The sequence below is a fragment of the Nocardia sp. CY15 genome (assembly GCF_009829295.1).
Lineage (GTDB): Bacteria > Actinomycetota > Actinomycetes > Mycobacteriales > Mycobacteriaceae > Nocardia > Nocardia sputi.
In genome coordinates this window covers 1-56,445 of record NZ_VUOT01000021.1, presented here as the reverse complement: position 1 = coordinate 56,445, position 56,445 = coordinate 1, and the positions used below count along the sequence as shown (strand labels likewise).

General features: G+C 68.6%; 60 protein-coding genes (1 of these 60 only partly in view). 30 read left to right on the top strand and 30 right to left on the bottom strand.

Annotated features, from left to right (window positions below; translation table 11 throughout):
- The 3 genes in view from GVY39_RS21905 to GVY39_RS21895 are tightly spaced (each overlapping or abutting the next) and all read right to left on the bottom strand, a layout consistent with a single transcriptional unit that may run on beyond the window.
- A protein-coding gene (locus tag GVY39_RS21905; protein WP_159927510.1) for an ABC transporter permease crosses the window boundary here: on the bottom strand, positions 1-213 show its beginning. 552 nt of this gene lie to the left of the window's left edge; only the first 213 of its 765 coding nucleotides appear in the window; the start codon lies at positions 211-213; its stop codon lies off the left edge, out of view.
- On the bottom strand, positions 210-1,409 hold the full coding sequence (locus GVY39_RS21900; RefSeq protein ID WP_159927508.1) for an ABC transporter ATP-binding protein: 1,200 nt from the start codon (positions 1,407-1,409) through the stop codon (positions 210-212). The genes GVY39_RS21905 and GVY39_RS21900 overlap by 4 nt, the downstream gene beginning before the upstream one ends.
- Positions 1,406-2,053, bottom strand: coding sequence for an ABC transporter permease (locus GVY39_RS21895; RefSeq protein ID WP_159927697.1), 648 nt, complete (start codon positions 2,051-2,053; stop codon positions 1,406-1,408). The genes GVY39_RS21900 and GVY39_RS21895 overlap by 4 nt, the downstream gene beginning before the upstream one ends.
- A 195-nt stretch (positions 2,054-2,248) precedes the next feature.
- On the opposite strand from GVY39_RS21895, the gene GVY39_RS21890 reads away from it, so the two are divergent.
- The 3 genes from GVY39_RS21890 (at position 2,249) to GVY39_RS21880 (ending at position 5,086) form a co-directional block, all read left to right on the top strand.
- Positions 2,249-2,842: a CHAP domain-containing protein gene (locus tag GVY39_RS21890; RefSeq protein ID WP_159927506.1), complete on the top strand. Its 594-nt coding sequence runs from the start codon at positions 2,249-2,251 to the stop codon at positions 2,840-2,842.
- A 230-nt stretch (positions 2,843-3,072) separates the two neighbouring features.
- Positions 3,073-4,194: a hypothetical protein gene (locus GVY39_RS21885; protein WP_159927504.1), complete on the top strand. Its 1,122-nt coding sequence runs from the start codon at positions 3,073-3,075 to the stop codon at positions 4,192-4,194.
- Between the two features lie 178 nt (positions 4,195-4,372).
- Positions 4,373-5,086, top strand: coding sequence for a DUF1906 domain-containing protein (locus GVY39_RS21880; protein ID WP_159927502.1), 714 nt, complete (start codon positions 4,373-4,375; stop codon positions 5,084-5,086).
- A gap of 81 nt (positions 5,087-5,167) precedes the next feature.
- On the opposite strand, the gene GVY39_RS21875 is transcribed toward GVY39_RS21880, so the two are convergent.
- Positions 5,168-5,527 carry a hypothetical protein gene (locus tag GVY39_RS21875; protein ID WP_159927500.1) on the bottom strand — a complete coding sequence of 120 codons (360 nt, stop codon included), beginning with the start codon at positions 5,525-5,527 and terminating at the stop codon, positions 5,168-5,170.
- Positions 5,528-5,656: 129 nt separating this feature from the next.
- On the bottom strand, positions 5,657-6,457 hold the full coding sequence (locus GVY39_RS21870) for a hypothetical protein (protein WP_159927498.1): 801 nt from the start codon (positions 6,455-6,457) through the stop codon (positions 5,657-5,659).
- A gap of 253 nt (positions 6,458-6,710) precedes the next feature.
- Between GVY39_RS21870 and GVY39_RS21865 the strand changes: the two genes are divergently transcribed.
- Positions 6,711-8,009 carry a mannosyltransferase gene (locus tag GVY39_RS21865; RefSeq protein ID WP_159927695.1) on the top strand — a complete coding sequence of 433 codons (1,299 nt, stop codon included), beginning with the start codon at positions 6,711-6,713 and terminating at the stop codon, positions 8,007-8,009.
- A gap of 34 nt (positions 8,010-8,043) precedes the next feature.
- On the opposite strand, the gene GVY39_RS21860 is transcribed toward GVY39_RS21865, so the two are convergent.
- Together GVY39_RS21860 and GVY39_RS33980 are read right to left on the bottom strand one after the other, a co-directional pair.
- Positions 8,044-8,343 carry a 4a-hydroxytetrahydrobiopterin dehydratase gene (locus GVY39_RS21860; RefSeq protein ID WP_159927496.1) on the bottom strand — a complete coding sequence of 100 codons (300 nt, stop codon included), beginning with the start codon at positions 8,341-8,343 and terminating at the stop codon, positions 8,044-8,046.
- A gap of 50 nt (positions 8,344-8,393) precedes the next feature.
- Positions 8,394-8,570, bottom strand: a complete 177-nt coding sequence (locus tag GVY39_RS33980; protein ID WP_085997124.1) for a hypothetical protein — start codon at positions 8,568-8,570, stop codon at positions 8,394-8,396.
- Positions 8,571-8,801: 231 nt separating this feature from the next.
- Between GVY39_RS33980 and typA the strand changes: the two genes are divergently transcribed.
- The 5 genes from typA to GVY39_RS21840 all read left to right on the top strand — a co-directional run bounded on the left by typA (position 8,802) and on the right by GVY39_RS21840 (position 14,984).
- Entirely contained in the window at positions 8,802-10,700 is a 1,899-nt protein-coding gene (typA, locus tag GVY39_RS21855) for a translational GTPase TypA (RefSeq protein ID WP_159927494.1), read from the top strand.
- Between the two features lie 855 nt (positions 10,701-11,555).
- On the top strand, positions 11,556-13,334 hold the full coding sequence (locus tag GVY39_RS21850; RefSeq protein WP_321210242.1) for an ABC transporter family substrate-binding protein: 1,779 nt from the start codon (positions 11,556-11,558) through the stop codon (positions 13,332-13,334).
- Complete coding sequence (gene mshB / locus GVY39_RS21845) at positions 13,331-14,218, top strand: N-acetyl-1-D-myo-inositol-2-amino-2-deoxy-alpha-D-glucopyranoside deacetylase (protein ID WP_159927490.1); 888 nt, start codon at positions 13,331-13,333, stop codon at positions 14,216-14,218. The genes GVY39_RS21850 and mshB overlap by 4 nt, the downstream gene beginning before the upstream one ends.
- 167 nt (positions 14,219-14,385) lie before the next feature.
- The gene (locus GVY39_RS33975) at positions 14,386-14,544 is read left to right on the top strand and encodes a hypothetical protein (RefSeq protein WP_195072063.1); all 159 of its coding nucleotides are present in this window, start codon (positions 14,386-14,388) and stop codon (positions 14,542-14,544) included.
- The gene (locus tag GVY39_RS21840; RefSeq protein ID WP_159927488.1) at positions 14,541-14,984 is read left to right on the top strand and encodes a hypothetical protein; all 444 of its coding nucleotides are present in this window, start codon (positions 14,541-14,543) and stop codon (positions 14,982-14,984) included. Before GVY39_RS33975 ends, GVY39_RS21840 begins: the two co-directional genes overlap by 4 nt.
- Positions 14,985-15,022: 38 nt before the next feature.
- On the opposite strand, the gene GVY39_RS21835 is transcribed toward GVY39_RS21840, so the two are convergent.
- Both GVY39_RS21835 and GVY39_RS21830 read right to left on the bottom strand, forming a co-directional pair.
- Positions 15,023-16,549 (bottom strand): PH domain-containing protein, encoded by a 1,527-nt coding sequence (locus tag GVY39_RS21835; protein WP_159927693.1) that lies wholly within the window; start codon positions 16,547-16,549, stop codon positions 15,023-15,025.
- Between the two features lie 83 nt (positions 16,550-16,632).
- Complete coding sequence (locus tag GVY39_RS21830; RefSeq protein ID WP_159927486.1) at positions 16,633-17,130, bottom strand: PH domain-containing protein; 498 nt, start codon at positions 17,128-17,130, stop codon at positions 16,633-16,635.
- 456 nt (positions 17,131-17,586) lie between these two features.
- On the opposite strand from GVY39_RS21830, the gene GVY39_RS21825 reads away from it, so the two are divergent.
- From GVY39_RS21825 to pruA, 4 genes are all read left to right on the top strand, one after another.
- Positions 17,587-20,202, top strand: a complete 2,616-nt coding sequence (locus GVY39_RS21825; RefSeq protein ID WP_159927476.1) for a bifunctional FO biosynthesis protein CofGH — start codon at positions 17,587-17,589, stop codon at positions 20,200-20,202.
- Positions 20,203-20,550: 348 nt separating this feature from the next.
- Entirely contained in the window at positions 20,551-20,874 is a 324-nt protein-coding gene (fdxA, locus tag GVY39_RS21820) for a ferredoxin (RefSeq protein ID WP_159927474.1), read from the top strand.
- Positions 20,875-20,882: 8 nt separating this feature from the next.
- A complete protein-coding gene (dapC, locus tag GVY39_RS21815; protein ID WP_159927685.1) occupies positions 20,883-21,992 on the top strand; it encodes a succinyldiaminopimelate transaminase in 1,110 nt (369 codons plus the stop codon).
- Between the two features lie 137 nt (positions 21,993-22,129).
- Complete coding sequence (gene pruA, locus GVY39_RS21810; protein ID WP_159927472.1) at positions 22,130-23,767, top strand: L-glutamate gamma-semialdehyde dehydrogenase; 1,638 nt, start codon at positions 22,130-22,132, stop codon at positions 23,765-23,767.
- Positions 23,768-23,778: 11 nt separating this feature from the next.
- On the opposite strand, the gene GVY39_RS21805 is transcribed toward pruA, so the two are convergent.
- A complete protein-coding gene (locus tag GVY39_RS21805) occupies positions 23,779-24,642 on the bottom strand; it encodes an oxygenase MpaB family protein (protein WP_159927684.1) in 864 nt (287 codons plus the stop codon).
- A gap of 167 nt (positions 24,643-24,809) precedes the next feature.
- Between GVY39_RS21805 and GVY39_RS21800 the strand changes: the two genes are divergently transcribed.
- Positions 24,810-25,442 (top strand): TetR/AcrR family transcriptional regulator, encoded by a 633-nt coding sequence (locus tag GVY39_RS21800; protein WP_159927471.1) that lies wholly within the window; start codon positions 24,810-24,812, stop codon positions 25,440-25,442.
- A 5-nt stretch (positions 25,443-25,447) separates the two neighbouring features.
- On the opposite strand, the gene GVY39_RS21795 is transcribed toward GVY39_RS21800, so the two are convergent.
- Together GVY39_RS21795 and GVY39_RS21790 are read right to left on the bottom strand one after the other, a co-directional pair.
- A complete protein-coding gene (locus tag GVY39_RS21795; RefSeq protein ID WP_159927469.1) occupies positions 25,448-26,164 on the bottom strand; it encodes a hypothetical protein in 717 nt (238 codons plus the stop codon).
- 183 nt (positions 26,165-26,347) lie between these two features.
- On the bottom strand, positions 26,348-27,199 hold the full coding sequence (locus GVY39_RS21790; protein WP_159927683.1) for an oxygenase MpaB family protein: 852 nt from the start codon (positions 27,197-27,199) through the stop codon (positions 26,348-26,350).
- A 136-nt stretch (positions 27,200-27,335) separates the two neighbouring features.
- Here GVY39_RS21790 and GVY39_RS21785 point away from each other — a divergent pair, with 136 nt between their 5' ends.
- From GVY39_RS21785 to GVY39_RS21765, 5 genes are all read left to right on the top strand, one after another.
- Positions 27,336-28,754: an acyl-CoA synthetase gene (locus GVY39_RS21785; RefSeq protein ID WP_159927467.1), complete on the top strand. Its 1,419-nt coding sequence runs from the start codon at positions 27,336-27,338 to the stop codon at positions 28,752-28,754.
- Positions 28,755-28,787: 33 nt separating this feature from the next.
- Entirely contained in the window at positions 28,788-29,177 is a 390-nt protein-coding gene (locus tag GVY39_RS21780; RefSeq protein WP_159927465.1) for a PPOX class F420-dependent oxidoreductase, read from the top strand.
- Positions 29,178-29,327: 150 nt separating this feature from the next.
- Positions 29,328-29,642 carry a putative quinol monooxygenase gene (locus GVY39_RS21775; protein ID WP_159927463.1) on the top strand — a complete coding sequence of 105 codons (315 nt, stop codon included), beginning with the start codon at positions 29,328-29,330 and terminating at the stop codon, positions 29,640-29,642.
- 565 nt (positions 29,643-30,207) lie between these two features.
- Positions 30,208-31,395, top strand: coding sequence for a helix-turn-helix transcriptional regulator (locus tag GVY39_RS21770; protein ID WP_159927461.1), 1,188 nt, complete (start codon positions 30,208-30,210; stop codon positions 31,393-31,395).
- A gap of 157 nt (positions 31,396-31,552) precedes the next feature.
- Positions 31,553-32,083, top strand: coding sequence for a class IV adenylate cyclase (locus GVY39_RS21765; protein ID WP_159927459.1), 531 nt, complete (start codon positions 31,553-31,555; stop codon positions 32,081-32,083).
- A gap of 233 nt (positions 32,084-32,316) precedes the next feature.
- On the opposite strand, the gene dapD is transcribed toward GVY39_RS21765, so the two are convergent.
- The gene (gene dapD, locus GVY39_RS21760; RefSeq protein ID WP_159927457.1) at positions 32,317-33,264 is read right to left on the bottom strand and encodes a 2,3,4,5-tetrahydropyridine-2,6-dicarboxylate N-succinyltransferase; all 948 of its coding nucleotides are present in this window, start codon (positions 33,262-33,264) and stop codon (positions 32,317-32,319) included.
- A gap of 95 nt (positions 33,265-33,359) precedes the next feature.
- On the opposite strand from dapD, the gene dapE reads away from it, so the two are divergent.
- The 6 genes from dapE to GVY39_RS21730 all read left to right on the top strand — a co-directional run bounded on the left by dapE (position 33,360) and on the right by GVY39_RS21730 (position 39,802).
- Entirely contained in the window at positions 33,360-34,463 is a 1,104-nt protein-coding gene (dapE, locus tag GVY39_RS21755; RefSeq protein ID WP_159927455.1) for a succinyl-diaminopimelate desuccinylase, read from the top strand.
- 126 nt (positions 34,464-34,589) lie between these two features.
- Positions 34,590-35,399 (top strand): TIGR00730 family Rossman fold protein, encoded by an 810-nt coding sequence (locus GVY39_RS21750; RefSeq protein ID WP_159927453.1) that lies wholly within the window; start codon positions 34,590-34,592, stop codon positions 35,397-35,399.
- Complete coding sequence (locus tag GVY39_RS21745; RefSeq protein WP_159927451.1) at positions 35,393-35,965, top strand: TIGR00730 family Rossman fold protein; 573 nt, start codon at positions 35,393-35,395, stop codon at positions 35,963-35,965. The genes GVY39_RS21750 and GVY39_RS21745 overlap by 7 nt, the downstream gene beginning before the upstream one ends.
- A 1-nt stretch (position 35,966) precedes the next feature.
- Positions 35,967-37,736: a long-chain-acyl-CoA synthetase gene (locus GVY39_RS21740; protein WP_159927449.1), complete on the top strand. Its 1,770-nt coding sequence runs from the start codon at positions 35,967-35,969 to the stop codon at positions 37,734-37,736.
- Between the two features lie 246 nt (positions 37,737-37,982).
- Positions 37,983-38,867 (top strand): dihydropteroate synthase, encoded by an 885-nt coding sequence (gene folP, locus GVY39_RS21735; protein ID WP_159927447.1) that lies wholly within the window; start codon positions 37,983-37,985, stop codon positions 38,865-38,867.
- Positions 38,864-39,802, top strand: a complete 939-nt coding sequence (locus GVY39_RS21730) for a glucosyl-3-phosphoglycerate synthase (RefSeq protein ID WP_159927445.1) — start codon at positions 38,864-38,866, stop codon at positions 39,800-39,802. Before folP ends, GVY39_RS21730 begins: the two co-directional genes overlap by 4 nt.
- 23 nt (positions 39,803-39,825) lie before the next feature.
- On the opposite strand, the gene GVY39_RS21725 is transcribed toward GVY39_RS21730, so the two are convergent.
- The 9 genes from GVY39_RS21725 to sigE all read right to left on the bottom strand — a co-directional run bounded on the left by GVY39_RS21725 (position 39,826) and on the right by sigE (position 46,994).
- Positions 39,826-40,161, bottom strand: coding sequence for a hypothetical protein (locus tag GVY39_RS21725; RefSeq protein WP_159927443.1), 336 nt, complete (start codon positions 40,159-40,161; stop codon positions 39,826-39,828).
- Between the two features lie 217 nt (positions 40,162-40,378).
- Complete coding sequence (locus GVY39_RS21720) at positions 40,379-41,455, bottom strand: XdhC family protein (protein ID WP_159927441.1); 1,077 nt, start codon at positions 41,453-41,455, stop codon at positions 40,379-40,381.
- Positions 41,456-41,552: 97 nt separating this feature from the next.
- A complete protein-coding gene (locus GVY39_RS21715) occupies positions 41,553-41,906 on the bottom strand; it encodes a hypothetical protein (protein WP_159927439.1) in 354 nt (117 codons plus the stop codon).
- A gap of 23 nt (positions 41,907-41,929) precedes the next feature.
- The gene (locus tag GVY39_RS21710; RefSeq protein WP_159927437.1) at positions 41,930-42,457 is read right to left on the bottom strand and encodes a hypothetical protein; all 528 of its coding nucleotides are present in this window, start codon (positions 42,455-42,457) and stop codon (positions 41,930-41,932) included.
- A 523-nt stretch (positions 42,458-42,980) separates the two neighbouring features.
- Positions 42,981-43,838 (bottom strand): hypothetical protein, encoded by an 858-nt coding sequence (locus tag GVY39_RS21705; RefSeq protein ID WP_159927435.1) that lies wholly within the window; start codon positions 43,836-43,838, stop codon positions 42,981-42,983.
- Positions 43,839-43,890: 52 nt separating this feature from the next.
- Positions 43,891-44,307, bottom strand: coding sequence for a Sec-independent protein translocase protein TatB (gene tatB / locus GVY39_RS21700; RefSeq protein ID WP_159927433.1), 417 nt, complete (start codon positions 44,305-44,307; stop codon positions 43,891-43,893).
- A 33-nt stretch (positions 44,308-44,340) separates the two neighbouring features.
- Positions 44,341-45,873 (bottom strand): S1C family serine protease, encoded by a 1,533-nt coding sequence (locus GVY39_RS21695; RefSeq protein ID WP_159927431.1) that lies wholly within the window; start codon positions 45,871-45,873, stop codon positions 44,341-44,343.
- A gap of 10 nt (positions 45,874-45,883) precedes the next feature.
- Positions 45,884-46,273: a hypothetical protein gene (locus GVY39_RS21690; protein ID WP_159927429.1), complete on the bottom strand. Its 390-nt coding sequence runs from the start codon at positions 46,271-46,273 to the stop codon at positions 45,884-45,886.
- A gap of 61 nt (positions 46,274-46,334) precedes the next feature.
- Positions 46,335-46,994: an RNA polymerase sigma factor SigE gene (sigE, locus tag GVY39_RS21685; protein WP_223520937.1), complete on the bottom strand. Its 660-nt coding sequence runs from the start codon at positions 46,992-46,994 to the stop codon at positions 46,335-46,337.
- 287 nt (positions 46,995-47,281) lie between these two features.
- Between sigE and GVY39_RS21680 the strand changes: the two genes are divergently transcribed.
- From GVY39_RS21680 to GVY39_RS21670, 3 genes are all read left to right on the top strand, one after another.
- A complete protein-coding gene (locus GVY39_RS21680) occupies positions 47,282-47,914 on the top strand; it encodes an O-methyltransferase (protein ID WP_321210238.1) in 633 nt (210 codons plus the stop codon).
- An 88-nt stretch (positions 47,915-48,002) separates the two neighbouring features.
- Positions 48,003-48,236 (top strand): hypothetical protein, encoded by a 234-nt coding sequence (locus tag GVY39_RS21675; protein WP_159927427.1) that lies wholly within the window; start codon positions 48,003-48,005, stop codon positions 48,234-48,236.
- A gap of 245 nt (positions 48,237-48,481) precedes the next feature.
- Positions 48,482-48,706 (top strand): hypothetical protein, encoded by a 225-nt coding sequence (locus GVY39_RS21670; protein ID WP_159927425.1) that lies wholly within the window; start codon positions 48,482-48,484, stop codon positions 48,704-48,706.
- 45 nt (positions 48,707-48,751) lie between these two features.
- On the opposite strand, the gene glgC is transcribed toward GVY39_RS21670, so the two are convergent.
- Positions 48,752-50,008 (bottom strand): glucose-1-phosphate adenylyltransferase, encoded by a 1,257-nt coding sequence (gene glgC, locus GVY39_RS21665; RefSeq protein ID WP_159927423.1) that lies wholly within the window; start codon positions 50,006-50,008, stop codon positions 48,752-48,754.
- Positions 50,009-50,133: 125 nt separating this feature from the next.
- Here glgC and glgA point away from each other — a divergent pair, with 125 nt between their 5' ends.
- The gene (gene glgA, locus GVY39_RS21660) at positions 50,134-51,300 is read left to right on the top strand and encodes a glycogen synthase (protein ID WP_159927680.1); all 1,167 of its coding nucleotides are present in this window, start codon (positions 50,134-50,136) and stop codon (positions 51,298-51,300) included.
- 9 nt (positions 51,301-51,309) lie between these two features.
- Here the strand turns inward: glgA and GVY39_RS21655 are convergent, their stop codons facing one another.
- The 7 genes from GVY39_RS21655 to GVY39_RS21625 all read right to left on the bottom strand — a co-directional run bounded on the left by GVY39_RS21655 (position 51,310) and on the right by GVY39_RS21625 (position 56,092).
- The gene (locus tag GVY39_RS21655; protein ID WP_370523811.1) at positions 51,310-52,185 is read right to left on the bottom strand and encodes a putative RNA methyltransferase; all 876 of its coding nucleotides are present in this window, start codon (positions 52,183-52,185) and stop codon (positions 51,310-51,312) included.
- The gene (locus tag GVY39_RS21650; RefSeq protein WP_011211259.1) at positions 52,186-52,353 is read right to left on the bottom strand and encodes a DUF3117 domain-containing protein; all 168 of its coding nucleotides are present in this window, start codon (positions 52,351-52,353) and stop codon (positions 52,186-52,188) included. It abuts the gene before it with no gap.
- Between the two features lie 141 nt (positions 52,354-52,494).
- On the bottom strand, positions 52,495-53,088 hold the full coding sequence (locus GVY39_RS21645) for a DNA-3-methyladenine glycosylase I (RefSeq protein WP_159927421.1): 594 nt from the start codon (positions 53,086-53,088) through the stop codon (positions 52,495-52,497).
- Positions 53,085-53,405 carry a DivIVA domain-containing protein gene (locus GVY39_RS21640; protein WP_159927419.1) on the bottom strand — a complete coding sequence of 107 codons (321 nt, stop codon included), beginning with the start codon at positions 53,403-53,405 and terminating at the stop codon, positions 53,085-53,087. The genes GVY39_RS21645 and GVY39_RS21640 overlap by 4 nt, the downstream gene beginning before the upstream one ends.
- A 123-nt stretch (positions 53,406-53,528) precedes the next feature.
- Positions 53,529-54,668, bottom strand: a complete 1,140-nt coding sequence (locus GVY39_RS21635; protein ID WP_159927417.1) for an Mrp/NBP35 family ATP-binding protein — start codon at positions 54,666-54,668, stop codon at positions 53,529-53,531.
- Between the two features lie 19 nt (positions 54,669-54,687).
- Entirely contained in the window at positions 54,688-55,554 is an 867-nt protein-coding gene (locus tag GVY39_RS21630) for a lytic transglycosylase domain-containing protein (RefSeq protein WP_159927415.1), read from the bottom strand.
- A 112-nt stretch (positions 55,555-55,666) separates the two neighbouring features.
- Positions 55,667-56,092, bottom strand: a complete 426-nt coding sequence (locus tag GVY39_RS21625) for a hypothetical protein (protein WP_159927413.1) — start codon at positions 56,090-56,092, stop codon at positions 55,667-55,669.
- Between GVY39_RS21625 and GVY39_RS21620 the strand changes: the two genes are divergently transcribed.
- Positions 56,079-56,445 (top strand): hypothetical protein (locus GVY39_RS21620; RefSeq protein WP_201295301.1); only part of this gene is annotated, 367 nt, incomplete at its 3' end. The two genes, GVY39_RS21625 and GVY39_RS21620, sit on opposite strands and share 14 nt — an antisense overlap.

Sequence of the window (56,445 nt, the reverse complement as noted above, 5' to 3'; positions counted from 1 at the left end):
CAGCACCACGGTCGCGGTGATCAGTACGTGCTGCCAGGTGACCGTCGCGACGTTGCCCGCGTTCAGACTGGCTTGCTGCGTGACAGTCAGGTCGCGGGCGAAGGCCCACACCAGCACGCCCGCGGTGAGCGCGAGGACGAGCACGGGCTGCACGACCAACCGGATGCGCTCGCCTCTGCGCTGGGTGGCGGGCGCCGCGGTAAGGGCGGTCATGGTGCGCCGTCCGTCGCGGCGGCGTCGGCTCCGTGCTCGGTCCGCAGCGCCGCCAGGTGGCCGACCAGGGTGTCGATGCTGATCAGCCCGGCGTATTCGCCGCGCGTGCCGGTCACCACCGCGGTCGCGCTCCGCTGGGTCAGCAGCGCCTCGAGCGCGTCCTGCAGGGTGGATTTCAGCGACAACGTCTGCGTCACGGGCGATCCGAGGTCGCCCAGCGAGTCGGCGTGCGCGAGCTGCGCGGTCGAGACCCAGCGGCGTGGACGGCGCTGACCGTCCAGCACCAGTGCCCACGGCCGGTCCCGGTCCGCCAGCGCGGCGCGCAGCGCCTCGGCCGGGTCCTGCTCGGTGGCGGTGGGGCAGTCGCCTAGTTCGACGTCCTGGACCCGGGTCAGCGTGAGCTGTTTGAGCGAGGCGTCCGCGCCGACGAAACCGGCGACCGTCTCGTCGGCAGGGTCGGCCAGTATCGCGGCGGGCGTGTCGTACTGCAGGATCCGGGATCGGTCACCGAGCACGGCGATGCGATCACCGAGTTTGACCGCCTCGGTGAAATCGTGGGTGACGAAGACGATCGTCTTGCCGAGTTCGCCTTGCAGGCGCAGCAACTCCTCCTGCAGCAGTGCCCGGGTGATCGGATCCACCGCGCCGAACGGTTCGTCCATCAGCAGCACGGGCGGGTCGGCCGCCAGCGCTCTGGCCACTCCGACGCGCTGCTGCTGGCCGCCGGAGAGCTGGCGCGGATAGCGGTCGCGGAAGGTGTCCGGGTCCAGACCCACCAGCTCCAGCATCTCCTCGACCCGCGCCGAGATACGCCGCCGGTCCCAGCCGATCAGGCCCGGCACCGTCGCGACGTTCTTCGCCACCGTCAGATGCGGGAACAGGCCCGCCTGCTGGATCGAATAGCCGATGCCGCGCCGTAGCCGATCGGGATGGATCGTGGCCGCGTCGCGGCCGTCGATCGTGATGGTGCCCGCGGTCGGCTCGATCAGCCGGTTGATCATCCGCATGGTGGTGGTCTTGCCGCAGCCGGACCGACCGACCAGGACCACGATCTCACCGGCCGGGATGGTCAGCGAGACGCTGTCCACGGCCGGATCACGCTGGCCCGGATAGTGTTTGGTCACCGAGTCGAGCACGATCTCCACACCGGAGACGACGGATCCGGCGAGCTGGCCACGGTTTTCGGTCTCGGTCACGCCAGTCCCCTCGAAGTGGTGAGTCGTCCGATCAGGACGTAGATCCCGTCGAGTACGAGGGCGAGCACGACGACGAGGATCGTGCCGACCAGCGCCTGCGGCAACGCGTTCGGACTGCCGAGGCGGGCGAGCCCGGAGAAGATCAGATTGCCGAGCCCGGGACCTTTGGCGTACGCGGCGAGGGCGAGAATTCCCATGATCAGCTGGGTGCTCACCCGCATTCCGGCCAGGATCGCGGGCCAGGCCAGCGGCAATTCGATCCGGGCGAGGACCCGCAGCCGGTTCATCCCGACTCCCCGAGCCGCGTCGGTCACGGCCGGATCCACCGAAGCGAGTCCGATGATGGTGTTGCGCATGATCGGTAGTAGCGCGTACACCACGAGCGCGGTGATCGTCGGCGCGACACCCAGGCCGAGGACCGGGATCAGGAGACCGAGCAGCGCGAACGACGGAACGGTGAGCACCGCGCCCGCCAGCGCGGAGGCGATCGCGGAGCCGAACGGGCTGCGGTAGACCAGCACTGCGACCAGCACCGAGACGACCGTGGCCAGCAGCACCGATTGCACCACGGCCGAGACGTGCAGATAGGAGTCGACCAGCAACTGGTGTCGCCGGTGCACGAGGAATGTCCACAGCGTGTCCAGGGCGGTACCTCCCCATCGGCCGGCCTATCCGGAGACTAGCGCGGTTTCCCGGCGCCGTAGGCGATTTCGGCTCGCGCGGGCTGCCCTCGCCTCGGTTCTCGCAACCTTACGGGTGTCGCCGGGAACCGTTCGGGGCGCTCGGACGTCGAACATATGAGGTCGGGAACGACATCGCACTGAGGAATCGGGGGAACGATGACACGACAGCTCGGCTCGGCGCGGTGGATCGGGCTCGCGTTGGTGGTGCTCGGTGTGGCCGCCGCCATCGCGGGCGGCCTCTGGTGGCAGGACCGGGCGGACCGCGCGGCCGCCGTGGGGGAGCGCCTCACCGAGTTCCCCGATGTGGACCGTTCGGCTCTGGATGCGGCTCAGGCCGGGATCGTCGCGGTCGCCGAGCGCGAGTTCGCCGATCCGGGCGCGGGCACGAAATACGCGGAGGGAGTCGAGGAGGCGTGGTGTGCCGATTTCGTCAGCTGGGTGCTGCGCGAGGCGGGTGTGCCGCTGGCCAACCCGAATTCGGGCTCTTGGCGAATTCCCGGTGTGTACACGTTGCAGGAGTACTACGAGAGCGTCGGCCGGTTCGTCCCGATCGGGTCGGATTACCGACCGCGTACCGGTGACGTGCTGCTGTACGGGGAATCCAGCCCGTTCGGCCAGCACGTGAACATCGTCCTGCAGGCCGAGGGCGGCCGGGTGACCACGATCGGCGGCAACGAGTACGACGAGATCCGGCTTTCCCGCTTCGCGCTGGAGGACGTGCCCGGTGTGGTCGGTTTCGGACGATTGTGAAGCTCGCCCCACCTAGCGGAATCTGTCCGATATGCGCGTGAAACCGCGCGCCCGATGGTCCTACGATGGAGGCGGCGGCGCCCGGCAGCGCCGTCGCCGGTCCCCGCCCTGCTTCCCCCTCATCGGCAGGACGGGGATCCCGGGCCGAAGGAGCGCGCTCCCGGGTGGGACAAGATCGGTCGCGTAGCGTGTCGGGTGTCCATCGAGAGGTGAGGGTTCCGGGACTACTGATGCATCCGACCGACGAAGCGGCTGGCGCGCCTGTCTGGATCGACTACGCGGAGTTCGGTGAGCGTTTCGTCACGCACGCCGTGAACGCGGCTCGCATCGAGTCCGCAGTCTCCGGCATGACGGGTCGCGGCATGACCATCGGCCCGGTCTCGATCGGCCCGGCCGGACTCGCCGGTTTCGTCGCCGAGGGAAAGGTCGGCGCCCCACGCGTCCTCGACCGCGGTCCACGGGTGACCTTCGAGGTCACGATCCCGGTGTCGCTCACGCTGAAGGTGCTGCTCGGCGGCCGGAAGCTGCGACTGGAGGCCAGGGTCGAGATCGATCTGACGCTGCACGCTCGCACTGCCGAACCCGTGCTCATCGTCATCGACATCCCGCCGATCACCCAGCGCGACATCAGCTTCGTCCTGCGCGCCCAAGCGGTGGAGTCGGCGTGGGAGTGGCTGCTCGACCCGATCGCGGGGGTGGTGCAGCGCGAGGTCGCCTCCCGGGTGAACGCCATGCTGGCCGATCCGCACACCCGCCGCAACCTGGTCTTCGACATCGAGGCCATGGTCGCGGGCAGACGATCGGGGCATCGGCACAAGACCGCGTTCGACTGGATCGGCTACGGCGAGTTCGGTCATCGGTTCTTCTCCCGCATCGTGACGCGCGAACGGGTCTGCGACGTGGTGGAACGGTTGGCGGGCCGGCCGATCGAGGTCGGCCCGCTGCGGACCGGCCCCGGAGCCGTCGTGACCGTCCGGGGAGCGGTGCGGATGCCGCGCCTGGCGGACCGGTCGGCCGACCCGGTCGCATTCGACCTGACTCTGCCGGTGAGCCTGGACATCACGGTGGACGTCCTGAAAGCCAATCGCTACAGCGCAGACCTCGAAGTGCCGTTGGTGCTCACCGCACGAGCCGCCGACCCACTGCGCGTGGTGATCGATGTGCCGCCTCCGGACCCGGCCGACATTCGCATGGAGTTCACCGCCCACGGCGCGCGTGCGGCCGCCCTCGGTGCCCTCGCCCGGATGAAGAAGCAGGTAGCGGCGCAGGTGGCGGCGGTGATCCACAAAGAGTTGGCCGATCCGGCCATGCGCACCATCGACGTCGCCGCGCGCATCGACAGCGTCGCCTGACCGCATCTCCGTGCGCACTGTGTGGCAAATGTGAAACGTGTTTCTCCTGGGTCTAGCGGTTCCAATGTGAATGTGGTGAAATGAGTTCACGTTCGAGGCTCCCGGCGCGCGCTGAGGTTTGGGGAAGGCGCGCCGGGCACGCTGCCATCCAGGTCGGGGGTGCGCGAAGGAGTCCACGATGCGTTCCATCTCGGTATCCCGGCGTGATCTGTTCGTCTACGCGGCCGCCGCGGCCTTCGTCGGCGCGACCGCCGCGGCGGCTCCCGCGTCCGCGCGGCCCTCGCTCGGCACCCTGATCGATTACGCCGGCGGCGTTCCGTCGGCCACGGCGATCCGCGACGCGGGGCATATCGGCGTGATCCGCTACGTGTCCGATCGCAGGCCCGGCGCCGAGTGGATGGCCGGAAAACCGCTGCGCTCGGCCGAAGTCGATGACCTCAAAGCGGCGGGTCTGCACATCGTTTCGTGCTACCAGTTCGGCAAAGGGCCGACCGCGGATTGGCGCGGCGGGCTGGAGGCGGGCAAGCGGCACGCCGAGCGCGGGCTCGCGTTGCACCGCGCCGCCGGCGGCCCCGACAACGTGCCCATCTACGCGTCCATCGACGACAATCCTTCTCCCGTCGATTTCGCCACCATGATCGCGCCGTACCTGCTGGGCTGGCAGGCCGTGCTCGGCAAGGAGAACACCGGCGTCTACGCCAACACCCCGACCATCGAGCTGGCTCGCACCGCGGGATTGTGCTCCTGGTATTGGCAGCACAATTGGGGCACGCCGAAGGGGTTCGTGCACCCCGCCGCGCACCTGCACCAGTTCGAGATCGACAAGCGATCCATCGACGGGGTGGGGATCGATGTGAACAATGTGCTCACACCCGAGTACGGGCAGTGGTGAAGTACGGACAGTGGTGAAGAAGGAACTCGCTGTCTTATAGACGGACTCCGCGACGGTCCGCCACCGTCTTCATCGGCTCACCTACGTCTGGCAGTGGCTCATCGGTGCGACGCGCAAGTCGGGCTCGTCGTCGGGGACGACCCGCAGGGTCGGGCGGCTGTCCGGCGCTTCGTGGTCGCCCAGCCAGGAGAACAGCGACCACCGGGACAGGCCGGAGAACGCGGAACCGAGGCTGGCGAACGAGAACGACGAGATCGCCGACCCGAACGATCCCACGGAACCGATCGACAGCACCGAGCCCACGCTGCCGATGGACAGGATCGAATAGGCCGACCCGATCGACAGGATCGACCCTTCCGAGCGGATCGACAGGATCGAGCGGTGCGAGCGTCGGCTTCGGATCGAATGACCGGTTCGTTTCGAACGATCGATGGTCGCCATAGTTAGCGGTCTACCACAGTCCGGACAGCTCGTGTGGCAGCGCGGCGGATCTGTTCGAGATCGTAGGGCGAAGTCCCGGAACGACCGAGGGCGGCGACCCCGACGGAGTCGCCGCCCTCGACCGAGGACTCAGCCTACGGTGAAGAACCCGAGCGTCGGCAGGAACGAGCAGGTCCGTGCCTCGGCATCGCCGGACTTGGTGGTCAGCGAGCCGGAGACGACCGCGACGACGCGGCCGAAGCCCGTGTCGGCGATCGCGGACAGCGTGGCGGGCCCGTCCGGGTTGATCTTGGCCTCGTCGGTCAGCGGCAGGACGCCGGACTGGCGGGTGTCCAGGTTGAGCCACTGCACCGTCATCGGCGGGTTCTGCACCGGCGTCGGCGCCTTGGTGCCGAGGGCGGTGAAGACGAACCCGGTCTGACCCGCCTGCGGGCCGGGCGGCGGCAGCGTGGCCGGGCCGGGCACGGCCAGTGCGGTGCCCACGGAGTCGGCGGTCGGGCTGATGCAGCCCTTGCCGATGGTCGGGTAGAGGAATTGCGCGATCACCGGGCCGTCCTGCGGCACCTCGGGGCCACCGCCACCGCTGCCGTCCAGGAAGGTGATGATCCGTTCCAGCGTGGATTTGATCTGCGGCGGCAGGTTCAACGTGGCCAGCAGTCTGCGCGCCTGGTCCAGGATGGCCGACTGGGGGCCCGCGATGCCGGCCGGGCCCGCGATGTCCGCGGGGCCGGCGATGGCGCCGACGATGGCTGGGGCCAGGGCGGCCAGGGCGTCCACCGGCACGCCTTCGGGGACCATGGGGACGCTGTAGGTGGTCGCCTCGGGGGCGGGCGCGGGGGCCGCGATTGCTGTCGTCGGCGCGGCGAGCGAGGCACTCGCCGCGATGGCGAGTGCGGTCAATGCGATCCGCGATCCTCGGGTGCGAAGCACTGGTCTGGCCGTCCTTACCTCGGGTACATCTGGTTTCGATTGCTAAAAGCCATCGTTTCGGGGGTCACTCTAGGGACATTGCGGCTATGTGTACAGCCGCGCGTCCCGAAAGGGCGCTGTGGACGATCAGTGTTAGCAGAACATACCGCGCCTTGGTGTTACTGGTGTGAAAGTTGATGCAAATGTTATCGGTGGTTCGAGGGTGGAACCGACCGGATTCGCGCTGCGGTTAATCTAATCCGTGCCGTTCGCGTTGTCGCCAGAACACCCAAGTCCGGGCGCGCCGAACCGACGCACCGCACTCGAGCCGAAAGCCAGCGATTTGAATCGTCACCTCCGATGGGCTGTGTCGGCGCTGGGCCTGTCCGTGCTGGCCAGGTTGCTGTGGATGTTGCTGTCTCCGAACGGGATGAACCTCGTCGACCTGCACGTCTACGTCGGTGGTTCGGCCGCTCTGTTGACCGATCACCTCTACGACTTCACTTACGCGGAGAAGACGCCGGACTTCCCGTTGCCGTTCACCTATCCGCCGTTCGCGGCGCTGGTGTTCTTCCCGCTGCACTATCTTCCGTTCACCGTGGTCGCGGTGGCCTGGCTGCTGGCCATCGCCGCGGCGCTGTACGCGGTTGTGCACATCAGCTTCGAGCTGCTGTTCGGGGCCGAGCGGCTGCGTACGCCGCAATGGCGGGCCGCTACCGTCGGCTGGACCGCCTTGGGGTTATGGCTCGAGCCGGTGCGGACCACCATGGACTACGGCCAGGTCAACGTGTTCCTGGTGCTCGGCGGGATGCTCGCGGTGCGCAGTTCGCGATGGTGGGTCTCGGGCGGACTGGTCGGGATCGTCGCGGGGATCAAACTGACACCCGCGATCACCGGCCTCTATTTCGTGGCGCGCGGGCGGTGGGGGACCGTCGCCTGGTCGGCGGTGGTCTTCGGGGCGACGGTGGGCCTGAGCTTCTTGATCGCGCCGGTCGAGGCGCGTCGGTACTTCGGCACGCTGCTCGGGGACGCGGACCGGATCGGCCCGGTGGGCTCGGTGTGGAACCAGTCGCTGCGCGGCGCGCTGAGCCGAATCCTCGGGTACGACGTGGAGTCCGGCCCGTGGTGGATCGCTGCCGTCGCGGTGGTCGCGGCGCTGGCGTTCCTGGCGTGGCGCGAGCTCGGCGCGGACGACCGGCTCGGCACGCTGATCGTGGTGCAACTGTTCGGCCTGATGATCTCGCCGATCTCGTGGTCGCACCACTGGGTGTGGCTGCTGCCGACGGTGCTCTGGCTGGTCTACGGGCCGCTGCGCCGGGCCCCCGGCGCGCGGATCATGGCCGGGTATTGGCTGGTGACCATGCTCGTCGGCGCGCCGTGGGTGCTGTCGTTCTTCCAGGATTCGATCTGGACGATCTCCCGTCCGGGCGTGCTGGCCTGGCTCGGGGCCGTCGACGTCCTCGGCGTGGTGGCGTTCTACCTCTGGGTGATCCGCTTCGGACCCCGGCACGCGCGGTCGGGCCAGGACGAGGGCGCGCGCCTGACCGCGGAGGGCCCGGCGCGCGCCGCATAGGCACTGCCGCGCGTTCGGCTGGGAACTCGAAGGATCAGATACCGCGGTCGACGAGGCGATCTATTTCGTGAGCCAGGGCCACGTCCAGCGCGGTGAGCCCGCCCGCGGAGTGGGTGGACAGGCTGAAGGTGACGTTGCGCCATCGGATGTCGATGTCCGGGTGGTGGTCGGCTTCTTCCGCGGCCTCGGCCACTCGGCGCACGAGTTCGATGCCCGCCGGGAAGGTGGGCGCCTTGACGGTGCGGACCAGGTTGTCCCCTGATCTGGTCCACTCGGGGAGTTCGGTGAGAGCCTCGGCGATCTCGGTATCGGAGAGCAGTGTCTGTTGGGCCATAACGCTCCTTGCTACTCGCCTCGGGGCCGCCCCGGACGGGGCGGCGGGGGTCACGCTGCGCGCGCCTGCTTGAGTGCCTTCTTCAGATCCTTGCCGGTGATCCCGGCGGCTTCGCACTTCTTCATCCGCATGATGACCACGGGGCACTTCAAGCAGCGCGTCTTCTTCCGACAGCACTTCTTCTTCGGTTTCAGGCTGGAAACCTTCTTGGCTTTGACCTTGCCCACGGCGGTTAGCTTACCCTAAGTACAAAGCCTGAAACGCGGTGCGAACCGGACTGCCGGTAGGGTATAGCTGGCCGCGATGCCCGGTGAGTTTCGATTCTCCACCTGTTTGCGGGGAGCCCGGCGTGAGCGTCAGGATCCGGAGGCGGCAGCCCGCGTAACCACGCAGGGTTCCGCTCCCGTCGAACACCGAGCACCGTCAGCACCACCACCGAACAGCAGGAGGATTCAGGCGTGTCGTCTGCACGCGATTTTCGCAACGTCGCCATCGTGGCCCACGTCGACCACGGCAAGACGACGCTGGTCGACGCCATGCTGCGCCAGTCGGGCGCTTTCGCCGAACGGGCCGAGCCCGTCGATCGCGTCATGGACTCCGGCGACCTGGAGCGCGAGAAGGGCATCACCATTCTCGCCAAGAACACAGCGGTGCACCGGCACCACCCCGACGGTTCGGTCACCGTGATCAACGTCATCGATACCCCCGGCCACGCCGACTTCGGTGGCGAGGTCGAGCGCGGCCTGTCCATGGTGGACGGCGTCGTGCTGTTGGTCGACGCGTCCGAGGGACCGCTTCCGCAGACCCGGTTCGTGCTGCGCAAGGCACTGGCCGCTTCGCTGCCGGTGATCCTGGTCGTGAACAAGACCGACCGTCCCGACGCGCGCATCGAAGAGGTCGTCGAGGAAAGTCACGACCTGTTGCTGGATCTGGCTTCCGATCTGGACGACGCCGCCGCCGAGGCCGCCGAACTCGCGCTCGACCTGCCGGTGCTCTACGCCTCCGGGCGAGAGGGCAAGGCGTCCAAACAGCGCCCGGAGAACGGCAACGCGCCGGACGCGGAGAACTTGGACGCGTTGTTCGACGTGTTGCTGGAGCACATCCCCGCGCCGAAGGGCGACCCGTCCGCGCCGCTGCAGGCGCACGTCACCAACCTGGACGCCTCGGCGTTCCTCGGTCGTCTCGCGCTGGTCCGCATCCACAACGGCGAGCTGCGCAAGGGGCAGAACGTCGCGTGGATGCACGCCGACGGCGTCAAGCATGTGAAGATCACCGAACTGCTGCAGACGATCGGCGTGGAGCGCCAGCCCGGCGAGGTCGCGGTGGCGGGCGATATCGTCGCCATCGCGGGCATTCCGGAGATCATGATCGGCGACACCCTCGCCGACATCGACAATCCGGTCGCGCTGCCGCGCATCACCGTCGACGAGCCCGCCATCTCGGTCACCATCGGCACCAACACCTCGCCGCTGGTCGGCCGGGTGCAGGGGCACAAGCTCACCGCCCGCATGGTGAAGGCGCGCCTGGACCAGGAACTGGTCGGCAACGTGTCGCTGCGGGTGCTCGACATCGGCCGCCCGGACGCGTGGGAGGTGCAGGGGCGCGGTGAGCTGGCGCTGGCCATCCTGGTGGAGACCATGCGCCGCGAGGGCTTCGAGCTGACCGTCGGCAAGCCGCAGGTGGTCACCAAGCAGGTCGACGGCAAGGTGCACGAGCCGTACGAAGAGCTGACCATCGACTGCCCGGACGAGTACCTCGGCGCGATCACCCAGCTGCTGGCCGCGCGCAAGGGCAAGATGGTGCAGATGAGCAACCATGCCGCGGGCTGGGTGCGGATGGAGTTCATCGTCCCCTCCCGTGGCCTGATCGGCTTCCGCACCGACTTCCTCACCGAGACCCGCGGCACCGGCATCGCCAATGCCGTGTCGCACGGCTACGCGCCGTGGGCGGGCGAGATCCGGGCCCGGCACACCGGCTCGCTGGTCTCCGACCGGTCTGGCACGGTGACGCCGTTCGCCATGATCCAGCTGGCCGACCGCGGCCAGTTCTTCGTGGAGCCCGGCGCGGACACGTACGAGGGACATGTCGTCGGTGTCAACCCGCGCGCGGAAGATCTCGACATCAACGTCACGCGCGAGAAGAAGCTGACCAACATGCGCAGCTCGACCGCCGACGTGATCGAGACCCTGGCCAAGCCACTGCAATTGGATCTGGAAGGCGCGATGGAGTTCTGCGCCGTCGACGAGTGCGTGGAGGTCACCCCGGAAGTGGTCCGGGTGCGCAAGGTGATCCTCGGGCAGAACGAGCGTGCGCGGGAACTGTCCCGCCGCAAGGCGCGCGACCGCGCGGCACTGTAAACGCTTCCGTGCACGGAATCCGGTGTGGCTGCGGCTACGCCGGATTCCGTGGCTGGTCGCCGCGTGCATCCGTCGGGTCCGCATGATCGCGGTCCGGGAGCCGTGGATCGACGCGAGCAACCGGATGCCTCGGCAATTCGCTCCGATCAGTCGCTGATTTCGGTGTGCATCGATTCGGGAATTCGACTTCTTCGCGTCGGAGTCGTTTTGAAGTCGTAATTGAAGTATTCGATCCTCGGTCGATGCAATAGAAATATTTTCAACTCTTTCATGGCCTGTCACGCACAATAGTAATCTGGGAACGATCGGTTCGAGGTGACGAATCGCTCCGCGGGTGGACGTGGTGGCTCGAGAAACCGACGAGGCTTCGCAACGGTATTTCATCTGAGAAAATCGCGGCCCGGCGTCGGATTCCAGTCGCCTCCTGCTCGATGTCGTCCACGCATGAGAGAGTTGTCGGTCCCACAAGCCTGTACAGGCGACGAAAACAGCTGGAAGCGCTGGTCTTACGAGAAGCTGTCCGGTACCTCGACGAAGACGAGTTTCTTTCCCCGGGCCTGTCGGATGCGATTGTCACTTCATGGTCGCTCGCTGCTGCCTCCGGTTTGCTCAGAGGCTATAGCAGCAGGTTCGGATTGTCCGTCACGCTGTTCGCCGATGTGTGGTCGGGTATTGCGACGGTGTCGGGTGCGCCCGAATAGTTGCCCGGACTCGTTCCGTTCTGTACGAGCGCTCGCACGGGCTCCGCGGAGCACTCGGTGTTTTCTCTGTCGATATCCGCTGGTCTGCGGCGTATTCCCCACTCGACTGCATGAATCTGCGAGCGGACTCGACCTTACGGTAGAGTTCCCGAGCGTGAAAGTGGGCGCAGGAAAACGCGCAGCGTGGCGCACGTTGTTGCCGGCCGTGGCAGTGCTGACGGTGATCAGCAGCTGTGCGGCGAACCCGCCGCCGCCCATCGAGAGCACCGACAGCCCGAAGACCACACCGGTCAAGCCCGCGGAGACCACCGTGGTCGTCGCCTTGGACACCATCGGTACCGCCTTCAACCCGCATCTGCGCTCGGATCAGTCCGCGGCCACTTCGGCGATCGCCTCACTGGTGCTGCCGAGCCCGTTCCGGCCGGTGCCGAATCCGGCGACGCCTGGTGCGACGGCCTGGGTGCCGGATTCGTCGTTGCTGGTCTCCGCCGAGGTGACCGCGCAGGAACCGTTCACGATCACCTACAAGCTGCGCAACGAAGCGTCCTGGTCGGACGGGGCGCCGATCGCGGCCGAGGACTTCCGCTACCTGTGGCAGGAGATGATCTCCGAACCCGGCGTCGTCGATCCGGCCGGATACCGGTTGATCTCGGATGTGAACTCCTCGGCGGGCGGCAAGACCGTCACCGTCGTGATGTCGCAGCCCTACCCCGGCTGGCGTGAGTTGTTCACCGATCTGCTGCCGTCGCATCTGCTCAAGGACGCGCCCGGCGGGTTCGCCCGGGGCATGAACGGTCAGGTCAACGGCGTCCGGGTATCCGGCGGGCCGTTCGGGATCCGCTCGGCGGACCCAGGTCGCGACGAGATGCTGCTGGAACGCAACGACCGCTTCTGGGGCACACCGGCGATGCCGGGTCAGATCCTGCTCCGCCGCGGCGGCACCACCGCCCAGCTGGCGGGCTCGCTGCGCACCGGTGACGTCCAGATGGCGCTGGTCCACGGGGGCGTGGCCACCCAGGCGCAACTGGCGGCGATTCCCTCGGTGCGCACCTCGATCATGCCGCAGTCGCGGGTGCTGCAACTGGCGCTCAACGGACGCAAAGGCGATCTGAGCGATCCGCGGGTCCGCTCGGGTGTGCTGGCGCTGCTGGATCCCGCCCTGTTGGCGATGGTGGGCGCGCAGACCGGCAATTGGGTGGAGCCGGCGCGAGCGCAGGTGCTCGCGCCGTCCGACCCCGGTTACACCCCGACCGCTCCGCCGCGACCGTCCGCGGAGGAGGCGTTCGCGCTGCTGGCCGCCGCGGGATACGGCCGGGCGCCGGAGCCGCCGCCCGCGACCTCCCCGACCTCGCCCGCGCCGCAGCCGCGCACCGTCGGGAAGGACGGCAAGCCGCTGGTCGTGCGCATCGGCGCCGTCGACCGGGACGCCACCGCCTTGGCCGTGGCCAACACCGCCGCCGACCAGTTGCGCAGCGCGGGCATCGACGCCACGGTGCGCAGTGCCGCCGCCGACGAGCTGTACGGCAAGGAACTGATCGAGGGCACGGTCGACGCGATCGTCGGCTGGGAGGTGGCCGGTTCCGATCCGGCGACCGTGCTGGCATCCCGATACGGCTGCCCACCGCCCGCGCTGCCGGGAGTCACCGGCCCGGCGCAGGCCATCGCCGAGGCCGCGCAACGTGCTCCGAGCAACCTGTCCGGTGTGTGTGATCCGGCCCTGCAACCCGCGATCGATGAAGCCCTGCGGGGCGGTGACGTGGGACGTGTGCTCGCCGAAGCGGAACCCAAACTGTGGGCGATGGCCACGGTACTGCCGATCGTGCAGGACAACGCGGTCGCCGCGTCCGGTCCCCGAGTGGACGGCGCCTCGCTCAGCGGCGCGATCCAGGTCGGCATCTTCGGTGACGCGTCCATGTGGCGCAGGATTCCGTGACCACGCCGACCGGTGGGCTATTGCTGGTACACGCCCACCCGGACGACGAATCGATCACCACCGGAGGCACGATCGCGCACTACCGGCGTCGTGGCGTGCCGGTCACCGTGGTCACCTGCACCCTCGGTGAGGAGGGCGAGGTGATCGGCGAGGAGTGGGCGCTGCTCGCCGCGGAGCACGCCGACCAGCTCGGTGGTTACCGCGTTCTCGAGCTGACCCGTGCGTTGGAAGCGCTCGGCGCGGGACCGCCGCGTTTCCTCGGCGGCGCCGGACGCTGGCGCGACTCAGGAATGGCGGGCACCCCCGCCGCGAACAAGCCGCGGGTGTTCGTGCGTTCCGGGGACGAAGCGGTGCGGGCTCTCACGGACGTGGTGCTCCGATTGCGGCCGCGTGTGGTGGTCGGCTACGACCCGAACGGCGGCTACGGTCACCCCGACCACATCCGGGCGCACGAGATCACCACGGCCGCGGTGCAGGCCGCCGCGGGCCAGGGCTGGGATACCCCGAAGTTCTATTGGACCGTCACCGACGCCGACATGCTGCGCCTGCACACCGCCGCGCTGGCCCGGCGCACGGCCGCCGGCCTGCCCGGCGCGCTGCCGCCCGGGTGGCGGCTGCCCGCCGAGGGCGAGCTCGCGAGCGTGCCCAGCCACGCGGTCACCACCACGATCGACGTCTCCGATGTGCTGACGGCCAAACGCGCGGCGCTGCGGGCGCACGCCACACAGGTCACCGTCGCGCCGTCCGGCCGGGAATTCGCGCTGTCGAACAATGTTGCCCAGCCGGTGCTGCCCGAAGAGCACTTCATCCTGGTGCGCGGGCGACGCGGCCCGCTCGGCCCGGACGGGCGGGAGCACGATCTGTTCGCCGAAACGGATCGATGAGACCGCGCCGACCGTGATCGAGGTCGCCCGGTCCGCATCCGAGCGAGCGGGTGTGCCGGTCATCGCCGTGCGCGTTGCATTCCCGGTGAATGCCGGGCGTTCGCTGAGCTCACGGTCGACCGGAGAACCGATCGTGCGGCTGGGAGCGCCGGAATAGACTCGGCAGTATGTACAACTGGGAGCTCCAGAACACGATCGCGGCGTTCGTCGACAGCATGAAGCCGCACGCGCAGCAGCAGCACGACCTGTATATGACGGTGCTGTACGCGTTCGCGGATATGCAGAGTCACCTGTTGACCCTCCTCGGTTACCCGCCCGTGCCGTGACGACGAAGGTCGACGACCAGGCAGGTGATCGCGCTCCCGCGGCCTCTGCGGCTCGCTTCCCGTTCGGTGCCGTTCTGGGCTCGGTGATCATCGTGTTGCTCATCCTGGATGCCCTGATCACCTTGGCGCTCGAGGTCTTGTATCTGCCGACTTACCTGGGTTCTCTCGCTTTTCCGGTCTCCGTCGTCGTGGCCGGGGTGGTGAACGTGCTGCTCGTCGCGGGTGTGGGATCGGTGAGCTCGCGCCCGGCGGTCCTGGGGCTCCCGCTCGTCGCGTGGGTGTTCGGCTTCCTGGTCTGCGCGAGCACCGGGCCGGGCGGTGACATCCTGCTCGGCAGTGACTGGCGGACGGCGCTGCTGCTGTTCAGCGGGCTGCTCCCGGCGCTGGCGTATATCTACATCTCGGCGAATGCGCGCGTCGCCGTTCGTCGCGGAGCGTGAATCGGACCGCCAGGGTCGTGACCACGGCGTCGAGGGCGTCAGCGCGCGCCGAGCACCCCGGGGGTGACGGCTTCGACGAGATCCCATGCCGCGTCGGCGGGGAGATCGACCACCGCGTAGCGCTTCTTGCCCGCCGCGGTCGCCGCGACCACCGTGGCGACTCCGGCGCGGCGCTGGAAGACGGTCTGGCGCACCGTCCAGCCGATGACGCCGGGCGCCTCCAGACAGTCGCGGTCCCGGTCGAGTGATCCGGCCTGGGTGATCAGCCGAGTCGGGCTGGTAGCCGTGCGGGGGAGCACCGCGTGACCGAGGCCGCGGTAGCGGTCTTCGGCGAGCGCGAGCGCGATCGGCAGCGCCAGACCCGGCACCAGCCACCACCACGGCGAAAAACGCTCGCCCGCGAGCAGCACGTAAGCCATCACCGCGGCGACGAGGACGACCGGCGCGAGCGCTCGGGTATGCCTGCGCCGCCGCGCGGACGGACCATGGGTGAGCAATGGCGCGCTGCCGGGTGCGAGGACAGCGTCCGCGCCGGTGGGCACCGCGCCTGACCGGACGGCGATGTCGTCGTCGCTCACCTCGCCGGGGGCGAGCAGATGGCCGAGAGTGTGCTCGACAGCGCGCCGCGGGGCTTGCGGGAGGATCTTCTGCCTCGGTTTCTCCCCGGTCATGATCGCTTCTAGTTCGGCGCCGCCCGCCAGGCGTAGCAGCAGCGGTTCCTTGACCGTCGCTCCGCGCAGCCGCGCCCGATCGAGGGTGATCTGGCGGGTGGTGAACAGGCCGTGGCGCAGGTGGAGGGTCTTGCCGTCGTCGCGGACGCGCAGCCCGAAATAGGTGGTCAGATAGTGTGCGCACGCGGCGGCGCTGACCACCAGCACGATGGCGCACAGCAGCGCGGCCCCGGCGAGCACGAGGACGAGCGCGCCGCCGTCCTCCACGTCGTGCACCGCGTCCGACCGGAATACGACCTCGCCGAGCCCGTATTGCAATGCGAGACCGACGATCGGAGCGATGATCGCGAACCCGGTCAGCGACAGCGGAGCGTAGCGCACCCACGCGGGACTCCAGTGCCCGATCTCGCGCGCCCGGGTTCGCGTTGTAGCGAATCCACCGGACGTGTTCTGCTGCAACGTCTTTTGAAGCTCGGGCACATCCGCGCGGTCCGCCGTATGGGCGAGCAGCGCGGCGCGCAACGGCGGTACGACCCGGGCGTTCAAGGCGTCGAGCTTGAACCGTTCACCCGAATCCGCTTGCTGGCCGGTCCCGATCGCCAGCACCGCCAGCCCGAGAACCCGGTGCAGCAGGTCCGCTTCGATGTCCACCGAGCGGATCCGCGATCGCGGCACCGAGAGTCTCTTGCGTTCCAGCAGCCCGGTACGCAACTCGACGTGCGTGGGCCCGACCCGGTACGTCGTGGTGAACCAGCGGGTCAGCGCGAACCCGACGATCAGTACGACCGGGATGACGGTCCACACATGGTTGCCGCTGCTGGTGCCGAGGATCACCGAACCGACGAGCACCGGGATGAACTTCACCACCTCGGTGATCGGATGGACCAGCAGCATCCGCTTGTCGAGCCGCTGCCACGGCTGCTCGGCCTGCGCGGCGCCCGGCTCGCGCGTGCCATCGCCCGCCGCCGGCTCGCCGCTCACGTCGCGTCTCCGCGATGCTGGGCGGCGATCCGGGTCAACCGCGTCACGGTTTCCTCGGCGACCGGCAGATCGAGCGCGCCGATCTGGACCGCGCCCGCGGAGGACGCGGTGGTCACGGTGACGGTCGCCAGGCCGAGCAGGCGCTCGAGCGGGCCGCGCTCGGTGTCGACGGTCTGCACCCGCGAGATCGGCGCGACCCGGCTCTCCTGGGTGAGCCAGCCGACCCGGGTGTAGACCGCCTCGTCGGTGACCTCCCAGCGGTGCACAGCGTAGCGCCACCAGGGCGCCACGCCGATGTTCACCGCCGCAGGCACGAGCGCGACCAGGAAGAACCCGAGCTGCCAACCGCGGTGCCCGGAGTCGAGCGCCACCCAGACCAGCAGCGCCGCGAACGGGATCGCCCAGGCCAGCGCGGCCTGCGCAGTCCACAGGAGCCGGGCCTTCGGACTGGGACGCCAGGCCGGATCGGCCATGATCGTGCGCGGCTGCGACATGCAGCCATGTTTGCACGACGACGTGGCCGCTGTCGCAGGTAATCGTCAGCGGCTCACGTGGATCTCCCGCGACTCCGACGGCGGGTACGAGGCGCCCGACCAGCCATGGGTAGGAATGCAATTCGCCTTGGTCGCAATGGTTTCGGGCTGGTCGAGACTCCCTGGCGCATGCGACGGCACGATCACCGGAGGTATCACACCCCACGGGATCGCAGAACGCACGTCCACCCGAACGAGGACGGTCGACTCGGCGGTGCTCACCGAGACCGGTGCCGATGGCCGAGCGCGGGCACCGCGCCGTGCCCTGGAATAGGCCCGGGCATCCCGCAGTTGTCAACGCTCAACGGCGCCCGTGTCCATCGCGAGTGCCGTGTGAGCGGAGTGTTCGCCCGCGCGGCTGGTCCGCTTCGCCTCACTGTGGAGCACTGGAGGGAGACAGTTCCGGATGTGTAGCGCATGATCGAGGGCGTGACCGACCTACCGAACCCGAGCGTTCCGTCCGCGCCGCCCAGTCCATCGGCCATGCGCCGGGCGCTGCGCAGGGCCCGCGACGGTGTCACGTTGAACGTGGACGAGGCCGCGGTGCTGCTGCACGCGACCGGTGACGATCTCGCCGACCTCTGTCGCAGCGCCGCCCGGGTGCGCGACGCCGGCCTGGCGTCCGCGGGCCGTCCGAAGACGATCAGTTATTCCCGCAACGTCTTCATCCCGCTGACGCGGCTGTGCCGGGACAAATGCCACTACTGCACCTTCGTCACGGTGCCGGGCAAACTGCGCGCCGAGGGCAAGGGGATGTTCCTCGAACCCGACGAGGTGCTCGACATCGCGCGGCGCGGCGCGGCGCTCGGCTGCAAGGAGGCGCTGTTCACGCTGGGTGACCGGCCCGAGGATCGCTGGCCGGAGGCCGCGCAGTGGCTGGACGAGCGCGGCTACGACTCCACGCTGGACTACCTGCGCGCCGTATCGATCATGGTGCTGGAGGAGACCGGTCTGCTGCCGCACCTGAACCCGGGCGTGATGTCGTGGGAGGAGATCGCGCGGCTCAAGCCGGTGGCGCAGTCCATGGGCATGATGCTGGAGACCACCGCGACCCGGTTGTTCACCGAGAAGGGCAACTGCCACTACGGCAGCCCGGACAAGGACCCCGCGGTGCGGCTGCGCGCCATCACCGACGCGGGCAGGCTCTCGGTGCCCTACACCACCGGCATCCTGGTCGGCATCGGTGAGACGATGGCGGAGCGGGCCGAGTCGATTATGGCGATTCGCAAGCAGCACAAGGCTTTCGGGCACATCCAGGAAGTCATCATCCAGAACTTCCGCGCCAAGGACGACACCGCCATGCGGGACGTGCCGGACGCGGGCCTGGAGGAATTCCTCGCCACCATCGCCGTCACCCGCGTCCTGCTCGGACCGGACGTGCCGGTGCAGGCGCCGCCGAACCTGGTCTCGCACGCCGAGTGCCGCGCGCTGATCGAGGCGGGCATCGACGACTGGGGCGGCGTCTCCCCGGTGACGCCCGATCACGTGAACCCGGAACGGCCGTGGCCGAATCTGGACACGCTGCGGGAGATCACCGAGGCGGCGGGCTATCAGCTGGTCGAGCGGACCTCCGCGCACCCGAAGTACGTGCGCGCGGGCAACCCGTGGGTCGATCCGCGGATCGGCGCGCACGTCGCGGCGCTCACCGACCCGGCCACCGGGCTGGCGAAGTCGGACGCTGTGCCGGTCGGCCTGCCCTGGCAGGAACCGGACGAGTCCTGGGAGTCGGCCGGGCGCGTGGACCTCAACACCGCCATCGACACCGAGGGCCGCAACACAGAGCACCGCAGTGACGCGGCGCTCGGGCAGGAGGTCGTCGGCGCCTTCGGCGACTGGGACACCATCCGCGAACAGGCCCGCGATCTCGCCGTCACGACGCCGCAGCGGCTGGACGGCGACGTGCTGGCCGCGTTGCGCTCCGCCGAACGCGATCCGGCCGGGCTCAGCGACGCCGAGTACCTCGCGCTGGCCACCGCCGACGGCGTCGAGCTTGACGCGGTCGCCGCGCTGGCCGATCAGTTGCGCCGCGACACCGTCGGCGACGATGTCACCTACGTGGTCAACCGGAACATCAACTTCACCAACATCTGCTACACCGGGTGCCGGTTCTGCGCGTTCGCCCAGCGCAAGGGCGACGCGGACGCGTTCACGCTCAGCACCGACGAGGTCGCTGACCGAGCCTGGGAGGCGCACGTCGACGGCGCGACCGAGGTGTGCATGCAGGGCGGCATCGACCCCGACCTGCCGGTCACCGGCTACGCGGACCTGGTGCGGGCGGTCAAACAGCGGGTGCCCTCGATGCACGTGCACGCGTTCAGCCCGATGGAGATCGTCAACGGCGCCTCACGCGGCGGCCAGAGCGTCCGGGACTGGCTGGTCGCGCTGAAGGAGGCCGGCCTGGACACCATTCCCGGCACCGCCGCGGAGATCCTGGACGACGAGGTGCGCTGGGTGCTCACCAAGGGCAAACTGCCCACCTCGGCGTGGATCGACGTGATCACCACCGCGCATCAGGTGGGCCTCCGCTCCAGCTCGACGATGATGTACGGCCACGTGGACAACCCCGAGCACTGGGTCGGGCATCTGCGGGTGCTGCGCGGAATCCAGGACGAGACCGGCGGCTTCACCGAATTCGTGCTGTTGCCGTTCGTGCACCAGAGCGCGCCGCTGTACCTGGCGGGCGCGGCTCGGCCGGGGCCGACCAACCGGGACAACCGCGCCGCGCACGCGCTGGCCAGGATCATGCTGCACGGCCGCATCCACAACATCCAGACCAGCTGGGTCAAGCTCGGCACCACCGGCACCCGGGTGATGCTCAACAGCGGCGCCAACGATCTCGGCGGTACGCTGATGGAGGAGACCATCTCCCGGATGGCCGGCTCGCAGCACGGCTCGGCTAAGACCGTCGCCGAACTGGTCGAGATCGCCGCCGGTATCGGGCGACCGGCGCGGGAGCGGACGACGACCTACGGCGTCCCGCAGCACAAGAGCCCGTCCGCCTCTCCGGGTCTCCAGGCAGTCCTGGTCAGGTGACGTTCAGGTCTGGGTGCCGCCCGAGTCACCGATATGTCGGCGGGCCACCCCAGGACTGGTACCGGCGACGACGATAGTTTCCGGCCCGCGGTGCGATCGGGTTTCCGGTCCTCCGCGGGCATCGGGTGACCGGCGCAATGACGGGCCGGCTCTCACCACGCTCCGGGACGACCTCGTACAACGTGGCGACCACCGCGTACGCCAGGTGGCGGAGTGAAAATCGGCCGTCGCGGCGGCGTGCGCGATACCGGAAGTTAGGGCAGGCTGACCAGTAGTAACGTGGGGTGCCGGGATAGGGTTTCGCCGGGCGGACTATCCCGCAGGCGAGGACAGACTAGGAGAGCGGCAGTGCCGTACATCATCGCTGAACCGTGCGTTGACGTGAAGGACAAGGCATGCATCGAGGAATGCCCCGTGGACTGCATCTACGAGGGTGGTCGCATGCTGTACATCCATCCCGACGAATGCGTGGACTGTGGTGCATGTGAGCCGGTGTGCCCGGTGGAGGCGATCTTCTACGAAGACGACACCCCGGACCAGTGGGGCGGATACGTGAACGCCAACGTCGACTTCTTCGACGAGCTGGGCTCGCCCGGCGGCGCCACCAAGGTCGGCAAGGTCGACTACGACCCGCCGTTCATCAAGGAACTGCCCCCGATGGCGAGTGAGTGAGCCCTGACGTGTCACCGCGTGGCCGGGTCAGCAGTCTGCTGCCCGATTTTCCCTGGGACACCATCGCCTCGGTGAAGGCGCGAGCGGCCGCTCACCCCGGCGGGATCGTCGACCTGTCCGTCGGCACTCCGGTCGACCCGGTCGACCCGCTGATCCGGACGGCGCTGAACTCCGTCGCCGCGGTCCCCGGATACCCGACCACGCATGGCACCCCCGAGCTCCGCGCGGCCGCGGTCGACGCGCTGAAGCGGCGCTACGGGATCACCGGACTCGAACCCGCGGCCGTGCTGCCCGCGATCGGCACCAAGGAGCTGATCGCGGGCTTGCCGCGGCTGCTCGGCCTCGGCTCGGGCGACCTGGTCGTCATCCCCGAGGTCGCCTATCCCACTTACGAGGTCGGCGCACTTCTGGCGGGCGCGCAGGTGCTGCGCGCCGACGGATTGACCCGCCTCGGCCCGCAGAATCCCGCGCTGATCTACGTGAACTCGCCCTCCAACCCGACCGGCCGGGTACTCGGCGTCGATCATCTGCGCAAGGTGGTCGCCTTCGCACGGGAGCGCGGCGCGATCGTCGCCTCCGACGAGTGCTACCTGGGATTGACGTGGGAGGGTCGCGCTGTCTCCTTGCTCGACCCGGAGGTGTGCGAAGGCGACCACACCAACCTGCTGGCCGTGCATTCGCTGTCCAAGACCTCCAACCTGGCCAGCTACCGTGCCGGTTTCGTGGCGGGTGACCCGGAGCTGATCGCCGAGCTGCTCGAGGTGCGCAAGCACGCGGGCATGATGGTGCCGTTCCCGATCCAGGCCGCGATGACGGCCGCCCTCAGCGACGACGCGCACGAGGCGCGCCAGCGTGAGCGGTACCGGGCCCGGCGCGAAGTGTTGCGAAACGCGCTGGAGCGAGCCGGTTTCCGGATCGATCACTCCGAGGCGGGCCTGTATCTGTGGTCGACGCGCGGCGAGCCGTGCCGGACCACTTTGGACTGGCTGGCCGACCGCGGCGTCCTCGCCGCTCCCGGCGACTTCTACGGTCCCGGCGCGAGCGAGCACGTACGGATCGCGCTGACCGCAACGGACGAGCGGATCGCTGCGGCGGCCGAGCGACTGGCCGCGGGCTGACCCCCGGGAACGTTTCGCACGAGCGCGGCACCTCGAATAGGGTCGGCCGACGGCACCGGCGACGGGCTGCTCGATTCCACGGCCATCCGGGTGTGTCGGCGTCCGCGCGCGCCCGGCCCGGAGGGCTAGCCTGAGGTATGGACGCTGTCACGGTTGTCCCCACGCCCCGCAACGAACCGGTGCGCACCTACGCGCCCGGAAGTCCCGAACGGGAGCTACTGCTCGGCAGACTTGCCGAGCTGTCCGCCGAGCCCGTCGACGTGCCGCTGGTGATCGGCGGCAAACATCGTCCCGGCATCGGTGCGCGGCACGACATCGTCGCACCGCATCGGCATCGCCAGGTGCTGGGGACCTACACCGACATCACACATTCGGAAGCGCACGGCGCCATCGACGCCGCGATCGCGGCCGCACCGGGTTGGCGGGCCATGCCGTTCGAGGAACGCGCCGCGGTGCTGTTGCGCGCCGCCGACCTGCTGGCCGGTCCGTGGCGGGAGACGGTCGCGGCGGCCACCATGCTCGGGCAGTCGAAGTCGGTCCAGCAGGCGGAGATCGACGCGCCGTGCGAACTGGTCGATTTCTGGCGGTTCAACGTCGCCTTCGCCCGGGAGATCCTGGAGCAACAGCCCCAGTCCAGCGCGGGGGTGTGGAACCGGATGGACTACCGGCCGCTGGAAGGGTTCGTCTACGCCATCACGCCGTTCAACTTCACCGCGATCGCCGGGAATCTGCCGACCGCGCCCGCGCTGATGGGCAACACGGTGGTGTGGAAGCCGTCGCCGACGCAGACGTTGTCGGCGTTCCACACCATGCGGCTGCTCGAGGCGGCGGGCTTGCCGCCCGGCGTGATCAACCTGGTCACCGGCGATGGAGTGCAGCTGTCGGAGGTGGCGCTGGCCGATCCGCGGCTGGCCGGTATCCATTTCACCGGTTCCACCAAGACCTTCCAGTACCTGTGGCAGCAGGTCGGCGCGAATATCGCGCGTTACCACGGCTATCCGCGCCTGGTCGGTGAAACGGGCGGCAAGGACTTCATCGTCGCGCACTCCTCGGCCGATCCGGACGCGCTGCGCACCGCCCTGATTCGCGGGGCCTACGAGTATCAGGGCCAGAAGTGTTCGGCGGCTTCGCGCGCCTACATCGCGCGGTCGGTCTGGCGCGCGATGGGAGATGAGTTCCTGCACGAGACCGGGGAGCTCAGCTACGGTGACGTCGCGGATCTGTCGAATTTCGGTGGCGCGCTCATCGATCGGCGCGCGTTCGACAAGAACGTGGCGGCTATCCGGCGCGCGGTGGACGCGGGCGTCACCATCCCGGTCGGTGGCGCCTACGACGACAGCGAAGGCTGGTTTGTGCGGCCGACCGTGTTGCTGGTGGACAACCCGCACGACGAATCGTTCGCCACCGAATACTTCGGGCCGATCCTGTCGGTGTACGTCTACGACGACGCCGAGCCCGGCGCCTACAGCGCGATTCTCGCCGAAGTCGAGTCGGCGGCGCCCTATGCGCTGACCGGCGCGGTGTTCGCGCAGGACCGGTACGCGGTCGAACAAGCCGACGCCGCACTGCGGTTCGCGGCCGGCAACTTCTACGTCAACGACAAGCCCACCGGCGCGGTGGTCGGTCAGCAGCCCTTCGGCGGGGCGCGCGCCTCCGGCACCGACGACAAGGCCGGTTCACCGTTGAACCTGCTGCGCTGGGTCGCGCCGCGGACGATCAAGGAGACCTTCGTACCGCCCGTGGACCACCGCTACCCGCACATGCGGGGTGAGTAGGGTAAGTAGCTCTACACCAGCGGCTTTCCCCGCCGCAACCGCCTGCGCAGATCGAACAGGTAGGCGTTGAGCGGGAACATCCGTGCCGATCGGGGCAGTCGCCGATGCACCGCCCCGATCGTCCGCAGCAGCCGGTCCACGCGGCGCTGGTCGCGGTCGGTCCAGGTCATGCCCATCTCCTCGCGCAGGTGCTGCGGGAGCAGGCCGGTGACGATGAACCGCTGCAGCCCGGCGAAGACGACCCGCACAGGTCGCGGCATCATCTTCAGGTCGATCAGACCGTTGAAGTAGTCCCGCAACTCCGGCTCGATGCCGCGCTGCTTCAAGTTCTCGTTCCAGTACCGCTGGAATTCCGCGCGATTCGCCGGCCACATCTCCGGCCGCATCTGCAAGGTGGTGCCCAGCCGCGCGGCGTAGCTGTAGAAGGCGTCCGCGGTGGCGGCGTCCATCGGGCCGTGCATCCGGGTGTAGAGATCATCGATGCCCCAGTAGAGGCAGGCGGCGACCCACAGCTGCAGGTTCGGGTCGAAGGCGTTGTACTTCACCGGGCTCGCCGGGGTGGAGCGCACCGAACGGTGCGATCCGTTGACCGCCTCGCGGTATGCGTCGCGTTCGGCATCCGATCCGAGCAGCGCGACGGCGATATAGGTCAGCGTGGTGCGTAACCGTTTGATCGGGTGCAGGGTGACCTTGCCGCTGTCGACGGTGCTTTCCAGGACCCCGCGCCCGACCGGGCGCAGGCTCAGCTGCATGATGACGTTGGCGGCGCCGCCGAGGAATGCGGCGATGCCGTCGACGTACTCGCCGACCGTCTCCGGTGTGAGAGGCCGGCTCGGGTCCGGCTCGTGCTCGGCGGTGCGCAGCGGGGCGGTCATCATCGACCTCGTCTTTCGTTTCCGCCCGATCCAGAGAATCAAGCGATGAGAAGATTATGCATCAACTTTCTCATCGACTCGAAGAGCTGTCAATCAGCGTGAGGGTCTGTGACGATATGCAATGCTGAAAGCGTCATCGTTTCGCTGTCGCGGATAGGGGTTGAAGCATGGCCAGGCTGACCAGACTGCTGCCGCTCGTGCGCAGCGCCGCCCCGGAGGATCGCAACCAGACGCGGGTCCTGGACGCGGCGCTGCTGGCGTTCCTGGACTTCGGTATCAAGCGCACCAGCATGGTCGAGGTCGCGCGGCGCGGCGGATTGTCCCTGGCCACCCTCTATCGCCGCTTCGCGAGCAAGACCGATCTGATCAAGGCCGTCGGGCTGCGGCAGACCCGCGAGTTCATCGAGGAGGTCGACGCCGCGCTCCAGCGCCAGGTCGACCGGGACGCGAGCGCCGAGGAGCAGATCATCGAACTGTTCGCGGCGTTCATCAACGGACTGCGCGGCAATCAGCTGATCCACCGGCTGCTGGCCACCGAACCCGAGCTCGTGCTGCCCTATCTCACCACGCAGGGTGCCCCGGTGATCGAGCTCGGCCGTGATTACCTCGCCGAGTTCATCACCCGCTTGCAGCGCGAAGGCAAGCTGCCGCAATACGATCCGGAGCCCTTGGCCGAGATGATCGCCCGCACCGCGCTCTCACTGGCGCTGACCCCGCAGACCGTCATCCCGCTCGGCGACGACGCGTCGATCCGGCAGTTCGCGCGCGACCACGTGGTGGTGTCGTTCCGGGTGCCTTAGCGGGCTCAGCGCTGCCGCGGGGATCCGGTGATCATCGCCGTGAGGGCGGCCATTACGTCGGCGGTCTGCTCGGCCGCGGTGCCACGGGTGTGCGCGGTCACCGCGAAACCGGGACCGTAGGACGCCGAGGCGACTTCCGGCTCGCCGAAGTCCGACCAACCCCACTTGGTGCCGAGTACGAACGGCAAGCGGGCGGTGCCCCAATCCTGCTCGGTGCCGTCGAGCGCGGTCGAACCCGCGGCGGCCATCCATTCGAAGATCGGAGATCCGGGGTCGGTGCGCAGTTTGGCGGCGAGGAAGTCGGAGACGTCAGCGACGCTGGTCGCCCCCGCGCCCCAGTTGGGGCCGGGGACCGTCGCGGTGAGGCCGTATTCGGCGGCGATGGCGGCGACGGCCTGGGGGTACTTGGCCTCCATCGTGGTCGCCGCGCCGTCATCGGAATAGCGGATCATTTGCTCGGCTAGGACGCGGTCCTCGGGCGAGCCGTCGCCGTGGCGCAGGGCGTAGTCGGCCATGAAAAGCTTGGCCAGTGACAGGCTCGAGCGTGACTCGTGTTCGTTCGCCGTGCCCCAGCCGGGGCCGAGCACCGTCCGAATGGAGATCGCGGTGCGGGGCGGCACTGCGGCCACTTCGCTTTCGCCGTTCTCGGCACAGGCGACCGGCGCGGAGAGTGCGAGGAACGCTCCGGCGAGCAGCGCGGTCGCCATCATTCGAAAGCCCATCTTCTCCTCCTGGCTCGCTGCGGCACGGCATCGGACCGTCGATCGGGACAGCGCCGCGTACGCACGATGGGGCGTACGTGATTCGGTTGCCCTGCGATTGCTCGAATGAAACGGGTCCGTTGCGCTCGTTCCCGTCCGCTGCGGCCGCTCGAGTCGGATTCGACAACGCGCGGAGTCGGCCTCTCACACGAGACGCAGGCCGAGACGACGCCGGACGCGCATATCCAGCAGGTAGGCGTTCAGCGGGAACGCGCGGATCGGTCGCGGGAGGCGGGACTGCGTGGCCCCGACGGCGCGCAGGATGTGGCCGAGCACGCGCTCGTCGTGGTCGGTCCAGGTCATGCCCATCTCGTCGCGCAGGTGCTGCGGCAGCAGGCCGGTCACGAAGAAGCGATGCAGCCGCCCGAACGCCAACTGTGCCGGTCGCGGCAGCATGCGCAGCTCGATGAGGTCGTCGAAATAGGCGCGGACCGCCGGGTCGATGCTGGTCTTGGCGAGATTCGCGGCCCAGTACGCGTCGAAGGCGCGCCGGTCGACGGGCCACATCGCTTCGGGCATCTGGAGGGTGGTGCCCAGCCGGGCGCCCAGGCGGTAGAAGGCGTCGGCGGTCGCCTCGTCCATCGGGCCGTGCATGCGCTCGTACAGATCCAGGGCTCCCCAGTGCAGGCACGCCGCGACCCACAGTTGCAGCGTGGGATCGAAGGCGTTGTAGTGCATCGGGCTGGAGGCCGTCGAGTGGACTTGGCGATGCGCTACGTTGACCGCCTCGCGGTAGGCCGCGCGTTCCTCGTCGGTGCCGAGCATCGCCACGGACAGGTAGGTCAGCGTGGTGCGCAGCCGTTTGATCGGATGCAACATCACATTCCCGCTGTCGACCCTGCTCTCCAGGACGCCATAGCCGACCGGTGGAGTACTCAACTGCATGATGACGTTCGCGACGCCGCCGAAGAGGCCGGCTATGCCGTCGAGATATTGCCCGACGTCGAAGGAGTCCGGCGAGTCGTGGCGATGCGGTGCGCGAAGTGGCTTGGTCATCATCGACCTCGCAGTACTGAGAAGGCTGTGCAACAACTTTCTCACCGCGTCAGCAGGAGTGTCAACCATCACATCGACGGCTCGTCGGCGCGGGACACCGCGAGGCCGCCCGAGCCCGGCGAAGTAGCGTGGTCGAATGCCGTTCGGTCCGCCGCTGCTGCTCAGTTCCCTCAACCCGCTCGCCGTCGCAGGCGGAGCGGACATCCCCGACGCCGTCAGCATCGACGGCACCACCCTGTCTCGCAGCGACCTGCTGGGCGCGGCCACTTCGGTGGCCGAACGCGTCGCGCGCGCGGAGCGGGTGGCGGTGCTGGCCGAGCCGACCGTCCAGACCGTGCTCGCGGTGGTGGGCTGCCTCATCGCGGGCGTCACGGTGGTGCCGGTGCCCCCGGACTCCGGGACCGCGGAACGGGCGCACATCCTGGCCGACTCGGGCGCGCAGGCATGGCTGGGTACGGCGCCGGAGGACGCCGACCTGCCCGTGGTGCCGGTGCGGCGGCACGCGAGGTCATGGCACACCTACCCCGAACCGGACCCGGCCACGACGGCTTTCGTGCTCTACACCTCCGGAACTACCGGCCTGCCCAAGGGCGTGGTGCTCAGTCGGGGCGCGATCGCCGCAGGCCTGGACGCCCTCGCCGAGGCATGGGCATGGACCGCCGGGGACACTCTGGTGCACGGGCTTCCACTGTTCCACGTGCACGGACTGATCCTCGGCGTGCTCGGCCCGCTGCGCGTGGGCAGTCCGCTCGTCCACACCGGCAAGCCGACGCCGCAGGCCTACGCGGCCGCGAAGGGTTCGCTGTACTTCGGCGTGCCGACCGTGTGGTCGCGAGTGGTCGACGACCCCGACTCGGCGAGGCAATTGGCCGACGCGCGGCTTCTGGTCTCCGGCAGCGCGCCGCTGCCCGTACCGGTGTTCGAACGACTGCGCGAGCTGACCGGGCACGCGCCGGTCGAGCGCTACGGCATGAGCGAAACCATGATCACGCTGTCCACCCGGGCCGACGGCGAGCGCAGGCCCGGCTGGGTCGGCACGCCGGTACGCGGCGTGCGCACCCGGATCCGGGACGAGTCCGGCGCCCCCGTCCCGCACGACGGCGAGAGCATCGGCGGCCTCGAGGTCAGCGGGCCCATGCTCTTCGACGGCTACCTGAACCGCCCGGAGGCGACCGCGCAGAGCTGGACCGAGGACGGCTGGTTCCGGACCGGTGACGTCGCCGCCATCGACGCCGACGGCTTCCACCGCATCGTCGGCCGGGAATCGGTGGACCTGATCAAGTCCGGTGGCTACCGGGTCGGGGCGGGGGAGGTCGAGACGGTGCTGCTCGGTCACCCCGCCGTCGCGGAGGTCGCCGTGGTCGGCCTGCCCGACGACGACCTGGGCCAGCGCATCACCGCCTTCGTCGTGCTGCGCGGCAACGCGTCCGAACGCGAACTGATCGACCACGTGGCCGGAGAACTCTCGGTGCACAAGCGCCCGCGCGAGATCCGGATGGTCGACGCACTGCCGCGCAATGCCATGGGCAAGGTGCAGAAGAAGAAGCTGGGTTGACCTCGAGTCAGGTAGAGGTTTTACGGTCGGCGCATGACCGCGACCTTGACACCCGAACAGATCGACTACCTGCACACCCAGCGGCTGGGCCGTCTGGCCACCGTCCGGCCCGACGGCACCCCCCAGAACAACCCGGTCGGCTTTCGCTACAACCCCGAGCTGGGCACCATCGACATCGCGGGCTGGAACATGGGCGCATCATGGAAATTCCGTAGCCTCGCCACCAACGACCGCGTCGCCTTCGTGGTCGACGACGTCGCCTCGGTCCAACCCTGGCGCGTCCGCTGCTTGGAGATCCGCGGCTCCGCCGAAGCGCTCACCGACGTCGAGCCCTACATCTCCGGCGTCTCCCGCGAAATGATCCGCATCCATCCCCAACGGGTCATCGCCTTCGGTTTGACCGACCAGACCGATACGCCTTGATCGTCCTCAGCGATTCGCGGCCGCCTGCACCTGTTCGCCGTCGAATTGCTCGGTTGTACCAGCGGGCGGCGAGCCGACGCGACGCCGGTGTTGGAGCGTGCGGCTGCCCCCGCCCTGTACGGTGACCGTATACCGGTGCCGAGGAGGGCTATGTTCGCGCTCGTGGTGAGGTTCGACCTGCAGGATGGCGAGAAGGCTGCCGAGTTCGACCAGTTGGTAGCCGAGACCGTTGGGGCGGTCACTCAATTCGAACCCAGAACGCTGGTGTATGCCACGCATTCCGTCGAGGGAGAGCCCTTGGCGCGGGTGTTCTACGAGGTGTACCGCGACCGCGAGGCATTCCGGGAGCATGAGCGGCAGCCACACACCCGGCACTTCCTGAGCCAGCGGGAGAAGTACGTCGCCTCTTCTCGCGTGGAGTTCCTGTCGCCCGTCGGCGCGAAGGGCTTGCCCGCCCCGAGATGACCGGCTGTCCCGTCATCCCCTGGCCGCGCCGTCGGGCCACACCACATCCACCGGCACACCTGCATCGAGGGCCAGTTCCACCACGGACCCCGTCCCGCTTCGCTCCCTGAAGTCGGCTCCGGTCCTCCCAAGAGGACCAGAGTCTTTTTCCTCTTCGAAGGTCCTAGCGCCGTTCAGTACTCACGTGCGGTGTCCGGTCTCATGCGGCCCGCCTCGATCAGTGTTTGCCGTGCTGCTGCCTTGCGCGGGCAGTCCTGTATGCGGCACCCCCTGTGGCGCTGCATGATGGCGTGGGCTTCGGCCACGCTCAGGCGGTGGTCGGGAGCTTCGTGCGGCCAACCTCGTGGCCAGAGCCCGGTCCCGAACCCCTGCTTCCTGATCGCGCTTCAGTGGTGAGCACCCGCTGCCGGGGATACCGATGGAGGTCGGATCAACCCGGCGGCGGGGCTACCAGAAGCGGCCTGCGACTGCGGGATTCGCGCTAGCGTTGCACTGTGGCCAAGGTGTTGCCGAATGGTTCGGCAGCGTCGCAACGCTGCTCAGGGGCGTGATGAGAGGGGGCTGGATGCAGAATTGGGAAGCGTTCGGAGCCGAACTGCGGCGGCGGCGATCGCAGGCGGGTCTGTCGGTCAGAGAGCTGGCGCGCAGCCTCAGTTACGACCCTGGTGCGTTGTCGCGTCTGGAAAATGGCCGCCGCAAACCTCCGCTGGATATTGTTCGGAAGCTTGATCGGGTTCTCGAATCCGACGGAGCGCTCGCGATCATCTATGAAAGTCTGATCGCCCCGGTAGACGCCGATGAGCAGTCAACCCTGTTGCATTCGCGTGAGTCGTCTGCCATGGCGGAACGGCGCTACATCGATCGCGGGCTGGCTGCGGAACTTGGAAGGCTGCTGTCGGAAACCAGACGGTTGGAGGATCGGATCGGGTCCGAACTCGTTCTGCCGCTGGCAGTATGTCAAACACGGGTCACGTCAGCGCTCGCCGCCGAGGCCCGGAAGTCGGACCGTGCCGCCATGGTCGGCGTAGCCGCTGGATGGCAGCAATTCACAGGTTGGCTCCATGCGAATCTCGGACATCATGCTGCCGCGGTCCAGCATTATCGCGTCGCGCTCGAACTGGCCACCGAGAGCGGTAACCGAGACATGATCGCCACTGCGCTGTCCATGCGAGGTCATGTCGCATGGATGGCAGGTGAGGTCGGTCCGATGATCGGCCTATCTCGAGCCGCGCAGCGTGATGGCGATGCACTGAGTTCTACTGTCCTTGCGCTGGCAGTCCAGCAGGAGGGCCGTGGACACGCAATCGAAGGTGATCTCAGTGCGATGGAAGCCAAACTGGATGAGGCGGCGGAGTTGATAGCGCGGGGGGACCCGAGTCGACCGGATTCTCAGTACTTCTACTCCGACTCGTTCATCGAAATGCAGCGTGGCTTGGCCTATCGCCTGGCTCGGCAGTGGGACAAGGCCGTCGTGTCGCTCGATCGTGGATTGGCGGGCTTCGATCCCGAGATCCTGGGATCCGAATGGGCTACTTGGTACGTCGCAGAATCGGCCTGCGCATTGGCGGGTATCGGTGAACCCGAAGCCGCATGCCAGCGAGCATCGGAGGCATTGCGGGTCGCGGTAGCGACGCCAGGATCCAGATTGACCGGATTCATTCGCTGCCTCCATCGCGAGATGACTACGAAATGGATGACGAACGAAGCTGTTGGCGCCCTGGGCCAGGAACTGCGTTCGACCCGTGCTGTATAGAGCCAGAATGTCGATGTCGTGGCTACGAGGGCGATAGGTGGTCGTCGGCGGGCGCTCACAGACAGGCTTCCGTCGTGTCCCGGGCTGTACACCGGCCGTTGGCGAAAACCGAAACCCGATGCCAGGCGAGTTCGTCACAACTTGAAAGGAGCAAGTAGTGCCAATCGAGCACGAAGCCAAGATCCTCGATATCAACCCCGGCACCATCGAACAGCACATCGTGGACAAGGGCGGGCGACGGCTCGGTGAGCGGTTCATGCGCCGCTACGTCTATGACATCACGCCGGGTGATGCGTCGAAATGGATCAGGCTGCGTGACAATGGAAATGGGACCACGCTCGCCGTCAAGCAGATCACCAGCGACGCCATCGACGGCACTCACGAAGTGGAAGTGAGCGTCGACGACTTCACCGCCACCAACGCGCTGCTCGAGATGCTGGGGTTCACCGCGAAGTCCTACCAGGAGAACAAGCGGATCAGCTTCGCGCTCGACGGCGCACAGCTCGAGGTCGACACCTGGCCAGGGATTCCGCCGTACCTGGAGATCGAAGCCGCGACCAAGGACGAAGTGATCCGGATCGCCGAACTGCTCGGCTACGCCGAAGCCGACCTCACCGGCGAGAACACGATCAAGATCTACGCACGGCACGGCATCGACCTCGACGCCGTCCGCGAACTACGGTTTTGAGCGCGTCCGATCTTGTCGCCAGTGGCGGCAGACGCACGTAGAGGATGGGCGCTGGGTCGCGCCGAGCATGATCATCGGTTCACTCGTCCGAGTGCCACGCGCGGAGCGTGCAACGGATCGCCCCCGATCCCCGCCCAGCGATCTCCGGACTGGCCGGGCGGCCTAGGGCAGCGAGGCCGGTTTCACGCCGGTCTCGAGCCCTTGCCGATATCGGTCCTTGTGCCAGTGGAGAATCAGTCGTTGGCGTGCAGGTCGGCGTTGAGTTCGATGCCGGTGCCTTTACGCGGGACGACCTCGACCGCGCCGGTGGCGGAGTTGCGGCGGAACAGGAGGTTGTCGCGACCGGCCAGCTCGGCGGCCTTGACCAGGGTGCCGTCCGGGGTGGTGACCTTGGTGCCCGCGGTCAGGTAGAGGCCCGCCTCGACCACGCAGTCGTTGCCGAGCGGGATGCCAAGGCCGGAGTTCGCGCCGAGCAGGGATCGCTCGCCGATGGAGATAACCGTGGTGCCGCCGCCGGACAGCGTGCCCATGGTGGACGCGCCGCCGCCGATGTCGGAGCCGTCGCCGACCACGACGCCCGCGGAGATGCGGCCCTCGATCATGGACGCGCCGAGCGTGCCCGCGTTGAAGTTCACGAACCCCTCGTGCATGACGGTGGTGCCGGAGGCCAGGTGCGCGCCGAGACGGACCCGGTCGGCGTCGCCGATGCGGACGCCGGAGGGCAGCACATAGTCGACCATGCGCGGGAACTTGTCCACGCTGTACACGGTGACCGGGCCGCGGGCGCGCAGCTTGGCGCGGGTGGCCTCGAAGCCCTCCACCGCGGCGGGGCCGTGGTTGGTCCACACCACGTTGGTGAGCAGGCCGAATTGGCCGTCCAGGCTCACTTCGTGCGGCTTGACCAGGCGGTGCGAGAGCAGGTGCAGCCGCAGGTAGACCTCGTGCGCGTCGACCGGGGCGGCGGAGAGGTCGGCGATCGTGGTGTGCACCGCGATCACGTCGACCCCGCGCGCGTCGTCGAAGCCGAGCAGCGCCGCGTACTCGGCGGGCGCCTCGTCCAGGCGCTTGGTGCCGGTCTCGGCGAACTCACCCAGCTGCGGGTTCGGGTACCACGTGTCCAGCACGGTCCCGTCCGCGGTGACATTGGCGATACCGATTGCTGCTGCTCCCTGGATGCTCACGGCCTAGAGGTTACCGACCCGCACGAGGCGGTGGTTCGCCTGCTACTTCCCACGCCACAGCCGCACGGCCGCTCGGCGGCCGTAGGGTGAAGCGCGTGACCATCGACCTGCATGCCGACCCGATCACACTGACCGCCGCGCTCGTCGACATTCCGAGCGTTTCGCGGAACGAGGCCGCCATCACCGACGTGGTGGAGCGGGCGCTGCGGGAGCAGACGACGGGATGGGAGATCCTCCGGCACGGGAACGTGGTGCTGGCGCGCACCCACCGCGGGTTGCCGACCCGGGTGATCCTGGCCGGGCATCTGGACACCGTGCCGATCGCCGACAACGTGCCCGGCCGGTTCGACGTGAACCCGGCGGGTGAGCCGGTCCTCTACGGCTGCGGCTCGGTGGACATGAAATCCGGCGACGCGGTCTTCCTGCACCTGGCCGCGACCGTCGCCGACCCCGTGCACGACCTGACCTTGATCCTCTACGACGGTGAGGAGATCGCCGCCGAGTTCAACGGGCTCGGCCACATCGAGCGCGATCTGCCCGACTGGCTCAGCGGCGACCTCGCCGTGCTCGGCGAACCGTCCGGCGGCTGGATAGAGGCCGGTTGCCAGGGCACCCTGCGCGTTCGGCTGAGCACCTCGGGTGTGCGCGCGCACTCGGCGCGAGCATGGCTGGGTGACAACGCGATCCACCGGTTGGCTCCGATACTGCAGCGGCTCGCCGACTATCGCGCACGGGATGTGGACATCGACGGCTGCGTGTATCGCGAAGGCTTGTCCGCGGTCCGGGTTACGGGCGGCGTGGCGGGCAACGTCGTGCCCGACGCCGCCGAGGTGGACGTCAACTTCCGCTTCGCGCCCGATCGCACCGTCGACCAAGCCGTCGAGCACGTACGCGAGGTCTTCGCGGGACTCGAGCTCTCCTTCGAGGTGACCGACTCGGCTCCGGGCGCACTGCCGGGCCTGACCGCCCCTGCGGCGAAGGACCTCATCGCCTCGGTGCAGCGCCACGGTGGCGGCGGTGTGCGCGCGAAGTATGGCTGGACGGATGTTTCGCGCTTCGCGGCCCGCGGCATTCCGGCCGTCAACTTCGGACCCGGCGACCCCAACCTCGCGCACAAGCGTGACGAGCACGTTCCCGTCGCTCAGATCACCGCCGTCACCGCCATGCTGAGGGGCTATCTGACCGGCACGCCGGCCTGAACGAGACTCCGGCGCCGGACTCCGAGATTGCGACCGCGTCTCGCCCTCCCTGCCCCCGGCTGAACGTCGGACGTCTTCTCCCGTCCAGCCCGTGAGCGGCCCTTGCCGGGCGGTAGCGTGGAACGCATGTCCACCGACGCCGCGGACCGTGAGGTCGCCAACAAACCGAAGTCGACCCCGAAGTTCCGCGGACCGATCATGTTCCGCCGCGATCGTGCCGACGAGATGGGCAACTCCGACCGGAATCTGCTGGACAAGCGCGGCGATACGGACTGGGTGCACACCGACCCCTGGCGCGTGCTGCGCATCCAAGCCGAGTTCGTCGAAGGGTTCGGCGCTCTCGCCGAGGTGCCGCGGGCGGTGACGGTCTTCGGTTCGGCGCGTACGTCCGCCGACCATCCGGAGTACCAGGCGGGCATGGCGATCGGCGCCGCGCTGGCAAGGGCGGGCTTCGCCGTGATCACCGGCGGCGGGCCGGGCGCGATGGAAGCGGCCAACCGGGGCGCCTGCGAGGCGGGCGGTTATTCCATCGGCCTCGGCATCGAGCTGCCGTTCGAGCAGAGCCTCAACGAGTGGGTCGATCTGGGTATCAACTTCCGGTACTTCTTCGTCCGCAAGACGATGTTCGTGAAGTACTCCCAGGCGTTCATCTGCCTGCCAGGGGGTTTCGGCACCCTCGACGAGTTGTTCGAGGCGCTGACGCTGGTGCAGACCCGCAAGATCACCCGGTTCCCGATCATCCTCTTCGGCACCAGGTACTGGGCCGGGCTGGTCGATTGGTTGCGCGATTCGCTGGGCGGTTCCGGCAAGATCTCCCCGGGTGACCTCGACCTGTTGCACGTGACCGACAGCGTCGAGGAACTCGTGCACATCATCCAGGCCGCCGCGGAAGCAGGCGGCGCCGAGGACGCGATCGGGACGGAGGATCAATGGTGAGCGAGCGGCCTTTCGCCGTCTGTGTCTACTGCTCGGCGAGCACGACCGACCAGGACTACCTTTCGCTGGCCGCCCGGGTGGGCACCGAGATAGCCCGCCGCGGTTGGCAATTGGTGTCCGGCGGCGGGCACGTCTCGATGATGGGCGCGGTCGCCACCGCTGCGCGCGCCGGCGGTGCGAACACCATCGGCGTGATCCCGAAGCACCTGGTGCACCGCGAGGTCGCCGATGTCGACGCCGACGAACTGGTGGTCACCGACACCATGCGCCAGCGCAAGCAGGTGATGGAGGACCGCGCCGACGCCTTCCTCACCCTGCCCGGCGGCATCGGCACGCTGGAAGAGTTCTTCGAAACCTGGACCGGCGGCTATCTGGGACAGCATGAGAAGCCGGTGGTTGTGCTGGATCCCAATGGTTTCTTTCGCGGGTTGTTCTCCTGGCTGGATGAGTTGTACGAGCGGAAGTTCGTGCCCCAGACAGCCTTGTCCCGGATTACCGTGGTGACCGATCTTCCGTCCGCCTTCGCGGCACTGGAAGCGCCGAGTACCCGTGCTGAGGAGAGCTGAAGTGAGCAACGACGCCCGCTCGACGGTGAGTCTGGTCGATCTCGCCCGGAATCTTCCCGCTATGGCCCTGGACACGCCCGGCATGCTGCGCAACGCGCTGGGCATGCTGACGACGCCGGATTCCAAGGCCTCGGTGGGGCTGTACTTCCAGCGCAACGCCCACCGTCATCCGGATCGGCTGTTCCTGCGGTTCGAGGGCGCGAGCTACACCTACGGCGAGGCCAACGCGCAGGTGAACCGGTATGCGAGCGTGCTGGCGGCGCGGGGGGTGCGGCGCGGCGACGTGGTCGGCGTGCTGATGTCCAACCGGCCGGAGACGCTGTTCGTCGTGCTGGCCACGGTCAAACTCGGGGCCACCGTGGGTCTGCTCAACCATCACCAGCGCGATCGAGTGCTGGCGCACAGCTTCGGACTGCTCGACAGCGTGCTGAACGTGGTGGGCGCGGAGTGCGCCGAGGCGATCGACTCGCTGTCCGAGCCACCCGCCGACATCCTCGCGGCCGACGATCTCGAGCAGGAGGCCCGCGCCGCCGCCGACATCGACCCGCCGAGCTGCGCCGAGGTCACCGCGCGGGAGCGGGCGTTCCTCATCTTCACCTCCGGCACCACCGGACTGCCGAAGGCCAGCGTGATGACCCACCTGCGCTGGACCAAGAGCATGGCCGGACTGGGCGGCCTCGGAATCCGCCTGCGCGGCGACGACACGCTGTACTGCTGCCTGCCGCTCTACCACAACAACGCGCTCACCGTCGCGTTGTCCGCGGTGCTGGCCTCCGGCGGCACGTTGGCCCTCGGCCGGGGTTTCTCCGCGTCCCGGTTCTGGGACGAGGTCATTCGCGAACAGGCGACGGCGTTCATCTACATCGGCGAGCTGTGCCGCTACCTGGTCAACCAGCCGCCCAAGCCGACCGACCGGCAGCACCTGGTCCGGCTCGCGGTCGGCAACGGGCTGCGCCCCGAACTGTGGGACGAGTTCAAGTCCCGGTTCGGCGTCAAGCGGATCGTGGAGTTCTACGGCGCGAGCGAGGCGAACATCGCGTTCGTCAACGCGTTCGGGGTGGACCGCACGGCCGGTTTCGGTCCGCTGCCCTATGCCGTCGTGGAGTACGAGGACGAGACCGGAAAGGCGAAGCGCGACACGAACGGACGGTTGCGCAAGGTCCGTACCGGAGAGGTCGGGCTGCTGCTGGCCAAGGTGACCGATCGCTCCCCGTTCGACGGTTACACCGACAAGGACGCCACCGAGGCCAAACTGGTGCGTGACGCCTTCCAACCCGGCGACGTCTGGTTCGACACCGGCGACCTGGTCCGCGATCAGGGCTGGCATCACATCGCGTTCGTGGACCGGCTCGGTGACACCTTCCGCTGGAAGGGCGAGAACGTGGCGACCACCGAGGTGGAGGGCGGGCTGAGCAAGGCGGAGCCGATCGCCCAAGCGGTGGTCTACGGCGTGGACATCCCCGGCGCCGACGGCAAGGCGGGCATGGCCGCGGTGACACTGCATCCCGGCGCGGAATTCGACGGGGCGGCGGTGGCGAAGCTGGCTTACGAGCAGTTGCCCGGGTACGCCGTGCCGCTGTTCGTCCGCATCGTCCACGAGCTGGAGCAGACCTCCACGTTCAAAAGCCGCAAGGTCGAATTGCGCAAGCAGGGTTATGCCCCGGATTCGGACAGCACGCTGTACGTACTCGCCGGTCGTACCGAGGGCTACGTCCCGGCTTACGACGACTACGCCGCTGAGGTCGCAGCAGGCCGCGCACCCAAGGGCTGACCGTCATCCGCCGACGTGCCTGGTGGTGGTCGCTGTCCACCGCCGCAAGACTGCGCGCCGGTCCGGCGGCGCTCGACTGGTACGGTTCGAGAATCCGGAGATGCGGAGGGACCGACTGGTTTCGCAAGCACATGGGTAACTCGTCGGGTACGCCCGAAACCGTAGCGGCACCCGGCGCACGACCTGAACGCGAATCCCGTCTCCTGACTTGTACGGCCTGAATTCGCGGAGAGGCGGGAGAGCGACATGTACCCCTCGCCCGCCGCGCCGCTTCCCACGCTGTGCGGCCGGCCGGTGGCGACGGATCGAGCGCTGGTGATGGCGATCGTGAATCGCACGCCGGACTCGTTCTACGACCGAGGCGCCACGTTCACCGATGCGGCGGCTATGGACGCCGTGGCGCGCGCCGTGGACGAGGGCGCCGACCTCGTCGACATCGGCGGGGTGAAAGCCGGGCCCGGTGATGTGGTGGACGCGGCCGAGGAAGCGCGTCGCGTGATCCCGTTCGTCGCGGCCATTCGAGGCAAGTACCCGGAGCTACTGATCAGCGTCGACACCTGGCGCGCCGAGGTGGCGCTGGCCGCGGTGGGCGAGGGGGCGGATCTGATCAACGACACCTGGGCGGGCGCCGACCCCGATCTCGTTCCGGTGGCCGCCGCGCACGGCGCGGGTGTGGTGTGCAGCCACACCGGTGGCGCGGTGCCGCGTACCAGACCGCATCGGGTCCGTTACGCCGACGTGGTGGGCGAAGTCACCGAAACCGTGGTGCGATCCGCCGAGAACGCGCTCGCGGCCGGAGTCCGCCGGGATTCGATCCTGATCGATCCGACCCACGATTTCGGCAAGAACACTTATCACGGTCTCGAACTGTTGCGAGGAGTCGACGTTCTTGTAAAAACCGGATGGCCAGTCTTGATGGCGCTGAGCAACAAGGATTTCATCGGAGAGACTTTAGGTGTCGGTCTTTCCGAACGGCTGGAGGGCACATTGGCGGCAACAGCATGGTCGGCAGCGGCCGGCGCCCGAGTCTTCCGTGTCCACGAAGTCGCCGCGACCCGGCGGGTCGTGGACATGATCGCCGCGATCCAGGGCATCCGGCCCCCCGCACGAACCTTGCGAGGTCTGGCATGACATTTCAACACCGTGAGCCCGCCTGGGCGACGACCCATACCTGGGACACTCCGAACTGGCGGGTGGACGATCTCGTCTCCGCGAAAGCCGGGCGCACCGTGTCGGTGGTGCTGCCCGCACTGAACGAAGAACGGACCGTGGCCGATGTCGTGGCCAGCATCCGGCCGTTGCTCGGCACGCTGGTCGACGAGCTGATCGTGCTGGATTCCGGTTCGACCGACGCCACCGCGGAGCGGGCGCGCGCGGCGGGCGCCGAGGTGATCACTCGCGAGCAGGCGGTGCCGGAACTGGATCCGGTCCCCGGCAAGGGGGAGGTTCTGTGGCGTTCCCTGGCGGTGACCAGCGGCGACCTGATCGCTTTCGTAGATTCCGACCTGATCGACCCGGATCCGGCGTTCGTGCCGAAGCTGCTGGGTCCGCTGCTCACGGTCGATGACATGCATCTGGCCAAGGCCTACTACCGCAGGCCGCTGCGACAGGGCGGCGCGGTGGACGCGCACGGCGGCGGCCGCGTCACCGAGCTGGTCGCCCGTCCTCTGCTGGCGGCGCTGCGACCCGAACTCTCGCAGGTGTTGCAGCCGCTCGGCGGCGAATACGCAGGCACCCGCGAACTGCTCACCTCGGTGCCGTTCGCGCCGGGCTACGGCGTGGAGATCGGGTTGCTGCTGGACACCTACGACCGGCTCGGCATGTCCGCGATCGGCCAGGTCAACCTGGGAGTGCGTACTCATCGCAACCGTCCGCTGGCCGACCTCGGGGTGATGAGCCGCCAGATTCTGGGCACCGTGCTCGGTCGCAGCGGCGTCCAGGACTCCGGCGCGGCGCTGACCCAGTTCCCGTTGATCGGCGACGAGTTCACCGCGCACCGCACCGAGGTGCGGCTGGTGGACCGCCCGCCGATGAACACCCTGCGGCCCGCGTGGGCGGCGGCCTGAACCGCGTTGCCGCTCCGATTCGGTCAGGCCCCTTCCGCATGCGGGTCCCGCATGTACCCCGCCTCGATCAGCGTGCGGAAGGCCGCGAGCTTGTAGACGCATTCGGAGGGCTCACAGATCCGGTGGCGCTGCATGAGTTCATGCGCCTCCGCTACGGTCAACGGCTCGGTGAGCAGCTGCTGCGGCCTGCCGATCGGACAGGTCGGTAGCGCGGGGGCGGGGACCTGCTCGGCGATGCCGTGCTGGGCGATGCCGACCCGGCGCCGCCGGGACGCCGGTCCGTGCAGCAATCCGATGGTGGCGACCAGACTGGCGGCGCCGGCGAGCGAGCAGAGGACGGCGAACTGGGTGGCGGTCACGGCGCTTTCTCCTCTCGGTGGGGCGGGCCGGGTTGAGCGTGGCGGGGCCGAAGCGCACGCACCGTCACCTACTCGTAGTTAACTTTCAGCAAACTTCAGTGTGGGCCGAAAGGGCGCGCTGTGCAAGATGGGAATGAGATGCGCGCCACCGACCGGTATGGGTGGCTCTGCGGCTGGGTATGCCCGGCGATTCGGAGTCCAATCCGTTTTGCGCGGATCAGCGGTGAATGGGACCCTCGGTGCGGTCGAGCGGAAGCGCGGAGGCGCCGCCGCGCTCGGCGAGGATCTGGGCGGCGATGGAGATGGCCGTCTCGTCCGGCGTGCGCGCGTCGAGATCCAGCCCCACCGGACTTCTCAGTCGGCCGAGCTGGTCGTCGGTGACGCCCACGGCCCGCAGGCGCTCGACGCGCTCGGCGTGGGTCCGGCGGGATCCGAGAGCGCCGACGAAGCCGATGCGCGGGCACGACAACGCCGTGGCCAGCATCGGCACGTCGAATTTGGCGTCGTGGGTGAGTACGCAGACCACGGTGCGCCGGTCGATGCGCCCCGCCTCCTGTTCGCCGCGCAGATACCGATGCGGCCAGTCCACGACGACCTCGTGGGCAGCGGGGAACCGGGCGGCGGTGGCGAAAGTCTCGCGGGCGTCCACGACCGTCACCCGGTAGCCGAGCTGGCGGCCGGTGCGGCTGAGCGCGCGCACGAAATCGTTGGCGCCCGCCAGGATCATGCGCGCCGGAGCCGCGAAGACCTGCACGAACGTCCGGGGTCGCGGTGAGCCGCCTGCCGCGCGCTCGTCGGTGCCCACCACGCCGCAGCGCCCCGCGGCCAGCAGCGCCCGGGCGTCGTGATCCACGCCGTGCCACGGTTGCGTCTGCTCGGGTGTCAGCAGCTTCCATTCCGGTGTTGCGTCCATGGTGGTCGCTACGGCGACGGGACGGCCGTGGTCGATCCGCTGCCGCAACGCCGAGAGCAGCGGCAGCCGCGCGGGGGTGACCCGCTCGACGAACACTTCGATTTCCCCGCCGCAGGTCAAGCCCACTGCGGGCCCGTCGGCGTCGGCATAGCCGAACCTGTCGGTCACCGCGTGGCCGCTTGCCAGCACCTCTCGCGCCGAGGCGACGACGGCGGCCTCGACGCATCCGCCCGACAGTGAGCCGTGCACGTCACCGGAGCCGGTGACGAGCATCGCGGCGCCCGGTTCGCGCGGCACGGGGCCGGTCGTGTCCACCACGCGTGCCAGCGCGACCGGCCCGTGCGACAGCAGGCCGATCAATTCCTCGAGTATCGCGCGCACAGCAACCGGTCCTTTCCGAGTGGGTCCGGCCGCGGCGCATCGGGCCCGGAAACGAACGGCGAATCTCCGCCGTACCGCCAGCCTAGTTACTGGGAGGCTATTGGGCGCGGCGGCGATGATCCGGTAGCAGCACGTGCTCGGCCCGCGCTTCGGTTCCGTCCCGGCCGGTGGGCGCGGCCTCGTCACGGGTGCCGGTATCCGTGGGGGGTTGCTCGCGCTCCCGGCGGGCGGGATCGACCGTGTCGGCGGTGTGCGGCTGGTCGGCTGCCGTTTCATCGTCCTGCGAGCCCTCCGGCCCGGGTGTGGCCGACTGCTCGTCCGCGAGCCGGGCCTGGAGGTCGGCGACGGTCAGGTGGGCTTTCGACCCCTTCGGCCGCAGCAGCATGCTGAGGATCAGGCCGAGCAGGCCCACCGCCACGACGGCGCCGCCGATGAGCAATAGCGGGTTCACGATTTTCCTCCTTGCCGGACGCCTCACGCGTCCGTTGAGCGGAGCTGGAGATGGGACGGGACGGCGTCGGTCTCGAAGTACGCCGTGAAGATCTCGGCCGCCTGCTCGGCGGTGAAGAGCTCGTCCGGATACACGCGGGGAGCGGGCACGCCGACGGGGACCGGCACGTCGACATCCGGTGGACCGATCCGCTCGCCGGACAGGCCCAAGGCGAAGCGTTGCGGCGTGCCGCCGACCGCGGTGCGCATCTCGAGGGTCAGCGCGTCCGCCGAGCCGGTGCACTGGAGGTACTCCTGGCCGGGCGCGGAGCTGATCGCCGGGTCGATGTCGGCGGGGCGCATCGGCTCGGCGAGCCGGGTCATGTTCACCGAGTAGCGGTGGAAGCCGTCCAGCCTGCGCAGCGGGCGCAGAAAGCTGTCGATGGTCTCGCCGGGGCCGACGAAGACTTTCAACCGGTCGCTGTAGGTGACTCGGTGGGTGGTCACCGTGGGATCGCCGGTCCGGGCCGGAGTCGCGAGGCCGTGCGGCCGCAGCACGGAGAGAAGGGTCACGGAACTCGCAGATATCGACTTTCGATCACGCATCAGCGTTCACCTATCACATGCGGTTATCGTCTAGCTATTCAATCATCCGTGAATGAACTCGCTCGCGGCAGGTCTGGTGACCTGTACCACACGGCAGGATGGCGGTTCGGATGACGCCACAGAGTGCTCTCGAACAGCTGAGCAGCGGGTACTTCGTTGCCCGTCCGAAGCCGTCTCGACCATCCACCGTTTCGCTGCAACCACGAAGCGCCGATGACCTGTAGTGGCCAACTATTTGCTGAATCTTGTTGTGCGAGTGCACCCTCGGCTTCGAACTCGCGGGAACGCTCGAATCCCGCTCGCCGCTAACGGGCGTGGGGTCGCCCAAGTCGAGGTGAACGAGCGACGGGTGGGGCGGCCTGAGTGATTACACACACGGACTCGTGTGGCTACCGGGGCCCAAGGGGATTCGGCGGCGCCATGGGACAGCGCACGCGGAGGACTCGTGCAGCCGAGCGCGGGCCGGCCGCGTCTTCGGGTGCATGGTGGTTCAGCGGCGCAGACCCGTTGCGGGCGATCGGTTCTCCGGGTCGTGGCGGTAGACCGGCGTGAGCAGTTCGGCCTCCAAGGGCTCGCCGGTGGCGCGGTCGAAGCGACAGGCGATCAGCACCGAGAACAGGTGATTGCTCGCCCGCTCGTGCAGGGTGGCCAGCCGGGTGGCGAGCAGCCGGATGGCGCCGAGTGAGCCGGGCGGATGCATACCGTCGATCATCAGCACGCTGCCGCGCCCGTCTGGCCTGGGAAGCCTGCCGAGATAGGCGATGTCGTGCGGTTCGGGTCCGCCCGGCCGATACACCCGGCGGGCCGCCCGGTCCTCGATACCCCGGCGCGCGTCACCCATTCTGGCCACCGCGCGACGCAATCGCGGATCGGCGGCGACCAATTGACGCAGACTCGGGGACAGTTCCGGGCCGCCCAACACGATCAGGCCGTTGCGGCGCAGATCGATCGGGCGGCCCGGTAGGAAATGCTCGACCGCCACGCTGAAGCCGAGTTCGCGTAGGAGCTCGGCCAATCGCTGCGGCGCTGCCGGATCCGGCGCGCCGATCACGCGCCCGGCGCGCACCTCCGGAACGAGCACGGTGAGCGAACCGTGCCCGAAGAACAATCCTTCCGGCGCGGGTCCTTGCGTACTCACCTGATGGATGCGGGCGCGGGAAAGGCCCGCGGCGGCACCGATTCTGGCGAACGTCCAGCCCTCGGCATGGAGTTCCCGGATCACGGCACGCCGAATCCTGGTCAGTTCGTTGATGGTCTGCTGCGCCGCCGCCACCCCGTCGGTGGCCGCCTTCAGTCGCTCGACCTTGTCCTCGATCGCGAACACGCGCGCCACGTCATCGGCCGACATGTGCGAAGTCTAGACAGCTGAACAGCGCATTGCGTCTAGTCTTCTTGACGGTTCAGGTGGCGTCGGTGTCGATCGGGGGACGTTCGTTGCGCTCCAACGGCTTATCCAACTTGGGCATCGGATAGTCCGGCATCCCGCTGTTCGTGCTGTACAGGTCCTTCGGATCGGGCAATGCGCTGCCGAAATCCTTCAACAGCGAATCGTCGCCGTTGAGAAGATGTTTGGTCACCATCGCCCGCGGCGTCATACCGCGCAGTTCGTTCAGGTCGGCCAGCGGCTTGCGTAGATCCTCGAACTCCGGCCCGAGTTCCTGCTTCAGCTGAGAGGTTGCGCCACTCGCGTAGTCGCGGACCTGACGCAGGCTGCGCGTGGTCCAGCGCACGGCGCCGGGCAAACGCTCCGGGCCGAGGATCACGAGGGCGGCGACGAGCAGGATGACCATCTCGCTCCAGCCGATGTTGCTGAACACGTAACCAGGCTACCCGGCGATCCGACCAGCGGATCAGTCGGATTCCAGCGTCACGGGCACGTCCACCTGCCTGCCATCGCGGATCAACTGCACGTTCACCGTTTCGCCGATCTCGCGGGACTGCACCGCGACGACCAACTCGTCCGGATTCGTGACCTCGCGGTCGCCGACCTTCACGATCACGTCACCCTCCACGATCCCGGCCTTCGCCGCGGGACCGCCGGGAACGACGTCCGCCACCGCCGCGCCGCTCATAACCTCGTTGGCCACCTGTTTGGTGCGCGCGCTCAGGCCGATCGTCGCGTGGTGCACGACGCCGTCGCGGATCAAGGTCTGTGCGACCTCGGTCATCTTGTCCACCGGGATGGCGAAGCCCAGACCGACCGAGCCGCCGGTCTCGCTGCGGATGGCGGTGTTGATGCCGACGACCCGGCCGTCCATGTCCACCAGCGCGCCGCCGGAGTTACCCGGGTTGATCGAGGCGTCGGTCTGCACGGCGTCGATCACGGCCTTCGTGTCGCTGCCCTCGCCCTCCAGCTTCACCGGACGGTGCAGGGCGCTGACGATGCCGGAGGTGACCGTCTTGCTCAGGCCCAGCGGCGAACCGATGGCCAGCACGTCGTCACCGACCTGGACGTTGCCGGACTTGCCCAGCTGGGCGACGGTGAGATTCTTCACGTCGACCTTCAGGACGGCCAGGTCGGTCTTCGGGTCGCGGCCGACGATCTGGGCGGGAACGCGGGTGCCGTCGGAGAACTGCACCTGGATCGCGGCGCGATTGCTCTTGTCCTGCGCTGCCATGGAGATGACGTGGTTGTTGGTGACGATGTAGCCGCCGCCGTCGATCACCACGCCCGAACCGGTGGCGCCGTTGTCGCCGACGGTCACCCGGATGGAGACGACCGAGGGCAGCACGGCGTTGGCGACCTCGGCGATCACACCGTGGGGGCGGGCGCCGTCGCCGGTCTGCTCCAGGGTCACCTTGCGGGAGGTGAGCGTCGAGGCGGTTTCCGCGGTCAGCCGCCCGACCAGCCCGCCGAGCAGGCCGATGACGAGCGCGACGAGTGCGAGCAGGGCCAGCGCCTTGGGCGCGACCCGGGAGCCGAACAGCACTTCGCGGGCACTGAGCTTCTCGGCCTGCGGCAGCGGCTGCGGCTTGGGTGTTGGCACGGCGGGGGAGCCCAGGCGCGCGACCGCCTCGGGGTCACGCCACGGATCGGCCGGTTCGGTGACGGAGGCGGGGCCGCCGGTCGCGTCGGGGTCGCGTTGCAGGACCTCGGTGGAGCCCTCGGGGCGGCCGAACGCCTCGGCCAGCACCGCGTCGGGCGGGCGGTTCTGCAGTTCGGGGCCGGATTGCGGCGCGGAGCCCGCCTTGCGCAGCGGCACGGCGAACGAACCGGATAGGCCGGCAGGCCTGCGGAAGGCGCGCGCGGTATGCGTGTCGACATGGGGCCGATAGACCGGGCGCGGGCCGAGCACGGGTGCGTCCGGCGGACGGAGATTCCCGCGGTTGGCCGCCGAATCCGAGGTGTCGGCCGATCCGGAATTCGTCGATTCGGTGGTCACTCGGAAAACTCTACTTGCGCCACCAGGTTGTCCACCGGGTCGCGGTGAACGAATCGGTCAGAAAGCCGAAAACGGCCTCGTTCCGTGGGGGCCTGCCGGACGGGGAAGACGTTGTGCTGGACGCGCCACCCGGCAATTCGGCCAGCGGAATCCTGGTCAGGCTGTCGTGCAGGCCGGTCGGAATCGCGACCTGCCCGGCGTGCCGCAACGCGATGCGCGCCTGCTGCTGGGCATCGACCTCCGCCGCGCATTCGGGGCACAGCGACAGATGTTGAGCGGCGCGCAGATATGCGTTCATCCGCAGCTCGCCGTCCACGTAGGCCGCGATCGCCTCACTCGCCAGATGTTCCGTGGGGCGAAAACGCGGCGGACGACCGGACGTACTGAAGTCGCCACTCATTCGGTGCTCACCCTTCCAACCGACATCGACCGATGTTCGGGCGATGCCGGTTTCCGACGAATCACCCTATGTTCGCGTCAACGGCGAACCGCTGCTCACTTCCATTATGCGCAAGGTAGTCGCGCAGGGCCTGGCGTCCACGGTGGATCCGACTGCGCACAGTGCCCAGTTTCACGCCGAGCGTAGCGCCGATCTCCTCGTAGGACAGTCCCTCGATGTCACAGAGCACCACGGCCGCGCGGAACTCCGGGGCGAGGGAATCCAGGGCGGTTTGCAGGTCGGGATCCAGCCGGGCGTCGTGGTAGGCCTGCTCCGGCCCGGGGCCATCGGCGGGCACCCGGTCGTAGTCCTCGGGCAGCGCCTCCATCCTGATCCGGTTACGGCGGCGCACCATGTCCAGGAACAGGTTGGTGGTGATGCGGTGCAACCACCCCTCGAACGTGCCGGGTTGGTAATTCGACAGCGAACGGAACACCCGGATGAACGTCTCCTGGGTGAGATCTTCGGCGTCCTGAGCGTCGCCGGAGAGGCGGTAGGCCAAGCGGTAAACCCGGTCGGCGTGCTCGCGGACCAGTTCGTCCCACGTCGGCATCGCCGACCGATCACCGGTGGCATCGAAGGCAGCAGTGCCGGACAGCTCGACCGCGTCCTCGACGGGGTCGGCTTCGACCGGCAGGATCTGCTCGGGCAGGGTGGCGTATTCGCGCGCCGCATCGACCATGTGGATGGGGCTACCTCCTACTAGGGACCGTAAACGTCGGAACTCGCTCGGGGCCGGGTCTACGGACCGTCACGTACGGATACAACAGACAACCGGTATGTCGTTGTTCCCGCGTCCCGTGTCGAAACACGGTCGGTGGTCTTGCGTTGCCCATACTCTTTCTGGTCCTGATATGGCCGGGTTATGGAGATCCTGAGGGTCGCCTGAGAAAACCGGCGGCGGAAATGGCGGGCGGCGCGTGTTGTCCGGAACGCCGAGATCACCCGCCCGGCGTTAGCCTCATACCCGTGGCATCGAATCTGGAGCGGAATCTCGCCTACGTGGAGGAATCCGTCGTGGAAGACGAAATCCTCGTCAGCGCGCGGGAACGGGCCACCGAACTCGGCGCGGTTCCCGTGCCGCCGTCGGTGGGCGCGCTGCTGAGCATGTACGCGCAGTTGCTCGGAGCGCGCGCGGTGGTCGAGGTCGGCACCGGCGCGGGCATCAGCGGGCTGTGGCTGCTCGACGGCATGCGCGAGGACGGCACGCTGACCACCATCGATTCGGAGCCGGAACACCAGCGCGCGGCCAAGGAGGCGTTCCGCGCCGCCGACATCCCGCCCGCGCGCACCCGGCTGATCAACGGACGGGCGCTGGACGTGCTGCCCCGGCTGGCCGACGGCGCCTACGATCTCGTCTTCATCGACGCCGCACCGCTGGAGCATCCGGAGTACGTGGCCCAGGCGGTGCGTCTGTTGCGCCAGGGCGGCGCCATCCTGCTGCACAACGCGCTGCTGGGCGGGCGGGTACCCGATCCGGCGCAACGCGATCCGGCCACCCAGGCGGTGCGCGCCGCGACCCGCGCCATCGCGGAGAACCCGGAACTCACCTGTGTGCTGATTCCGGTGGGCGACGGATTGCTCTGCGCCTCGCGCGGTTGACGATTCGCGCTACGGATACGTGGCGGCCTGATTCCATCGCCGAATTCGGGGTATGCGCTGAGTAACTACTCAGTGAGGAAATTCGGTTATGCGTGAACTAACTCCCATCGAGATGGCCGCCATGGGGGACGTCGTGACGGAACGACGATCGAGTTGGTTGCGGCCCACGATGTTGGCCCTGCTGCTCGTACTCCTGGGGGCTGTGCTGGTGATGGTGGTGGTGAGCAACACCGATTTCGATACCGGGCCCGAAAAGACCACCCCCACACCTGGACCCTGCGAGCCGTTCTGCACCCAGAACGTCGCCCCGCCTGGACAGTGATCTCCGGGGTAGAGCCGCTGTGGGCGACCTGGCTTGCCCGAATATGTCTGGTGTCGAGTAACTTTCCGCCGGACGCGCGCTCGTAGCGCTTCCTGACTCGGCTGTGTCCCTTTCGGATGAACAGTGGAGTTCGCGAAACAACCACCATCGACGCACAGTTCGGCGCATGCTGCAACGGAACGCCGATGCTCGGATACTGGTGAGGTCATGCTCCGAGCGGTCCGGAAGAGGGGTGCGGTGTGGTGATGATGATGTTCCTCTGGGACGAGGACGAGCGCAGGCCCCGGCCGCTCCACTGGGGGCGGACCATGATGGCTTTCGCCGCCGTCATGCTGTTCGCTCTGATGGCGGTCTATCTGGTGAGCACGGCAGATTTCGGCGAGGCTGCCGAATCGAAGGTGCCGCGTACACCAGGCCCCTGTGCGCCATTCTGCATCGGGCCGCCCGCGCCTGAGCCGGGCGGGCCGTAATCCAGCTCGCCGATCGCGATTTCAGGGAAATAACGCGCTGCTCGACTAGTACAGCCTGGATACCCGCAGCGGCGGATCGGCCTCGCCTTGGACCCAGACGCCCTTGCCTACCGTGACGACACCGCCGTTGCTCACCGCGAAGCGGCTGCGGTCGCGCGCCAGATCCACCCCGATGATCTCGCCTTCGCCGACGACCACGTTCTTGTCGAGAATGGCGTGCCGCACTACCGCGCCGCGCCCGATCCGCACGCCGGGCATGAGCACGCAGCCTTCGACGGTGGCGCCGTCGTCGACCATGACGTTGGCGCTGAGCACCGAATTGCGGACGGTGGCGGCGGACAGGATGCTGCCCGCGCCCACGATGCACTCCTGCGCCAGCCCGCCCTGGGCGAACTTGGCCGGCGGCAGGTTCTCGGCCGCGCCGCGGATCGGCCAGTGCCGGTTGTAGAGGTTGAACACCGGGTGCACCGAGACCAGATCCATGTGGGCGTCGTAGAACGCGTCGATGGTTCCGACATCGCGCCAGTAGCCGCGGTCGCGGTCGGTGGCGCCGGGCACGTCGTTGTCGGCGAAGTCGTAGACGCTCGCCTGCCCCGCCGCGACGAGCGAGGGAATGATGTCGCCGCCCATGTCGTGGTCGGAGTCGGCGTTGTCCGCGTCCGCCCGGATCGAGTCCACCAGCACCTTGGTCGTGAAGACGTAGTTGCCCATGGACGCGAACGTGACGTTCGGATCGTCCGGGGTGCCGGGCGGATGCGGGGGCTTCTCCAAGAACTGCGTGATGCGACCGGAGTCGTCGCTGTCGATGCAGCCGAACGCGCTCGCCTCGCTGCGCGGCACCCGAATACCGGCCACGGTCACGCCGGCGCCGGAGTCGATGTGGTGGCGCACCATCTGCTCCGGGTCCATGCGGTAGACGTGGTCGGCGCCGAAAACCACGATGTAATCCGGATCCTCGTCGTAGATCAGGTTCAGCGATTGCATGATCGCGTCCGCGCTGCCGGTGTACCACCGCGGACCGAGCCGCTGCTGCGCGGGCACCGGGGTGATGTACTCGCCCGCGAAACCGGACAGCCGCCAGGTCTGCGAGATGTGCCGGTCCAGCGAGTGCGACTTGTACTGCGTGAGTACGCACAGCCGCAGGAAACCCGCGTTGACCAGATTGCTGAGCACGAAGTCGATGAGGCGGTAGGCGCCGCCGAACGGGACGGCGGGCTTGGCGCGGTCGGCCGTGAGTGGAAAGAGTCGCTTGCCCTCGCCACCGGCGAGCACGATCCCGAGTACGTGCGGCTGGCTCCTCACACCTGCCAAACTACCGGGTCCAGCGCCCGGGAGTGGCCGCCGCGGACTCGAACGTCTACTTTGAACCGGTGAGTTTCGGCACGGATGGCGGGCGTTCGGCGGTGGATTCCGGCGAGCGGAGTCGGCTGAGCGTCGCGATGCTGACCCGCGAATACCCGCCGGAAGTGTACGGCGGGGCGGGGGTGCACGTCACGCAACTGACGGCGCATTTGCGTCATCTGTGCGAGGTGACCGTGCACTGCATGGGCGTGGATCGCGCGGACGCCGTGGTGCATCAACCGGACCCGTCGCTCTACGGCGCCAACGCCGCGCTGCAGATGATGTCCGCCCAGCTTCGGATGGCCGACGCCGTCGGCGAAGTGGACGTGGTGCACTCGCACACCTGGTACAGCGGTTTGGCCGGGCATCTGGCCGCGGCCCTCTACGGCGTCCCGCATGTGCTGACCGCGCACTCGCTGGAGCCGCGCAGGCCGTGGAAAGCCGAGCAGCTCGGCGGCGGCTACCGGCTCTCCTCGTGGTCGGAACGCAACGCCGTCGAGCACGCCGACGCGGTCATCGCCGTGAGCGAAGGCATGCGCCGCGACGTGCTCGACGCCTATCCGGCGGTCGATCCGGACCGGGTCCACGTGGTTCACAACGGCATCGACGGGTCGATCTGGCATCCGGGTCCGGTAGCCGCCGGCGAGCCGTCGGTGCTCGCCGAGCTCGGCGTGCGGACCGACCTTCCGATCGCCGCCTTCGTCGGTCGCATCACGCGCCAGAAGGGGGTCGGTCACCTGCTGGCCGCCGCCCGCGGCTTCGACCCCGACATCCAGCTCGTGTTGTGCGCGGGCGCGCCGGACACGCCCGAATTGGCGCAGGAGGTCACCGCGGCGGTCCAGGAACTGCGGCAGCGGCGCGGCAACGTGTTCTGGATACGGGAGATGCTGCCGACCGAGCGGATCCGGCAGATCCTCGCCGCCGCGTCGGTGTTCGTGTGCCCGTCGGTGTACGAGCCGCTGGGCATCGTGAACCTGGAGGCGATGGCCTGCGCGACCGCGGTCGTCGCCTCCGACGTGGGCGGCATCCCCGAGGTGGTCGACAGCCGCAACGGACGCCTGGTGCACTACGACGCGGGCGCCGCCGAGGACTACGAGCGGGCGCTGGCGGCCGCCGTGAACGAGGTGGCCGGCGACCAGGCACTGGCCGCGCGATTGGGCGCGGCGGGCCGGGAACGAGCCATCTCCGAATTCGACTGGTCCCGGATAGCGGCCCGCACGGTCGCGGTCTACGACGCGGTCAGGAAAGGCTGAGCCGGGCCGTCAGGCCACCCGGCGGTAGGTGCCGACGACGACCGACGCGGTGACCTCGACGGACTCCGGCAACCGCGCCAGACGCGCCTCCCCGGCGGCGGCGTGGTGTGCGGACGGCCCCATGCCCACCACGTGCGCGACGTCGGTCCTGGCGAGCGTCATCGGATACTCGATGAGCGTCTGTTCGACCGGCTCGAAATGCCCCGCCATCGCGGCGTCGAGCCTGCGGTCCTTGTCGGGGTCCACTCGGACCATGTCCAGCGGTCCGATCAGCTCGCCGAGATGGCGTTCGGTGGGTGTGGCGACGACGAAGCGGCCCTCGTCGGCGAGCACCCTGGCGATCTCGCCGGGATTACGCGGTGCGAAAACCGAGAGCACGCCGGTGAGCGCGCCGTCGCGGATCGGCAACCCACGCCAGGCGTCGGCCAGTATCGCCGCGGCGCGCGGGTGGGCGCGCGCGCACCGCCGGACGGCCGGCTTGGCCACGTCCAGCCCGATGCCGAGGGCAGGGGGAGACGCGTCGAGCGCCTTGGCCAGGTAGTAACCGGTGCCCGCGCCGACTTCGAGCACCGCGCCGCCGCTCCGGCGCGTCGTGACGGCTCGTGTGACCGCGTCGGCGATCGGCGCGAAGTGTCCCTCGCTTTGGAAGGCGGCACGCGCGTCGAGCATGGCGGCGGTGTCCCCGGTCATCTTGGTCGAAGCACCGGTCAGCAGGCTGACGTAGCCCTGCCTGGCGATGTCGAAGCTGTGCCCGCGACCGCAGCGCAGCGCCTTGTCGGTGGGTTCGAGCGCGAGCGACGCGGCGTCCTGGTGCGCCCGTATACATTCGGGGCATGCCAGGACGCCGGCCGCGACGGCGAGAGTCTTATGCTCAGCCGGGACCACTCAGCTCGTGACGCTCTTCAGTTCGTCACCGAGCGCCGCTGCCTCGTCCGGCGTGAGCTCGACGACCAGACGCCCGCCACCCTCGAGTGGAACCCGCATAACGATTCCACGCCCTTCTTTGGTTGCCTCGAGGGGACCATCCCCGGTGCGGGGCTTCATGGCCGCCATCCTCTGCTCCCTCCAGATCTGCGCGGTCTGCTGCGCACTTTCTTGGAACTCCAGTTGTCACCAACCAGTGAGCTCGCCGGCGTTTGGCGAGCTACACCCGTCCCATTCTTCCCTATCGCGGATGTGGACGGATAGCTGAGTTCAAAAAGTGACCGGTCGGCCTGTGCCGGACCGGTCGCTGCCCACCCAGCAATCGGCCACGTGGTCATCGACCATTCCGGTCGCCTGCATCAAGGCATACGCGGTGGTGGGTCCGACGAATCGGAATCCGCGCCGTTTCAATTCTTTTGCCAGGGCTGTGGATTCAGGTGTGGTCGCGGGCACATCGGCGCCGGAGCGCGGGCGCGGGCGCGGCGGCGGGGCGAACGACCAGAGCAGCTCGTCCAGGCTCACCTCGAGATCCCTGGCAACCCGGGCGTTGGCGATGGCCGCGTCGATCTTGAGACGGTTGCGGACTATGCCGGCGTCGGCCATCAGCCTGGCGACGTCGTCGTCACCGAACTCCGCGACGCGCTCGATCGAGAAATCGGCGAACGCGGCGCGGAAGGCCGGGCGTTTCCGCAGGATGGTCAGCCAGGACAGACCGGATTGGAACGCCTCCAAGCAGAGCCGCTCGAACAAGGCGTCGTCACCGTGCAGCGGCTTGCCCCATTCGTAGTCGTGGTAGTCCCGATAGAGCGGAGATTCCAGCGGCCAAGCGCAGCGAATCAGCCCGTCGTCGGCGAGGGCGGTCATTTCGTCTCCGGCGCGATCGGCGTCTGCCACCGCGCGGCCTGCGCCTCGGCCAGCTGATGCTGGAGCTCATCGATCCGCGCGGCCAGCCTGGCCAGCGCCCAATCCACCTCCGCGGCCTTGTAGCCGCGCACCACCTGCTGGAAGCGCAACGCGCGCACGTCCGCCCCGGTGATCCCTTCCACCGGCAACACCGTGGCCGTCGTCTCCTCCGGCAGCGGGCCCAGCTCCTCGGACCGCCCGAACACCGCACTGGCGAGCAGGAACAGCACCGCCGCGACCAAGCCGACGATCAGCACGTACAACAGCATGGTGAGCATGAGATGAGTTTATTTGCAGCGCGTGGCCCGACCGAACAGCCACCGACAGATTCCCCCGTCGGGTGCGAGGCCTACGAGCGCCGCTCGCGGCCCGCGAACACGCCGCACCGCGGGCGCGGCGAATCAACCACCGTGTCGGGTGGTGTCGATGCCCAGGGACATCCCCGCGAGACCGCGGCGACGGACAGCGAGTTTGTCGGCGACCTCCAGCAGAGCCTTGGCGGCCGGGTTCTCCGGATCACGCAGCACGATGGGGGTGCCTTCGTCGCCTGACTCGCGCAGTGCCTGTTCGATGGGAATCTGACCGAGCAGCGGCACCGTCGCGCCCACGGCGCGGGTGAGCCGATCGGCGACGGCCTGCCCGCCACCGGAGCCGTACAGGTCCATCCGGGTTCCGTCCGGCAGGTCGAGCCAGGACATGTTCTCCACCACGCCCGCGATGCGCTGCCTGGTCTGCAACGCGATCGCGCCGGCCCGCTCGGCCACCTCCGCGGCGGCCGGCTGCGGGGTGGTGACGACCAGGATCTCCGCCCCCGGAATCAGCTGGGCGATGGAGATGGCGACGTCGCCGGTGCCCGGGGGCAGATCGAGCAGCAGGATGTCGAGGTCGCCCCAGAAGACGTCGGCGAGGAACTGTTGCAGCGCCCGGTGCAGCATCGGACCGCGCCACACCACCGGCGTGTTGCCCTGGGTGAATTGCGCGATCGAGATCATCTTCACGTCGTGCGCGATCGGCGGCATGATCATCCGCTCGACCTGGGTGGGGCGGGCGTCGGTGCCGAGCATGCGCGGGATTGAATGCCCGTAGATGTCCGCGTCCAGCACGCCGACCGAGAGGCCGCGCGAGGCCATGGCGGCGGCCAGGTTCACCGTGACGCTGGACTTGCCGACGCCGCCCTTTCCGGAGGCGACCGCGTAGACGCGGGTCAGCGAGCCGGGCTGGGCGAACGGGATGACCGGATCGGCCGCGTCACCGCGCAACTGCTTGCGCAGTGCGGTGCGCTGCTCGTCGTTCATCACGTCGAGGTCGACGCTGATCGCGCCCACGCCCGGGACATCCGCGACGGCCTTGCTGACCCGCTGCGTGATCTCGGTGCGCAGGGGGCAACCCGCCGTCGTCAAGTAGATCTCCACGTGGACATCGCTGGCGGCGCCGATCACGACGCTCTTCACCATGCCCAGCTCGGTGATCGGCTTGCGGATCTCCGGGTCGTCGACCTTCGCGAGGGCTCCCCGCACATCCGATTCCGTAACCACTGGCATGGCAGAAATTTTAGGCGTGTCAAATTTTGGGCAGGTCACGGGGCCGGGGTGCGACCCCCGTGTTGTAGGAAGTTTCCCACGCCATGACGTTCGCGACGTACGCCATGGAGTGGTTGTAGCGCAGGATCGCCTTGGTCTGCTGGGCCATGTCACGCATGTTCAAGCCGCCGTCGCACAGGTACTTCCCGGCGGTCAGGGCGGCGTCGAAGAGGTTCTGCGGGTCGGCGATGCCGTCGCCGCTGCCGTCGGCCGCGTAGCGCTTCCAGGTTTCGGGCAGGAACTGCATGGGGCCGATGGCGCGGTCGTATCCGTCCAGGCCGTCCAACGCGCCGTCGTCGGTGTCGCGGATGACGTGGTTGCCGTAGAGCGAACCATCCAGCACCGGGCCGTAGACGGGGCTCAGCGGGTTGCCCTCGGCGTCGGCCTTGCCGCCGAACGCGTGGGTGGACTCGACCCGGCCGATACCGGCCAGCAGCGACCACGGCATGCCGCACACCGGATTCTCGGCCGCCAGGACCCGTTCCGCGTTCTGATAGGCCGCGACGGCCACACCGGGGACGCCCAGCGGCCCGGTCGCCATCGCGGCGGGTTGCCGACCGGCCGGCAGCGCAACGGTTTTCACCACGGGCGTGGCGGTAGGCGCGGCCTTCGCCATGGCGTGAGCGGCGAATTCAGCCCCGGCCATCAAGTCCGCGGCCGCCTGCGGGCCGGCGCTCAGAGTCTCCGGTTCGCTTTCGGGTGTATGCACCGCCGCCGCGACGGGTGCGGCGTCGCCGACCTCGGAGGCGGCCGTGACGGATACGAGCCCGGCGGGAACCAGACCGGTCAGTGCGATGACGGAACTCCGTCTGACGGTGGCAGGCGATTGTTTGCGATGACGCCCCACGGTGCGGTGACCCTCCCATGGCTCGCTGTGAGCCCTTTGTGATGAACCAAGGGGAGATTACCGCATCCGAGATCTGTTTGTTACTGCTTCGTGATCTGATACCTGGTTTGAATCACTGCTGGGGTGCAGCGGGTGGTACGGGAAGGGGGATGACGATTCCGAAGGGGAGAGTGATCCCCGGTGGCGGCGGGGGAACAGGGGCGGCCTCGGGCGCCGGTTCCGGTTCGGGTTCCGCAGCGGGCGGCGTGGTGACGGCAGGTTCGGGATCGCCGCGGTGTGCGTCGTCCGGAGCGGGCAGGCCTCCGGGTGCGGGCGCGGGTTCGGCGGTGGCCAGCGTGGTCTCGGGCTGTGCGCATCCGGCGGCCTGCTGGTCCGGGGCGCCCGGCTGGCCGGGGATCCCGGCATCGGCGGGCCTGCCCATCCCGGCCGGATCGCCGGGGTCGCGCGGAGCGGTCGGTACGCCGCCGTAGGGTTGCCCCGGTGCGAGCGGGACGCGGGCGGTGCCCGGTAGGTCCGGGAACGGCATGGGTGCGGGCATCGGTTGCGCCGCGCACGGATTCACCGGCGGCGCGGGCGGGCAGAAGATCCCACACGGAATCGGCGGCAAACCCGGAATCGTGATCATCACCTGCATCGGCACCGGCGGCCGCGGAACCGGAACCACCGCCCGCGGCGACTCACCCACCCGCGGCGCCGTCGTCGTCACCGCCGCCATCTCCGACCCCGGCCCCACCGAAGGCAACGTCCCCGGCGCCACCACATCCGGCGAAACCCGCACCTGCTGCGGCGAACCCCCCGTCCGATACGCCGCCGACCAACTCAACACATTCGCCGCGTACGCCATCGAGTTGTTGTACCGCAACACCGCCCGCAACTCCTGCGACCCATCCC

Bases quoted from the DNA above. Each gene is read 5' to 3' on its own strand.
- GVY39_RS21645 (WP_159927421.1), bottom strand. From the start codon at position 53,088: ATGACCGCCCTCGCCGACGACGGGCTGATTCGCTGCGCTTGGCCGCTG.
- GVY39_RS21625 (WP_159927413.1), bottom strand. From the start codon at position 56,092: ATGCCCGCACCCATGCCGTTCCCGGACCTACCGGGCACCGCCCGCGTC.
- GVY39_RS21790 (WP_159927683.1), bottom strand. From the start codon at position 27,199: ATGACCAAGCCACTTCGCGCACCGCATCGCCACGACTCGCCGGACTCC.
- GVY39_RS21835 (WP_159927693.1), bottom strand. From the start codon at position 16,549: ATGCTGCTGGTCCATCCGATCACCGAGGTGGTGAAGTTCATCCCGGTG.
- GVY39_RS21890 (WP_159927506.1), top strand. From the start codon at position 2,249: ATGACACGACAGCTCGGCTCGGCGCGGTGGATCGGGCTCGCGTTGGTG.
- GVY39_RS21830 (WP_159927486.1), bottom strand. From the start codon at position 17,130: ATGTCGCAGCCGCGCACGATCATGGCCGATCCGGCCTGGCGTCCCAGT.
- GVY39_RS21675 (WP_159927427.1), top strand. From the start codon at position 48,003: ATGCGTGAACTAACTCCCATCGAGATGGCCGCCATGGGGGACGTCGTG.
- GVY39_RS21780 (WP_159927465.1), top strand. From the start codon at position 28,788: ATGACCGCGACCTTGACACCCGAACAGATCGACTACCTGCACACCCAG.
- GVY39_RS21860 (WP_159927496.1), bottom strand. From the start codon at position 8,343: ATGGCCCAACAGACACTGCTCTCCGATACCGAGATCGCCGAGGCTCTC.
- GVY39_RS21730 (WP_159927445.1), top strand. From the start codon at position 38,864: ATGACATTTCAACACCGTGAGCCCGCCTGGGCGACGACCCATACCTGG.
- GVY39_RS21750 (WP_159927453.1), top strand. From the start codon at position 34,590: ATGTCCACCGACGCCGCGGACCGTGAGGTCGCCAACAAACCGAAGTCG.
- GVY39_RS21770 (WP_159927461.1), top strand. From the start codon at position 30,208: ATGCAGAATTGGGAAGCGTTCGGAGCCGAACTGCGGCGGCGGCGATCG.
- sigE (WP_223520937.1), bottom strand. From the start codon at position 46,994: ATGGTCGATGCGGCGCGCGAATACGCCACCCTGCCCGAGCAGATCCTG.
- GVY39_RS21690 (WP_159927429.1), bottom strand. From the start codon at position 46,273: ATGAGTGGCGACTTCAGTACGTCCGGTCGTCCGCCGCGTTTTCGCCCC.
- GVY39_RS21880 (WP_159927502.1), top strand. From the start codon at position 4,373: ATGCGTTCCATCTCGGTATCCCGGCGTGATCTGTTCGTCTACGCGGCC.
- folP (WP_159927447.1), top strand. From the start codon at position 37,983: ATGTACCCCTCGCCCGCCGCGCCGCTTCCCACGCTGTGCGGCCGGCCG.
- GVY39_RS21825 (WP_159927476.1), top strand. From the start codon at position 17,587: ATGATCGAGGGCGTGACCGACCTACCGAACCCGAGCGTTCCGTCCGCG.
- GVY39_RS21875 (WP_159927500.1), bottom strand. From the start codon at position 5,527: ATGGCGACCATCGATCGTTCGAAACGAACCGGTCATTCGATCCGAAGC.
- GVY39_RS21670 (WP_159927425.1), top strand. From the start codon at position 48,482: ATGATGATGTTCCTCTGGGACGAGGACGAGCGCAGGCCCCGGCCGCTC.
- GVY39_RS33975 (WP_195072063.1), top strand. From the start codon at position 14,386: ATGTACAACTGGGAGCTCCAGAACACGATCGCGGCGTTCGTCGACAGC.
- GVY39_RS21885 (WP_159927504.1), top strand. From the start codon at position 3,073: ATGCATCCGACCGACGAAGCGGCTGGCGCGCCTGTCTGGATCGACTAC.
- GVY39_RS21775 (WP_159927463.1), top strand. From the start codon at position 29,328: ATGTTCGCGCTCGTGGTGAGGTTCGACCTGCAGGATGGCGAGAAGGCT.
- GVY39_RS21795 (WP_159927469.1), bottom strand. From the start codon at position 26,164: ATGGGCTTTCGAATGATGGCGACCGCGCTGCTCGCCGGAGCGTTCCTC.
- pruA (WP_159927472.1), top strand. From the start codon at position 22,130: ATGGACGCTGTCACGGTTGTCCCCACGCCCCGCAACGAACCGGTGCGC.
- GVY39_RS21785 (WP_159927467.1), top strand. From the start codon at position 27,336: ATGCCGTTCGGTCCGCCGCTGCTGCTCAGTTCCCTCAACCCGCTCGCC.
- GVY39_RS21640 (WP_159927419.1), bottom strand. From the start codon at position 53,405: ATGCTCACCATGCTGTTGTACGTGCTGATCGTCGGCTTGGTCGCGGCG.
- GVY39_RS21635 (WP_159927417.1), bottom strand. From the start codon at position 54,668: ATGCCAGTGGTTACGGAATCGGATGTGCGGGGAGCCCTCGCGAAGGTC.
- GVY39_RS21800 (WP_159927471.1), top strand. From the start codon at position 24,810: ATGGCCAGGCTGACCAGACTGCTGCCGCTCGTGCGCAGCGCCGCCCCG.
- GVY39_RS21805 (WP_159927684.1), bottom strand. From the start codon at position 24,642: ATGACCGCCCCGCTGCGCACCGCCGAGCACGAGCCGGACCCGAGCCGG.
- GVY39_RS21745 (WP_159927451.1), top strand. From the start codon at position 35,393: ATGGTGAGCGAGCGGCCTTTCGCCGTCTGTGTCTACTGCTCGGCGAGC.
- GVY39_RS21650 (WP_011211259.1), bottom strand. From the start codon at position 52,353: ATGGCGGCCATGAAGCCCCGCACCGGGGATGGTCCCCTCGAGGCAACC.
- GVY39_RS21705 (WP_159927435.1), bottom strand. From the start codon at position 43,838: ATGTCGGCCGATGACGTGGCGCGCGTGTTCGCGATCGAGGACAAGGTC.